The sequence below is a fragment of the Sulfuriroseicoccus oceanibius genome (assembly GCF_010681825.2).
Taxonomy (GTDB): Bacteria; Verrucomicrobiota; Verrucomicrobiia; order Verrucomicrobiales; family SLCJ01; genus Sulfuriroseicoccus; species Sulfuriroseicoccus oceanibius.
In genome coordinates, this window is the sequence record NZ_CP066776.1 from 2,304,781 (window position 1) to 2,362,451 (window position 57,671).

Here is a 57,671-nt window from a genome sequence, read left to right on the forward strand (position 1 = left end):
CGAATCTCTACTGAGGAAGCTAAAGTTGGGAAGGAATCCAACTGGAGAAGAGCTCGTTGCGGCGTATCGACGCTATGGCGTGATTCTGGAGGACTGGATGTCAATCAGCCACCAGGCAGATGAGGGTTTGATCGTCACTGCTCTGGAAAAGCAGCAAGATCAGATTGCCGGCATTAATCACTTGCTGGCTCAAGGCTTTACGATACACAAGGCAGATCCGGCTCAAGAGTGAAGCCCCCCTTTTAGCCCGTGATGTTCCGTCGTGACCAGTTCGAGAAAAAGGCCCGCCGCATGAGACGTCTGGTAAATGCATTCATGAGCTTGATGGTGATGCTTCCGCTGGCTGGTATAGCGGCCCTGCTCTTGGGCTTCGCTGAGCCAGGCGATGGCGAGGGCGAGGGCAGCATGACCAAAGCCGATGCATGTCTAATTCTTGGCGGAGCCGCTTTGGGGTTTCTTTTGTTCTGGAAGCTCTTGCTAATGGCACTGGACCAGCTCAGTCACCGACTGACCTCGCTCCGCCGCCGCTAGCCGGGCAACTGCGCCGCTCCCCGCTGCGCCGCTGCGCCGCTGGGACACCTCTCAAACAGTTGCTCGAAGCGAGCATAAAAAGAGCCGCCACCCGACGATGGGTGGCGGCTCAAATTTTGTCCTTTGAACGGCTCGCTAAACTTACATCAGCTTATCGAGGAAAGCTGGAATGCCAGGCAGAATGCCAACAGCAGCCATGATGAATGTGCAGACAGCAAACGCAGCACCTGGAATGACGACGCTGTCGGCAAACTTGAGCTCCTTGCCGCGATGCTTGTCTCCGATGAGGCCCATGTTGTCGAGCAGCATGGTCAGCGACCAGCCGAACACAGGGTTCACCAAGGCCGAAGCGAAGATACAGACACCAGCGGCCTGTGCGCTCTTCTCGTCGCGGATCATCTGCATACCGGCTTCGAGCAGTGGAAGGAAAACACCCACAAGGAGAGCGACCACGACCACAGGCTTCCAGCCTGCGAGGTCCATCGGGTAACCGATGATAGCTGCGCCGATGCAGAAGATACCGGTGAGCACCGCGCCCGCAGGGATCGGGCGCTTGGCGATGGCCGCAGGAATCATGTAAGTTCCCCACGAGCTGGCGAGGTTACCCCCACCGAGCAGTGTGCCCACTGCCTGACGAATCGAGGCAATGCTCATGGTATCGTCCACGTTCATCAGCGCCTTGGTGTTCTTAGGATAGTTCATTTCCTGGAACACGCGGTGGCCGAGGAAGTCTGGTGGCCACATGGCAACAGCCAAAAGCGCCCATGGGATCACAGCGAGCCACTCGGCTCCGGTTGGCAAGCCCATGCACCAGCCGGTGCTCTCACCCCACCAATATGCAGGGTTCATGTTTGGCAAGCCTGGTTCGGTCTTGAATGCGAACGGAGCCCCGAGGGCGTATGCCAGACCAAAGGCGATCGCAGAGCAGAGGGGAATCGAGAGCCAGCGCATCTTGAAGCGTGCGAGCACCGCATAGACAATGATGGTGACGCCGATGAGGACGGTCGCCAAGTGTGGCACTCCGACTTCAGCGCTTGCGCCCCACGCCTTGAGTTGACCGACATACTTGATGGCGCCGGTCAGACCCAGGAAGATCAACAAGCCTCCCCTCACCCCCTTGCCGGTGAGAGTGATCAACTTTGAGCCTCCCTTACTCAAGCTGAGTGCAAGTCCCATCACAGCGACCGACACGCCGAGTGCCAGTGGGTGACCACCAGAGGCGACCACGCTGCCGATGACGGCGACCATCATTCCGTGGGTTCCCGCCAGGTTGGCGTTCGGATTGAGGAAGCCGGAGAACAGGAAGGCAAAGATCAAGCCCACGATGATCATTTCATAGCGGGTATTTTCCAGAACGAAGCCTGGGCTCAGCTCCACGCCCTGCACTTGCAGCGCAGTCGCCCAAACGCCGACGATTGCAGCCACCATCACCACCTTACCGATGGTTCCGGCGAGAGCAGGCACGACGTCTTCCGGCTCAAAATTGTAGTCACGGAACGGAAGATTGATCCCCCAACGTTTGGGGTTCATGATCGACAATTCGTGTTCGAGGTACTCGGCGCGGGTTTTGAACTCCCGCGACTTTTTCCGTCTTTGCTTGTAACTTAGTTCTTCCGATTCGTGATGCGTGTCGTGCATACCATGTTTGGGTTGGAGCTAGTTTCGGCTCCGCCGGATGAGCCGCGGGCGGAGTCGGCCACCACGGGTGGCCGGCCCATCGGACAATCCTGTGGAGCCGATCGATAGTGGCGCGTGCCGGGCAACGCCGCCACCTCCTACCCCAGAATCGACTCAATTGCCAATTGACACCCCACCTAACGCACCATTTGTCTAATTTGCGCAAATTTGACCACGGTTAGGCTGGTCGAATCTCCCGACCAGAGCAGATCACAACTCCCTCTCCAGCGCGCTCATCCGGCCCAACCCTGCGTGAGCTCAGACTGATTTAATCCATTGACGCAGAATGGTTAGCAGACTCAGTGCAACCACGCCTAATTCAGGAGCGGCAATACCGTACCGTCCATCAAAACCATGGTCACGAGTTGGCCGTTGTGGATCGGCTTTCCGCTCGTCGTATCGACCACGTCATAGGCCACATCTGCCATTCACACGAACGCACCGCGGTAGGATGTGACTTCGATGCTATCAATGCACACAAAGCGGTAGCTTCGTCGGGCCACCAATGCGCCCTGTCCGCGTTTGCTCATCACGAGCTCCACCGTCAAGCCTGATCGCTCTTTGGTGCGTTAGGCTCATCATTGAGCTTGGCCTCGGCTGCGATTTCCTCGGGAGTCTTGCCCATTTTCGCAGGGGTCACGAGGCCGGCGGTAAAGACGAGTTTCAGAGCTGCCTCGAGTCCGATGTTGCATTCGGTGACTTTGTCCGTATCGACTACGAGCGTAAAGCCGGTCAATGGATTGGGCGATGTGGGAAGGAACACGACTGTCTTCGGCTCGTCGGTGACGGGATCCGCGAAATCGCCGGTGACAAATGCCAGCAAGCGGCAGCCAGGGGCCGGATAGTCGATGTAGACCACGCGTTTGAAATTGCGCTGGCTGCTCAGCCCGCGGAAGCTTTCCATCAATTGCTTCACGCTCTTGTAGATCAGGCCGAGCACCGGCAGTGTTTGCACCCAAACTTCCAATTTGGCGAACCAATGGCGTGCGACCCCGCGCATCGCGGCCGCGCCGATGAGCCCGATGATACTCAGCGGCAGCAGGATGCGCACCAGGCCGCCTCCCGGCCACGAGAAGAACAACTCACGCAGCTGGTCGGCGAGCTCGAGTTTCCCCGTGCCCTCCAGCGCGGCGTTGATGTCGGTATCCACCGCGCCGAACTTCTCCAGCCATTGGATCGTCCCGACGACCAGGCGAGCGCCTTGGATCAGGATCCAGTCCCCCGCCTTCCAAACCTGGACGAGCAGGAAACTGATCACCCAGATCGTGGCGAGCAGAGGCAGGACGACCGCCGCACCGCTGAGCAGTGCTTTGCGCACGATGCAGATCCACGTCTTGTGCTCGTGTGAGCCTGCGGGGTCAGTCGGATCGCTCATGATGTCGGGCTTTCGGTTGGGCGGCGCTAGCCTTGACGCTTGGTCAGGTTTTTACCCAACCATTCAATACCGAATACGAGTCCGGCACCAGCCGCAATCAATCCAACACCAAGCCAAGTGGCCCCAGCCGACCAATCCGGAAGGAACCACTCGTAGCCGGTGACCTTCTCCTTCACCTTGTCGCCCAGCTCGAAGGTGGTGACGATTTCGTTCTTCCATGGCCAGATGACAACCAGGGAGCCCGCGACAAAGCCGGTCAAAAGCGAGACGGCGAAATCATGGAAATCGCGGAAGATCCAGCGCAACACACGGGCAAACAAGAGCAAGCCGGCCACCGCGCCGATACCGATAGGCACCAGCATTTTGAGCCGGAAGTTCGGCACGGCATCGAGCATGACCAGCTGGTAGTTCCCCATCAGAAGCAACACATAAGAACCGGAAACACCCGGCAGGATCATGCTGCACATCGCCACCGCGCCACACAGCATCAGGTAGAGGAAGTTGTCGCTCTGCTCGGCCGGAGGCAACATGGCCACGCCGCCAGCGATCGCGATCCCAATCACCAAAGCCACCGCAGCGCCAACCGACCACTTCTTGACCATTTTGCCGACGAAGTAGATCGACGCCAGGATGAGGCCGAAGAAGAATGCCCAGGTGAGCTGTGGGTAGTGCTCGAAAAGCGGCTTCAAGATCTTGCCGAGCCCGACAATACCGACACCCGCGCCACCGAAGATCAATGCGAGGAATCCAAAGTCCAACTGCTTGGCGAGCCCTTTAATATCGCCCGCTTTGAGCAAGCGCACGGATTCGTTGTTGAACCCACTGAGGGCGCGGATGATACGCTCGTAGACGCCGGTGATAAACGCCATGGTTCCTCCGGAGACCCCCGGGATGACGTTGGCAGCACCGATGGCGATTCCTTTGAGAATAAGAAGCAGTGGGTTCATAACAGAATGGATGGGGACGATCGACGGGAACAGATGCCACGGATTGCGCGAACTCCAACCGGATTCTTGCCGCGAGACAAGGCAAATCCGCTCGTGAGTGGACGGTCCATTCAGCTTACCTCGGCGCTGAAGGTCTGATCAGAAGTTGTAGTCGGCTTCCTGCCCTAACCGACGCCTCAGCGCACGAGCCCCCTGCCGGATGCGCTCGCAGTTGTTTGGAAACCGCATATCCCCCGCACTCGCGGCTTGCCAGCGCGCGATCCCTGCCCAACATTTCACCCCATGAGCACCTCCAACTGGACCCGATTCAACCAACACATTACCCGCTACCGCGAACTGGGCATCTCGCTCGACATTTCGCGGATGCAATTTGAGACCAGCTTCTTCGGCGACATGGAGTCGAAGATCGCGCGTGCCTACGCCGACATGGACGCACTGGAAGGCGGAGCCATCGCCAACCCGGACGAGGGACGCATGGTCGGCCACTACTGGCTGCGCAACGCGGAGCTGGCACCAGCAGAGCAGAAGGCCGAGATCGAGCGCGACCTGGCCGACATCAAAGCATTCGCCGCAGACATCCACAATGGAACCATCACCGCGGCAAATGGTGAGAAGTTCACCCGCGTGCTTTTGATCGGCATCGGCGGATCGGCGCTGGGCCCACAGTTGGTCTCAGACGCCCTCACCGACCACGAGGCACCAATGGCACTCTCGTTCCTCGACAACACCGACCCATCCGGTATCGACAAAGTGCTCGCAGGTCTTGGCGACGAACTCGCCACCACCCTCGCCCTCGTGATCTCGAAGTCGGGAGGCACCGCCGAAACCCGCAACGGCATGGTGGAAGCCAAGCGCGCCTACGAGGCCGCTGGTCTGGACTTCGCCAAACACGCCACCGCCATCACCGGCATCGATTCGAAGCTCGACAATCTCGCCAAACAAGAAGGCTGGATCAAGCGCTTCCCAATGGGCGACTGGGTCGGCGGCCGCACGTCGGTCATGAGCGTGGTCGGTCTCGTGCCTGCCATCCTCCAGGGCGTGGACATCGATCAATTCCTCGCAGGTGCCCGCGACGTCGATGAAAAGACGCGCCAGAAGAACACCAGCGAAAACCTCGCCATGAAGCTCGCCCTGATGTGGTACCACGCCGGCAACGGCAAAGGCGAAAAGGACATGGTCGTGCTGCCATACAAGGACAGCCTCGTGCTTTTCTCGAAGTACCTTCAGCAGCTCGTCATGGAGAGCCTCGGCAAGGAGCACGATCTCGACGGCAAGGTCGTCAATCAAGGCGTCGCGGTCTACGGCAACAAAGGCTCGACCGACCAGCACGCCTACGTCCAGCAGTTGCGCGACGGCGTGAACAACTTCTTCGTTACCTTCATCGAAGTGCACGAGGCGCGTCAGAACCTGGGAGCAAACGACGAAGTCGAGCCAGGCGCGACCACGGGAGACTTCCTTCAGGGCTTCCTGCGCGGCACCCGCAGCGCACTCAGCGAGTCCGGCCGCGAGAACATGACCATCAGCATCCCGACAGTGAACGCCTACTACCTCGGCTCGCTGATCGCTTTGTTTGAGCGTGCGGTTTCGTTCTACGCAAGCCTCGTCAACATCAACGCCTACCACCAGCCGGGCGTTGAAGCCGGCAAGAAGGCAGCTGGCAGCTTCCTCGAGGTGCTCAAGGCCGCCCGCGGGTTCCTCGCCGACAACGCAGGCACCGACCTCACTGCAACCGATGTTGCCAAGGGGATCGATGCTGATGTGGAAAGCACCTACCACGCGCTGGTCCACGCCGCAGCGAATGCGTCGGGTATCAACCACACGCTGGCGAGCACGCCTGAAGAAGACACCTTCTCGGTTGAAGCCTAATCGGGACTAACAACCCGTAATTGATCTACCATGAGCCCCACTGGTCCCACGACCGGTGGGGCTCATGTCGTTCTCACACGGCGCCACCCGAACCAAGGTCGGGCAGATTCTTTGCAACATCAGCAGCAACAGCGCAGTACTTGAGCCCGCATCCGACCTACCGGCACGGAACCAAGCACTTGCGCCCAATACACTTCAGGTTGCACCTGCAAGCGCCCGGACCCTCGCAATGACAGCGCCCCCCCCACCGCCCATGAAACCTATATTGCAGCTAGTCATTCCCATTCTTGCGCTCACGGCCACAGGCCTGGCTGACGACACCAGCCTGCTGGAGATGGTCAAAAGGGTGCATCCGGATCATGCGGAGAGCATCGAGTTTCGATCCATCCCTGCTACTGATGGCAAGTCAGGCTTCACCATCAGCGCAGCAGACGGAAAGATTCAGCTGGCAGGATCGGACACATCGGCAAAGGCGGCCGCCTACGGCTGGTATCTGAAACACGTCAGTCGGTCTCACCTCTCGTGGAGCGGCGATCACCTGCGGGCCGGCGCACCGCTCCCAGACGAACCCATTAGCCAGAGCTCACCGTACCGCCACCGCTTTGCTTTCAACTACTGCACGCTCTCATACACCATGGCATTTTGGGACTGGGAGCGATGGGAACGCGAAATCGATTATCTTGCGATCAACGGCTACACCCATGCACTTGTCACAGCGGGCCTCGAAAAAGTATGGCAACAAACCCTGCACGAGCTTGGCTACCCGGAAGAAAAGACCCGTGACTGCATCGCCAACCCGGCGTTCGCCGCGTGGTGGCACATGGGCAATCTGGAGGGACATGGCGGACCGCTGAGCCAAGGGCTGATCGACCGCGAGGCCGAACTCGGGCGCAAGATCGTCAAGCGCATGAGGGAGCTCGGGATTACGCCGGTGCACCAGGGTTTTGTTGGTCTTCTTCCCAATGGAATCGACGAACACGTGGAAGGACTTACGTTAGTCCCGCAAGGCCATTGGGTTGGCGGGTTCCGCCGCCCGACCGTGCTTGACCCTACGACCGACGCATTCCAAAAGATCGCCGAGGTATGGTACCGGAACCTGGAGGATGTCTACGGCGCTCGCGGCGAGGCATTTGGCGGGGACCTCTTCCACGAGGGAGGCAGCCACGGCAACATCAACGTCAAGGCTGCGGCCAAATCCGTTCAGCATGCAATGCAAACCGCGTCCCCGGACAGCACGTGGGTCCTCCAATGTTGGCACCACAACCCAAGCGACCAACTCATCAGCGGCACCAACCCGCAACACACCGTCGTTCTCCAGTTGAGCCGCAACATGCGCGACGGTAACAACGGCGCTCCATTGCGCACATTCCAGGGGCGACCGTGGCTGTGGGCAGAGCTCGCTAATTTCGGCGGCAATCACAACCTCTATGGCGGCAACCCACTGGTCGCGTCGCTGCCCTCGTTGCTATTGAATGAGAATCGCCCGCTTGGAGACATGGCCGGGCTGGCGCTGCTCTCAGAGGGTGTTGAGACCAACCCGTTCTACTATTCGCTGTTCTTTGATGCCGGCTGGCGGGCACAAGACATCGATCTTCAGCGTTGGATCCCGGCCTACGCCGAGCGTCGTTACGGCTCGGCGCATCCCTCGGCGGTAGCTGCACTCGAACTTCTAAACCGATCAGTGTACTCGCCCGAGGGGATTCAGGAAGGATGCACGGAGTCGATTCTCTGCGCCAAACCGCGGCGCGACGCGAACAAAGCATCGACGTGGGCAACCGGCAGGATTTCCTACGATCCAATGGATGTCGTGCATGCGGCGCAGCAATTACTCGATGCCGCGCCCGAACTCAGCGACCAAGCCACCTATCGCTACGATCTGGTAGACACCACCCGTCAGGTATTGGCCGATCTGGCCCGCCCGATCCTCGCCCAAACAATGGAAGCATACGATCGCGAGGACATTGCCTCATTTGACCTCTATTCACAGCGGTTTCTTGATCTAATCCGCGACACGGATTCACTCCTCGCCAGCGACCACCATTGGCTGCTGGGAACCTGGCTTGAAAGAGCGAAGGCAAAGGGCCACACCCTCGAGGAAAAGCGCCTGATGGAGTCGGCAGCGAGAAAGTTGATCACCACCTGGAGCAACCAAAGCGACGCGCTTGACGACTATTCACACCGTCAGTGGTCTGGCTTGATGAAAGATTACTATCTGGTGCGATGGCAGACGTTTTTCGATGTCCATGGCGAAGTGCTCGCCGGCCACAGAAGCCCAGACTCGCTGGTAGGATGGTATCCGGAATTACAGCAGGCCACCGACCTCAAGTTCGCGCATTTGACGAAAACCTACCCAACACACGCCACCGGCGATCCGGTCCAAGTTGCCACGCGTTTGATGGAGAAGTACGGCCCGCTTGCCGAATTCCTCTGGACCGCACACCAGCATCGCGACGGGCTCCCATGGAAACTAGACCACACCGGGATTCTGAGTTGGGATGTCTCGGACGCGATCACCGAGGCCGGAACCCACACCGTCACGCTTGAGTGGACGTCCGGTGCGCATGCGCTCGAGATCGAGTCGGTCGAACTCTACGAAGGCGATCGACTCGTCGCCCAGGATAGGCACACGGGACAAACCGGCTGGCAACACAAAGACAACCGCTACACCCTCGACCTCAAGAAGCTTCGAACCAACCTCGACGCCTACACTTTGAAAGCCAAAGTTCGCGGTGTCGGGGGGGGCGACTCGGCCGGAACACTCAAGATCTGTAGAGACTAACAGCCCGAAGCAACATCAAGAGTAGCCCGCTATTCGGCGGCTTCTTTATCCACGCCCTGGGTTTCCGGCGCCTCTCCTGCCGGCTCCGTGCGCTGGTAAACCCGCACGTAGTCCACCCGCATCAAGGCCGGGAATGGCGTTGTCGCATTCGGGACACCCGGCCAATTCCCACCCACCGCAAGGTTGATGATCAGGTGGAACGGCTGGTCGAACGGAGCGGGGTACGGGGCCGCGGTACTGTCCCATTTGTTAATGGTCTGATACAGCTCGCCGTCGACATACCAGCGCATCTCGGTGGGCTCCCACTCCAGGGAGAACACATGGAATTGCTTGGAGAAATCCCCATTGGGAACGCTGAAATGGCTACCTGAGTGGCGGTTGTTGGGCCATTTGTCGCCGAAATGCAGCGTGCCGTGCACTTTGTCCGGCTGGTGCCCGACGGTTTCGACGATATCGATTTCACCGGAGGCCGCCCAGCCACCGTAGCGCTCGTCTTCCGGCAGCATCCAGATAGCCGGCCAGATCCCCTGCCCCTTGGGTAGTCGCGCCCGAACTTCAAAGCGCCCGTACTGCCAGGCGGCGCGGCGTTTGGTGCGGATGCGCCCGCTGGTGAAGTCGCGCTGCACCCCGGCGACATTCACCTTTTCCCGGTTCGCCTGAATGACGAGGTATCCGTTCTCAGTCCGGACGTTTTTCTTGCGGTCGAGGTAGTACTGTAACTCCTGATTGCCGCCACCGTGGCCGTTCTCCTCAACGGCCCACTTGCTGAAGTCCAACTCGGGGCCGTCGAACTCATCGCTCCAAACGAGGCGCCACTGGGACGCCTCGTTTGCTAAAACGAAATTTGCTACCGAAAGAAATAAGACAAGAGCTCTCATGAATCCGGCAGCAGTCTACGCAGGAATGGCTTACTTGCCAAACACGCGGTCGATCTGCGCGACCAACTCACGGCTCCAACCGCCCTTGGCAGCATAGAGATCCGCTTGGGTCTTCAAGAAATTGAAGCGGCCGTTGATCTGCTGACGGACCTGCGATTCGTAGATAAGGAAGGCATTGACCATCTGGATGTAGTCCTTCTCGCCACCTTCGCGGTAAGCGGTCTCGGTAGCCTTGTGAATGGTAGCCTGATGGGCGACCAACTCGTCGAGGCTGCGCAGGTTGACGCGAGCCAACTGAAGGCTCTGCTCACTGAAGCTGGACTGACGGCTGTTACGCTCCACCAAGGCGGCGAGCACAGCTTCCTTCGCCTTCTTCATGTAGCTCAAGCGCTTCGCTTCGGAGCGGTTGATTCCGCGGTCGAAGCAGTCCCACTTGAGCATCACTCCAGCCTCGTAACCATTGAGTGTACGACCAGTACCGAAAAGGGAGCCATCCGAGTCATCGTGCAATGCGAGACCGTACAAGCTCAAGCGCGGCACATCCTTGCGGCTGACGCTCTTGATCTGGCTCTCCAATGCGTCGATCTCCGCCTGCAGTGCCTGCAGTTGTGGATCCGCGTTCACCTCACCCTTTGCCGTGGCAGGCATGGTCAACTCACGGCTACCACCGAGGGTCAGTCCCGCCGTGGCCTTCTGATCCAAGCCAAGGCTCATCAACAAACGCTGACGCTGCTGGCCGAGGAGGCGCTGCTCCTGCTTCATGGCAACAAGCGCGGACTTGATATTCTCCACGTCTTCAACGGTCGCAACACGCTCCTTGAGTCCTTCGGAGACGCGGCCGAGCTCGGCTTCCAAATAACGAACCACACGCTGATGCGACGCTTCCAAGTTGGCAAGGCGCACCGCTTCGAGGAACGACTCAACGAATTGCTCGGTCAGCTCTTCCTCTTTGCTCTCGAGCAATGCCGACTGATAGCGCTGCTTGGCTTTTGCCTGATCCACCTTGTGCTTGAGGGTGAAGTCCAACAACGGCTGGTCGATCTCCAACTTGGCGCGTGTATTGTTATAGTTGGTGCTCCCCTCTTGGAAAACCCCTTCACCGTCCTGATCAATGTCTTGACCGATGGCAAGCTGTCGCAGCTCAAGCTCCATCTTAGGAAGGTAGCCGCGCTTCTCGCTAACCACCTCCTGGCCGGCTGCCTTCACCAGATAGTTCTGGCTAACCAAATCCGGGTTCCCAGCCAAAAAGCTTTCGTAGGCGTTGTTCAGTTTTCCGGCTTCCGCCTGAGTCAGGGCCGCGCTGGCGACCATCAAACCTGCAACCACAGGTCGCAGTAAATGCTTGGTATTCGTCATCATCTTACTAGAGCCCCCGGGGGCGAGCGTCTGTTTTTATCTCGTAGGGATTATTCCGCTTTTGTGCAGAACCGCCGAGAGATCACTAGCTTATCAATCAAGCGTGTCTAGCTCTTTTTGACAAAACAACGTTTTGCAAGCTACAGCGACGCCCTCACTGCTGGTTGCGCAGCATCAAGGTCAGGCGCACAAGACTGCGGTTCACCACTCCGGGACTACTACTGGTGACAACCACCTTACCCAACTTACCCACTTCATCGACGGACAACTCATCCCCGTTGATTTCAACCACCACCCTCAGCATCGAACTGCTAGGAGCCACCGAGTTCACCACATACAGGTCGTTGGATCCGTGCTCCTGCGGCTTCACCTCGACCACCTTGCCCGAAATCAACCGCCCGTCTCCGCGCAACTGAACGAAGGCATGATCTCCAGGGAAAACGGTATCCTGATAGTAGCGGTGGAAGAACGACTCAACGAAGACTCCATCGCGATCCGCCAGCTGGACAAGCGACTGGCCGGTGGAGACATTCTGACCATCGACCGCCTGGCGCATCCACACCATCCCGTCAGACGGACTGGTGATCTCCACACTCTCAAGGCTACTGAGGTACTCCGAGTTGGTCTTGATGAGTGACTGGGCCTCGGTGAGCTGCAACTGCAAGTCGCCTCGCTGTGTCTTGAGCTCGCGGATCTCATGTTGGAGCGAAGCGATCTCACTGGTCAGCGCGTCGTTGCTCTCGGTTTGGGCAACGTGCAGCCCGGCCTTGGCGAGATCCAAGCTATCAGCCACCCTCAGGCTCTCGCTCTCAAATGCCTGCAGCCGCTTCTCCGCCTCCAGCGCCAGCTTGCTTCTTTCAAGCCGCTTCGAGCGCGTGACAATCCCCTTCTCAACCAAGCTCTCCATGCGGTCTTCTTCCTCGCGCATCAGCTCAAGCTCGCGACGTGCCAGATCTTTCTTTTGGGTTAATGCGGACAATTCCGCGCTCAGTGTCGCGACTGTCTTGGCTGTGCGCTGAGCGTATTCGAGGTTGTCTTTCTCGAGCTCCGCGTTGCGCTGCGAAAGTGCCAGCTCGGTATTCGCAAGCTGGGTTTGCAGACGCTTTTCCAAGAAGCGCAACTGCTCGACCTCGCGCTTCAACGCCGACTGATCCTGCTCCACGTTTGCAACCACCTGCCCTTTGGTAACGGCAGCACGCGCCCCCACAGCAATGGACTGCACGATGCCGTCGGTCTGGCTGTTAATCTGCACCTTGCGCGTGTTCACCACCGCGTGGCTACTCGACGGGAAATACGGCGGCAGCAAGATCGACCACAGCGACAACGCCACCAACACAAGCGCGATGGCAATTTTGAGGATTCGAAAAACTCGTGACATAAGCGATGAGGGATTGGTTACTGGGCGACTTTGCGCGCCAGGGAAAAGAATGATTTACGGAAACTGCCGGTGGTCGCCGGCAAGGACGAGCGGCTGCCATCCGCAGCGAATGGAGGCTCCACGCAGGCCAGCAAGGCCAGGAATGTCATCCACAAGTAGAAGGTGGTAAGAGCAAGAATCAGACCGAGGTTCTCGTTGGCAAAATTCGTGGCAGGCAGACCAAACAAGAAGGTCTTCGCCATTCCGCCAAGCGTTACCGCGAGCAGCACCAGATGCGGTGTGGCGACCTGCCAGTTGATCGTGGCCCGGTCACGACTCAGGTTCTTATCCGTCACTTTGAACACACCTCCACGCGGGTTGATTAATGTGACAAAGATCGCGCGCAGAATGTGGAAGACGCTGACGAATCGCCCCAGCTCTGAGATCACCGGCATCACCTTTCGCTCGGTAAGCCAATAGAGAACCAGAGTCGAAACCAGCACCCGCGGCGCGAACATCATCAGCAGGTGACCGTTGTCGGAGTCAAATGGCGCGCGCCCGGTCCACCAGAAAACGGCCGGAGCAATCAGCACGAAAAAGAACCAGATCGAACTCAGGTAATACCCCATCGTGTCGAAAAAGAACACGCGGTCCAAAAGCGACAACCCGCGTGAGCGGATCGGCCCGGATTTCAAAAACAAACATTGCAAGGTCCCCGTACACCAACGCACCCGCTGGGTGATGAAGGTACTGAGTGTGTCCGCCGCCTTGCCGAGCGCCAACGGAGCCAGATGGAAACGCGTGATCCATCCGTGCTCCTTGAGCTTGTAGGTGAGCAGGAGATCCTCACAAATCGACTCGACCGGGAACCCACCAATGCGGTCGATGCACTCGCGACGAACCACAAAGTTCGTGCCGTAGCAGAATGCATTGTCCCAGTTGTCGCGGCACGGCTGCATCACGTCGGTGAAGATGCGTTGTTCCTCAGGCCACGACTGTCCGCCGTTCAAGTTGAGCTGAATGGCGTCTGGATTGTCGAAGTGTTGAGGCGTTTGCACGATACCGACGGCGTCATCATCGAAGTAGCCCAACGTCTCCAATAGAATGTCCGGATCAACCACAAAATCCGCGTCGAGACACATGATGAAGTCACCCTTGGCCTGCTTGAGTGCGTTGTTCAAATTGCCCGACTTGAACCCACTCCGGTCCTGACGCGTCACGTAGTGGACACCGGCATCGGCGCACAATTCTTCCAGCCAACCGCGCTCGCCATCATCGAGCACGTACACGTTAACGTTTGGATAATTGATCGCACTCGCGCCCAGAATCGTGGGACGCAAAATCTCCAACTCCTCGTTGTAGGTGGCGATGAATACATCCACGGACGGGCAATCTCCATCCGGGTCCAGACGGCGGTATCCTTTTTCCTCCGGCTTGCGCGGGCGCTGAATGAAAACAATCAAGTGCCACGAGAGCGAGCACAACGCGACCAACTCCGCCACAAAGAAGCCCCACTGCCACACAGATTCCGCGCTGGAAAGGAACGGATCCATTGTCGTGCCAAGCCGCCAGTTGAAGTAGCGAACGTTTAAGAAGATCGCCAGACCAGCCAGAGCGAACCGCAACCAGCCCTTCTGCGGGTCGAGATTACGGACCAGTAAAAACAGCCCCACGAAAAGCAAAAGGTTCGAAAGCAATCCTGGAAAGTCACTAAACATACTGGTGATCACGTCGGGGGCTCGTTTCTCCATTGTGTGCACGCATCTTCAGTGGCGATGGTTGCGCGGCACATCCGGCTCCTCATGGAAGGCGCAGAAACTACGCGCATTAGGCCAATTCGACAAGCCCAACCCACGATAATAACCAAAATCCAACGGGCGCGGCGCAGAATGGAGAAACGCGAAGCTACACCCAAACAAACAGCGCCCACCTCACCGCCCGAGGCGCCGTCGACCTGGCTTAGGATCAGAGAGTTGCTGCCACGCCACCAGAGCCGACGAAATCATAGATGGCGGGAATCGACACTCGCCCGCTGCGCGTATAACCACTAAGCTCCACTCCAATGCCATCAGATCCACCATCCGACCGAGATCGCCGGGTGCCGACCGATCCCCCCGCGGAACCGTCGCCGCCCCAGCCCAAGAAGAGGCGGCGTTGGCTCAAACGACTGGCCGTATTGGCAATACTCATCCTCGTCGCGGTCTGGGCTATCAACGGACCGATCTTCCGCTGGGCACTAGGCTCCATCGTTCCCGACCAATTGGAAAAACGCGGCATCACACTCCAGTGGGAGGCAGGTGGGAGCTTGTGGTCCGGCATCAATTGCCGCGAAATCTCAGTCGAGACCAACGAGAGCACCGGCGTGGTTTCCTCAACCACCGCTGGCTCACTTGAGGTGGACCTCGACTGGTGGCGGTGGCTACGAGGCAATCTGGCGCAGCCGGTCACTAGACTGGACTTACTCGGCGTTTCTACCGATGCCAGACTACTCGAACAAGAGAAGGTAGCTGAGCCACCAAAACCGAAAAAAAACGAACGCCCTGCGGGAGAACAAGCCGGCGACCTCTTTCAAACCATTCAACGCTTCACCGCCGGCACCCGCGCCCGGATAGAGATCGAGACCCTCCGCCTGACGACGCCATCAACTCAAACCTTCGAGGTCGAGAACGCTGAGCTGACCGTCGACCGAGCCGAAGCCATCTCACTCAGTCTGGCTGAGACTTCAGTGGCTGGTTTCGATCCGATGCTTGGGTTCCAACTCGAGCTTAAGCCCAAGGATCGGAGGGTTCGCCTGCAAAACTTCGCGCTCGGTGATGCTGTCCAAGTGAAGCTGGCCGCCCTGACACTAGCCGACGACGAGCAGCTCAGGATCACCCTCGACAGCCACCTCTTTGGCGGGGACCTGAGTGGTGAGATCTCCGAGGACCGCACATTCGCCTTCGAGATCACCAACGGGGAAATCGACTTCGATGCGCTCGATCAATTTCTTGAGTCGCTGTTCGACAAGCGCCTGTTCCTACCCTCCGGCCGCATCACCAAACTGAGCCTCGCAGGTAAACTGGGAGCCGGCAAGGTGCTCGAAACCTTGGAGGCGGACACCCGCTTGAATGTGGTGGACTTCGCACTTGGGAAACGGCGCTTAGGTGACATTTCGCTTCATGCCGGCGCCGAAAACGCGACCCTGAGATCCTACGTTTTAAGCGTAAAAGCACCTCATAAGCACCTCGAGTTAAAGAACGCGACCCTCCCTGTATCGAAACTTACTCACAAACGCCCGTGGACGCAGATCACCACCGAGTCCTTGCGCCTCGAAGTTGCAGATCTTCACGAAGCGCTGTCTGAGTACCACGTCCGCCCGGGCGATGCGATGCCCGCGTTGGCTGTCGTCCTCGAAGGCACCACAGCCCCCTCTCCTCATTCAGATGCGTGGTACCCACATGCCACGCTCAACGCGCTCGGCCGCCCGCTGGCTGATGCTTTGGATCTCGACATAGAGGTCGATGTCGACAGCGATGGCGCGTTCCATTCCCCCATCGACTGGCAGGTTAGAGTCCGCGATAACGTCAGCGCCCCAGCCATCGGCAATCCCGAAATTGCCGGCAGCGGAACATTCACAATCAAATCACTTGGACTCACCGGTGACCTGGCGCTGCAGATCACACCTGAGTTCCCGCTGGCAAAAACGGTCGCCTGGAGCGGAGCACAGTTACCCATCGACGGTGACGTCACTCTCGATGCCACCAGTAACTTCGATATGCGCTTCGGGAAAAACGCGCACTACACCGGCACGTGCCGGGTCAACACGGTGAAGCTCATCGGCGCCTCGTCATTCCCCGACCTCACCGCATCGCTCGAAGCCGGGTTAGCCAAAAATCACGCCTACGCCCGTAACCTTGAGGCCGAAGTCAACGAACTCAACATAGCCGGCGGAGTGGACTGGAAGAACAAGCGTCTCGGGATCCCGCGCCTCACCGTGACCCATGACAACAGTGGGGCAAAACTCGACCTTACTGCGGACCTTCCCTTCCCTCTGAAATCGATCGCTTCTCCTGAAGTGCTGCTCGAATCAGCCGATCCAATCGAACTAAAGCTGTCGCTAAAAGCTGCGAGTCTGGCCGACTTCGACCCGCTGCTCGAATTGGGCGGACTATCCAGCGATTCGTTAGGCATCTCCTCCGGGGAAATCGATGTGGAAGTCGACGTCACCCGGACCAAGCGTGCCGACCACGCGCCGGCAGTGGATCTCGCCGCACAGATCGATCAATTACGTATCGCCAGCGACCCAATCGGCGAGCCGATCTCGATTCAAATCGACCTCAGCGCAGACCAATCGACCCAACTCGATGCCGCCGTAAAATACGGGGATCTGACGAGCTTGAAGATGACCGGCCGCATGCCTTGGGAGCCTCTGGCATGGGTAAAGAAAGAGCGTGAAATCAGCAGTGAAAACCTTGAGGTTGATGCGCTTGTTGAGTCCATCCCGCTGGAGCCCTTCGCACCGCTGGCGCCGGTTATCGAAGAATTGAAAGGCTCGCTCACCGTGCGAGCGAGAATGACCGGATCCGTGGGCAACCCGATGTTATCAGGCTCCACCAACCTGCAGGTGGCAGTCGCCCGCTTTGACCTACCGGTATTCCCAGGACTGCGAGACCTTAGCCTGAAGACCTCCACTGAGAACAACCAACTCACGATCACCGACGGCTCCTTCGAGTCGGCCGGAGGAAAGTACGAACTCGGCGGCACAGTCGACTTGAGCACGATGACCCAGCCCGCGTTCGACCTTCGGCTCGCAACCGACGAAGCCCTGGTCTACCGAGACGACGCCATGACCATCCGCGCCGATGCCAACCTCACGTACACCGGCACACTAGCAGAGTCGACACTCGCCGGAGACGTCGGACTGGTGCGCCCGCTTTATTACAAAGAGTTCAACATTCTCTCCACCGATTCCACCGGTGGCGCAGGAACACCCCATCAACTCCCCACCTTCAGCACCACGCCGACCGGACCTGCCACAGACTCCGATGAGGGTAACACCGAGCCTCCCGCCCCCTCGTTTCTGGATACCTGCAAACTGGACGTCCATGTCACCACGGCGGACAAGGCCCGGGTTCGCACCGACATCGCGACAGCAGATGCGGTGGCTGCGGTGCACGTGGGCGGATCGCTGAAGAAGCCTGAGTTGTTTGGTGAAGCAAAGGTATTGCGGGGTTCTGCCCAACTACCATTCACCCGCATCGACGTGACACAGGCCACAGCCGTCTTCCGGCCAGCCTACGGGCTGACCCCTAGGATCAATGTTCAAGCCCAGAGCCAGGCGGCGCGTCACACAATCCAGATTTTCGTGAGCGGGAGCGCAACCGCTCCCCAAGTCATCTTCACCTCCACCCCCTACCTCCCGCGGCAGGATGTGCTTACCCTTCTTGCCACAGGCTCCACTCGCAGCAACCTGGAAGGCGGTGGCTCCGCAGCACTCAAAGCGGTGATGTTGTTATCCCAAAAAGTAGCAGCTGACCAGGACCGCTCGCGCATCATGCGCTGGATTGCGGGCAGTTTGAGGTTCATCAGCAACATCGAAGTGGGAATCGGCGAAACCAACCGGCTCACCGGCAAGCGATCGAACTCAGCAGAGGCAGAACTCACCGACCGCCTGCGCTTCCGTGTTGAGTACGATGAGAGCGACTCACGTGCGGCCTTGATCTATAACTATCCGCTTGATTAACCTTCCGTGTCGCGAGCCCTCCATCCCGCATGACCACTCCCCTCCGATTGTCACTTCCTCTTGTTGCCGTACTGGCGCCTTGGCTTGCCATTGCTACCGCCACGGCTCAGGACGACGATCTTCCCGCGCGCAACTTTGAAGGTGAGATCAAGCAATGGATCAACCGCGCATCCCTCAGCTCAGAGGCGCAAACCAGCCAGGTTCAACTCAACATCGAAGGGATAGATGCCAAGTTAGAGGAGGATATGAGAGCGCTCGCGGGCCGGCGCATTGACTACTTGTTGGAGCCACCTGCAACGCGGGCGGTTGCCGACGACCTCGCTTTCATTTTCGAGCGCTTGTTCCACGAGCATGGGTACCCCGAAGCCCGGATCGATTGGGAGCTGGTCAACTCGATGAGCGTCCGGCTCAATGTGGATACCGGACCGGCTGCGGCAGTGGGCGAGGTCACTATTACCACTACTGGAGGGGCCTCCCTCGATGAAGAGTTGATGCGGGAGATCCTGCTGGCGCCAAGTATCACCAGCGATGACATCCAGCGCGATTTCATCCCGTTTGTAGAGAGGCTGATCCAGCGGGGAACGAAAAACGTCGAAGCGTGGCTGGATTCCCAAGGGTACTGGCTGGCCACGGTTGAGCTTAAGATCCCCGAGGCCGCCGACGCACAAAACCGTTATCCACTCGAGCTATCAGTCGATACAGGCCCTCTGATTCAATTCGGCAAGGTCACTCTGGTCGATCTGGAGACGGGAGAGAGCCGGTTGATTCAGCCCGCGATTGAGAAGATCAAAGGAGAGACAGCAACTGCCGAGCGGTTGATTCAGTTTGAGCAGGAGATTGCCGCAGCTTTTGACAAAGAAGGCTACTACAACACACAAACCCGCTTCACCCAAGAGATCGAGGGCAACCGCATGAACCTCACTGTGGCGGTGCTCCCCGGCCGACTTTTGAATGTCGGGGAAATCAACTTCCTCGGATACGAGCGCACCAAGCGAAGCGCACTCGACAGACGTTTCCGCAGCCTCAAGGGCACGCTGTACAGTGCCGATCGCTTCCAGGCCAAGCTCGAGACGCTGTATCGAACCGGGATATTCAGCCGCATCGACGTGGAAGAAATCGTCGAGCCGGACAACACAATCGACTACACATTGACCATCCACGAGGGCACCTCCAAGCGCATCGGCGTCTCCGGTGGAGTTAGCAGCGAAAGTGGTGGCTACTCCGGGATCCAGTACCGCGACCACAACGTACTGGGCAAGATGCATCGGTTTGATGTGGAGTTCGAGTACTCGGCGCTGGGGCTCAGAGGCGACCTGGCTTATGGCGTTCCTTGGATCTTCGGTGACCGCACGATGTATCAGGCGCGGTTGTTTGCGATTGCGCGGGATTACGCGGCCTACGACAAGTTCGAATACGGCTGGCAGAGTGTGCTCGAGTTCCGCCCGAACGAGCACTACAAGCTCTCACTCGGGCTCGACGGTGCATTCACCGACATCAGCGGACTGGAAATCGCCGAGACACTCACAGGGCCAACCGATTACTATTTCTCAAAAGTCAGCATCAACCAAAGCTATGACAAGCGGGACGACGCTGTGAACCCACGCAAGGGATGGATAGCGGCGCTCAATGTGGATGCGGCCGGAGGGTTCCTCGGCAGCGATGTGAACCTGATCCGCACCGACGCCCGGCTCGCGTGGTATCTTCCGCTGGGAGATAGCAGCCACATCCGACTGGTAGGTGCCGGCGGTGCCCTCTACGAACCAGACGGCGAACGCACCGTTCCCATCGACCAACGGTTCTTCCAAGGCGGAGCGTCGGGCATTCGCAGCTTCCGCGAACGTCGGGGCCCGCCCTACTCCCCAAGCGGAAAACCCATCGGCGGCAATTCTTACAAACTCGCCAGTGCGGAATTGGTAGGCCCGATCAAAGGCCCGGTGAAGTTCGTCTTGTTTGCCGATGCCGGAAATGTCACCGAATCTACTGATCCACTGAATTTCTCTAACAGCGAGGTCGCGGTAGGCGCCGGCCTCCGGGTGAACCTCCCGACAGGACCGATTCGACTTGAATACGGCCACAATATGACGCACGACGATGGGGAAACCGAAGGCACCCTCCACTTTGTGATCGGCATCTCATTCTAACCGTGAAGCAATTCAAATCCCCCTCAACACACGCCCACGCCCAGCTGCAGAAGCGCCTGCTCGAATGGGCGAATGCCTCCGGCTTCACCGCTGCGGCTCTGAACGTAGCCACCATGCTGCGTGACGTCACTGTCGATTGCGCGGCTTATGCCGTCTCATCGGATCCTGGCGGCGACCCGATCGGCAGTACCTTCATCTTCACCTGTGTGGCCACGCGCGACGAGTTCCTTGAGTTCGCCGGACGCCCCCGCACCGCGGACGTGAACAGACTCTCCGCCATGCAGGATGAGTTGAATCAACTTCAGGGCGGGTTGGCCGCCAGCCCGTCCACTTCCAGCTCCTCCGGTGATGATCTGTTTGCCATGGCCAGCGACGCCAACTCGCGTGCCGCCAGCGAACAAGCCATTGAGCGCCTGCAGGAAAAGATCCACGCCATGCGGGAGAAATGGTACGGCAAATCCATCGTGAGCCGCATGTTCACAGCGAACTGCGCCAACCAAATGATCCTCGTGGCCCCACCGGGTGTCTGTGCCAATTATGAGCTTCCCGATGGCTGGGGCTTGTTGGTTCCCCGGCAGGCGGTGGAGGCCACCGAGTCCAGTGAATCCACCCCGGCGAGCTGGTTTGCCCAAACCATCAACGGCCGCCGTTTCGAGGTCCCCCCCAACCGCAGGCTCGACCTCCTCCAGCGCATCGCCCGCGCCCAATCGGTTGCCAAATAGCTCCGACTCACGATCCCTAATCCGCAGCAATCTTGCCACGGGAGTGCGGACACGTCGCGGCCGACCATTGATGTAGCGAGCCTGATCGCCAAACTCCGCACTGGAGAACCGTGCAATCGTGTGCTTGGTTCTCGCGCAACCGCACGCGCGCGAAAAACCATCTTTACGACCAATGCTTACGATCAAGAATCTCACCAAAACCATGGGCGGACGGACTCTGTTCCAGAACGCCGAAATGACCATCAACTGGGGCGAGCGCATGGCCTTGGTCGGACCAAACGGCGCAGGTAAGTCGACTCTCTTTAACATTATCCTCGGCAAGGAAGACGCCGATGAAGGCACCGTCGACCGCGACGAATACGCCATCGTGGGCTTCCTCGCCCAGGAAGCAGGAGACCCTACCGACGAGACCGTGTTGGAAATCGCCATCGGCATCAATCCGGAGATGGTGGAAGCTCTGCGCGTGTTGCGTGAAGGTGAAGCCAAGGGCGAGCACGGCACCGAAGCCTTTGCCAAAGCCCAGGACGTCTTCGACGCGAACAACGGCTACCAGTTGGAACCCAAGGCCAAGAAGATTCTCGGCGGCCTCGGATATGCCGAAGAGGAAATGAACCGCCCTGCCCGCGAGTTCTCCGGCGGATGGGTGATGCGCGCCCACTTGGCACGCCTTCTGGTGATGGAGCCTGACTTGCTCATGCTCGACGAACCTACCAACCACCTCGACCTGCTTTCGTTGCTGTGGCTTGAGCGCTACCTGCACAGCTATCCCGGCGCAATTTTCATGATCTCGCACGACCGCGACTTCATGGACTCGTTGGCGGAAACCGTCGTTGAGATCGATGCCGAAAAGTTCATCACTTACACCGGCAACTATTCGAACTACCTCGAAGAGCGCGGCAAGCGCTATGAGCAGGCGCTTCAGACCTACCGCAACAAACAAAAGGAAATCGAGCGTGTGGAAGAGTTCATCGACCGCTTCCGCTCGGTCGCCTCGAAGGCATCGCAGGTTCAAAGCCGCATCAAGCAGGTGGAGAAAATGCGTGCCGAGGTGGTGAAGCCGAACCCACCGCGCAAGCTCTTCAAGTTCAACTTCCCTGAGCCACCTCGCTCGAACCAGAAGGTCGTGGAGCTGACCAACATCCACCAGGCCTACGGCGACAAGAAGATCTACAAAGGTCTGGACCTCACCATCGAGCGCGATGACCGCATTGTACTGGTCGGACCAAACGGTGCCGGTAAGTCGACCTTGCTCAAGATTATCGCTGGAATCGTCCCGATCGATCAAGGCGACATCAAAATGGGCTACCTCACCAAAATGGGCTACTACTCGCAGCACCGCGCCGACTCACTCAACGAGAACAACACGGTGCTCGAAGAAGTGCTCGAAGCGAACCCTGAGTTCAACGAAGACGACGCCCGCTCGGTGCTCGGCTCGTTCCTCTTCCGCCGCACCGACGTCCACAAACGCGTCAAGGTGCTCTCCGGTGGTGAAAAGTCGCGCTTGAACCTGGTGAAGTTCCTCGTCGATCCACCGAACCTCCTGTTGATGGACGAACCGACCACCCACCTCGACCTCCTCTCGATTGAGTCGCTGGTGAAGTCGCTCAAGAACTACAAGGGCACGCTCGTCTTCATCTCGCACGATGTCCACTTCATCCGCAACCTCGCCACCACCACACTCCACGTGAACAACGGCGAAGTGACCCGCTACACTGGCGGCTACGATTACTACTTGGAGAAGTCCGGCCTCGGCGATGACGCACGCGGCGGTGTCACCGCGAAGTAATCCCATTTGACGATTCATTTCACTCCCCGCACCGGCAATGCGCCCGGTGCGGGGAGTTTTTGTTTTCCACCAACACGTGAACTGCTAGGCTCCCACGCAAATCGCGACGCCGCATGATTTTGTACCAAGGTTTGGTCGATCCCCGGCGTAGAAACGCGCCGCTACTCCCAGATTATGAAGATCACGACTACGCTTGTTACATCAACTGTTTGCTGTGCCACGGCAATGGCCTCTCCACTCTCCGATTGGTTTGCCAGCCCTGCCGCAGAGCGCGGCCAACTGCCGGAATCCTTCGCCAGCCAGGAGCTCAACTCCCGTGACAAGGTCGAGCTAGCCAAACAACAAGTGTGGCAAGAGTACAAAGCGGCGGCTACAAAGCTCGGGTGGGATAAAAACATCCCCACGGACGCCCGCAAAATGGACGACTGGATCAACGGCAACCAAATCAAACCACTGGTCGCCAAGCTCGGTGAGAAGACCATGCCATATGTCGTCATTACCAATGGCGAAAAACCTGCAGACGGCTGGCCGGTCTATTTCTGCTTCCACGGAGGCGGACGCAACCCACACGCAACCGAAGCCCAAACGTGGCCGGTGAACACAAAGGAATGGTTGGCGCAAATGCACCTCGCTACCACCAAGTGGGATGCGCCGGGGCTCTATATCATCCCGCGCATGGCGGACGACCGCGATGGCCGCTGGTACTACGGGTACAATCAGGAGTTTATCGACCGCATGATCCACTCCGCGATCCTTTTCAACGATGCGGATCCGAACAAATTCTTCATCATGGGGATTTCGGAGGGGGGCTACGCCGCCTTCCGCCTCGGCTCGATGATGGCAGACCGCTGGGCCGGCGCCTGCGGTATGGCCGCCTCCGAACCTCTCAACACATCGCCTCCGGAAAACCTGCGCCATGTCGCCTTCCGCTGCGGCATTGGCGAGAACGACACCATGTTCAACCGCCACATTCTGGCGCGCGATTACTTCAAAGAGTTGGCAAAAATGGCGGAGGCAAACCCTGGGCAGTACATCAATTTCCACGACGAACAAAAAGGCATGGGCCACGGCATCGACTACGAACACGGCCCGCGCTGGATCTCAAAATACGAGCGCACCCCAACCCCGAAGACCATCACGTGGACGGTGATCAAACAGCACGACCGTCACCGCAACCGCCTTTACTGGCTCGTACTCGATGACTACCAGGGCGACCTCCCGCTGAAACTCACTGCCGAAGCCACGAAGGGCAACGTGATCAACCTCACCGCCCACACAGAGAAGGACGGAAAGCTAAGCGAGCCACAAAACCTCAAGCTGCGCGTCTATCTCGACGAGTCACTCGCAGATCTCGCCAAGCCAGTGACCATCCGCATCAACGGCGACGAGGTATTCAAGGGACAGGTTGAGGCCAGCATGGAGGCCATCGTACGCAGCACGGCCGAGCGCGGCGACCCTGAGCAGGTCTATCCAGTACAGGTTCCGGTTGCGCTGTAGTCCGGCGGGCGCCTAGTGCGCCACCCGCACCCTCAAAAAGCGGGCGAATCGGGGAATGCCGTTCGCGGTGCGCCCCGAATATTGGAATGTTACTATCTCCCCGATGGCGGGCGGATTACGCCGCTCGTCATCGGAGAAGCCGGTACCGATCTTGAAGCGCTCTCCATTGGGCAACTGGACCTCGAGCGCACCCAGCATTCCCTCGAACTTCCCCTTCCCCGGGACGTACCCGACGACCACCGCTTCGGCATCTTCAAGCGGCTTCAGCTTGATCAAATCATCAGTGCGCTTGTGTTGATAGCGCGCACCACCCCGGTGAAGCATCAGCCCTTCGCCTCCCGCTTGCACCACCGCATCCATCTTGGCGTGCAGCATATCCACGCTCTGCACCCGAAATTGCTCGACCGCCACCAGCCACGGAGTGCCCTCGTTTTCCACCAGGCGGCGCATGGCGACGACGCGTTCATCAAAGATCCCACCGTGCTCGGGCAAATCGAAGATGCAGTAACGAACCGCTCGCCACGCCTCATCCTCCGGCACCTCCCGCCGGACCGTCCCGCTCACAAGCTCGAACTTTCCCCGCCCGGCCCACAATTCACCGTCCATTACAACATTCTCAGGCAAACCTTCGATGAACCACTGCGGCGCATGGATCACATTGCCCTGCCGGCTGCGCAACTTCGTCCCGTCCCAGAAGGCCCGCACCCCATCGAGCTTCTCACTCACCCAATACTCCGCCAACTCGAGGCGCCCACCTTTCACCACCTCGGCATAGGTTTTGGCATGCTGTAGCGCCGGAGCCTCTCCAGCCGCGCCCACCATCACTGCTAAAACCGACACCGCAATCACTCTAACAAACATGTAAACCTTTTACTGATCAGCGCTGCAATCTGTCAATCCATCCCCCTGAAAATGTCCGCCCCTCTTGGTTAATGTCACTCTGATCTGATAAAAGCCATCATCACCGCTGCATTTGAGTCGCGCATCCGGCCATTCTTGCCATCATAGCCAGCCCAAGCCACCGCACCTATGAGTCTCACATTTCTGCACACCGCCGATTGGCAAATCGGCAAACCTTTCCAATCCATCGCCAGCACCGAAAAGCGCGAACACCTGCGCCGTCAACGCATTGATACGGTCGCGTCTTTGAAGGATTTGGTGGACCAACACGGAGCAAGCTTTGTCGTCGTGGCCGGTGATTTGTTTGACTCGTTCACACCGGACAAATCGACGGTCTCCGCGTTCTGCAAAGCGGTGGGCAAACTAGGCGTGCCGGTGATCGCCATTCCCGGCAACCACGACCACGGCGGCCCCGGCACGATCTGGACCCAGCCGTTCTTCCTCAAAGAACGAGACGCACTTGCGCCTAACTTCAAGGTTCTCCTCAAGCCGGAGCCCTACATTCTCGAAGATGCGGTAATCCTTCCCTGCCCGCTGCTTCATCGCCACAACGCGGGCGACTCGACGGCGTGGCTCCACGTGGAGCAGGACGACCTGCCGTCGGACCGCCCCCGCATTGTGCTCGCGCACGGCAGCACCCAGGGGTTTTCGTCCAACGCGGACGACGACACGACGGATGTGACCAATCAGATGGAGCTCAGCCGGATCGCCGGCGCGAACTACGATTACATTGCTCTGGGAGATTGGCACGGAACCAAACAAATCACCCCACAGGCCTGGTATTCCGGCACTCCCGAACAGGACCGTCACGCAAAAGGAGGAGACAACCAACCGGGCAATGCACTCGTCGTCACACTGGATGAGAGCCCCCCCCCTGCAGTCCAGGTCGAGTCGACGGGCCGCATGGGATGGCACGAACTTTCGATGGAGCTTCCGAATGATGCCGCATTGGACCATCTAAAGCGGGAGCTCGAAGCCATCTTGGAGAACGATAGCGCCAACCACCTGCTCAAACTCAACCTCAGCGGCACGCTGTCCCTCACAGGCGCGAACGATCTCGAGGCTCTGGTAGAGTCGTTGGAGTCCCGCTTGATCGACTTGCGGCTCACCCGTGAGTTCACCGTGGAGCCGTCGGCTGATGAGCTCGCCGCCCTGGTTGAACGCGAAGATCCACTGATTGCCGGCGTTGCCCAGTCACTCCACGGTCTTGCCAGCAACCCCGACCACCCCGAGCACGAGGTCGCCAAACGCGCGCTGCGTGAACTTCACATCCAACTTCAAGCCGTTAGCCACTAACCCGCTACCAAGTCATGCGTATCCTCAACGTCCGGTTGGAAAACTACCGCACCCACGAGCAACTCGATGTCTCATTGGATCAAGGGATCTCGTTGGTCCACGGCCCGAACGAATCGGGTAAGAGTACCGTGGCGGAAGCGGTTCACCATTGCCTCTTCCTCAAGCCCAGGGGCACCAGTGCAGTGCACACTTCAATGCAACGCACGGGCAGCAGCGACCTGCCTGTGGTGGAACTACAACTCGAGATCGGCGGCGAACACTACACTCTGACCAAGAAGTTCGGCTCAAGTGGTGCCACCACCCTGACCAAACAAGGCGAAGCTCCACTCACGAGCGATGCTGCGGACACCACGCTCGCCGAGTTGCTGCACGTCGACGGCGCGCTCGGCGGAAGAGGCGCTGAGAAGCAACTCCAGAACCGATGGGCCCACTTGTGGGTCTGGCAAGGATCGAGCAATGGATCGCCAGCAGGAGCTGTAAGCGAGCAACAGAAGACCCTGCAAAAGAAGCTGCGATCCCTCAGCGGTGACGACTTGATGATCAGCGACACCGACAACGCAGTGATCAACAGGCTGCAACAGGTTTACGATGAGTCCTACACCCCGACCGGACGACTCAGAACCGGCTCAAAGTTGGACAAACTCCAGCAAAGCGAGCAACAACTGACCGCTCTGGTTGCCGAGCGTCAGGACGCATTGGACCAGCTCAGCCGTGCCGCGAACTCACTGACCAACGCGACGCACGATCTCACACGCCACACAGCCAGGGCTGAGGAGGTGCGCAAGGAACTTGGCCAAATCACCACCAAACTACAGCAAGCCCAGGCAGTGAGCGCTGCGCTGAAGGAAAAGCAGGAGCAGCGCGAGACCATAGAGAGCCAGCTCAAGGACTTGCAGAAGAGCGACCAGACAATTCGCGCGTTGGAGAAACAGCAAAGCGCTGCCGACTCACAAGTGGCCCCATTGAAAGAGACGCTGGCCGGGCATCAATCAGACCTCGAATCAGCCAGAGCTGCCCTGCAACATGCGGAGGATGCGGTGCGCTCGCGAAGCGCGGCTGGCGAAAATACCAAACTGTTGGCCGAGGCTCTGGATGCACACGTCAACCTGCTGCGCTGCAGCGCGGAGGTCGCATCACTGGAAAAGAAACAGCAACGCATCCAAGAGCTTGAGAAGGATCGCAAGGCTGCATCTGATACCGCAGCGAAGCTCGCCATCTTTAGCGCGACTGCGATCAAGGCACTTCGCGACGCCGAGCGCGAGGCGGACGCTGCCCAATCCCGGCTGGAAGCAACGTCTCTCAAGATCGATGTACTCACCGCCAGCGACGCGGTGGCAATCGACGGCGACGCGTTGGCTGCAGGTGCAAGCGCGACACTGGACCAACCAGCGACGCTCACAGTCGGTGACGGCACCAGCATTCGGTTGACTCCAGGCGGCGCGGACGACCTGAATCAGGCCAAAACACATGCCCGCCACACTCAGGAGCAGTTGGCAACGATGCTCAAGAAGCTGGGCGTGGAATCGGTTGGCGACGCCGAGGAGCAACAGGAGCAGCGCGCACGGGCGGAGAGTTCCCGCAATGCCCTCGCCGCAGAGCTGCACGCCCTCGACGCCGAGACCGTCGGCAGACGCATGGCCGAACTTGAAGAAGAGATCACCCGCTTGAAATCCATCCGTGACCGTCTCACGGAATCCCTCGGCGAAATCAAATTCGAAGACTCTCTCGACGCCGCACGATCCGCCCTGGACACCGCGAAGGACACGCTTCAAAAACAACTCGCCGAGACCAAAGAAGCCACAATCGCGCGGGAACAACAGCAACAGCAGATCAACCGCTTGAGCGAGAGGATCGACGCGGCGCGCAAGGACTTCCAACAGGCTGAATACGCCGCGCGCGACCTAAAGACCAAACTCAGTGTGCTGGTCGAGCAATTCGGAGCCGGTGACTCACGAACCCAGCGCATTCTGGAGCTCGAGGGGAAGCTCGACATTGCCCGCAAAGCAGAGCGAACCCAGCAAGAAGCTCTCGCCGAGCTCGCTCCCGCTCAGTTGGAAACCGACCATCGTCGCCTCACCCAGGCTCAGGAGAATACCGGCCATGCCATTGACGACGCCAACCGCCGCGCGATTGAGGCACGCACGCGGTTGGAGACCTCCGGATCGTCAGACCCACAACGCGAACTGGCGGAAGCCAAAGCCGAACTCGAACGCGTCACCGCACAGGTCGAAGCGGAAACTGAGAACCACGCAGCCAAAAGCTTCCTGCTCGAGCACTTGAAGGAAGCTCAGCGAAAAACATCCGAGGCGCTCGCCAAGCCGCTTGAAGATGCCACGTCCGAGTTTCTGGAACACCTCTACGGAGTCGGATCAAAAGTCCGTATTCAATGGAACGATGACGCCACCGCGATCGACTCCATCCGCATCGACCGATCCTCTCAAGGACTCGGCATCTATCCATTCGAAGAGCTGAGCCACGGTACCCGCGAACAAGTCGCGCTCGCGCTCCGACTGGCTATGGCGAAAGTGCTGGCGGCAGATCATGACGGCTCATTACCAATCGTGCTCGACGATGCCTTCACTCACGCCGACCGCGAGCGGATCAAAAAGCTTCAAGGAGTGCTCTACCGAGGCGCTGAGAGCGGCTTGCAGATCATCCTTCTGAGCTGCCACCCGGAAAACTACACCGGACTGGCTCAACGCGAAGTCGGCCTCGGAACATGACGAACCCACAAATCCGAAAGACTCCCTAACACAACAAAAACACCACCCGTTCGGACTATATGAAAACAACATACATTGCCCGGACGGGCGCGGTCATGACCGCGCTTATTTTTGGAATCTCCTCCCTCGTCGTGCTACCTCATAACGCCACGGCAGCCAACCCGACGCCAGAAGGAGTCGCCAAGAGCATCAGCGAATCAAAGAAAGATGGTGAGAAGGCTCTGGAAGAACTCGCCGCCGCATTAGAGGAACAAAACGTTCCAGAAGATCAGCGTAAAAACATCCTGCAAGCCACTGAGGCTCTAATGGCAGCCCGCAACGCGGAGGTAAAGGCAACCTGTCGTCTGGTGGCGTTATGGAGAGGCCACGAAAATGATCCCACGAAGGTGCCGGAAGACCTGGATTTCTTCGTGCAGTGGCTTACCACCTATGGTGGGAGATACCGGGCGTCCCTTGATCACGCACCAGCCGCAACGCGCAACCTCGCGCGGTTTGTTGGAGACAGAGAAGAGATCGAGAAAGCTCTGAAAGAACGGAGCGAAGATGAGTTCCGAATGGTGACCAAGGATGATTTCGATGCCTATCAGGAGACCACGAAACGCCGCCAACGGGTGCTCGAGGAAATGCCCCAAGCTCTGGCAGACATGGAAAATGAGGAGTTCAAAAAACTCCTCGTCGAAGCCACCGTAGACTGGGACATCAAAACCAAGGAGCTCGAGAAAGCGGTGCGGCCACTTTTCAACGCCTGCTTCTCTCACGTCGAGGTCGCTCCGGATCGACTCAAGCTTGTGTTAGAACGCTGCATAGCGAAAGCGGTGGTCCGTCCGGAGGACCCGGCGGAATCCATCCTTTCCTACTTCGCGACCCTCCGCCTGCGCGCACTCGATCAGGAAGCCCTGCGCAAGGAACAAGAGGAAGCCACAACGCCTAAATAACGGCATCCATCACCGCTGTATGTCACCTGCCGCCGCTCGCAGCATCGGGCGGCGGCACCTCCACCGGCTCTCCGAGAAACCGCGGTTCGGTGCGCAACACGTACAAATCAAGCAGCAGCTTCACCCGCGCCAGGCGCTCGCGCAGCCACACCTTCACTCCCCCCACTCCGTGAACTGCTGAGGCATTCACGCCAACCGCATCAATTCCATGATGCCGCGCAATTGTGATCGCGCGCTGGTTGTGAAAACGCTGGCTCACAATGACCAGTTCGCATTGCCCAAAAACCTCGGACGAGCGGACCACTGAGTCCAGTGTCCGGAACCCGGCGAAATCACGGACCAGCGATTCTTTCGGCACGCCCCGCTCCAGCAAGGCTGCTCGCATCGCAGCGGGCTCGTTGTAATAACGTTCGCTGTTGTCGCCTGAGAGAATCAGCGCCCGCACTTTCCCCGAGTGCCAAAGCTCGGCCGCGCGGTCCATGCGTGTTTCAAAAAACAAATTCGGCCGCCCATCGACGGTGAGAGGAGAACACCCTAACACCAGTGCCACCCTGCCCTCATCCGGCAAAGCACTGGCCGAATCGTACAGACGTCCGCGTGCCGCAAGTCGAACCCGGACGTCGGCCACCACGATCACCAGCACAAGAGCCAACAACAGACGGAGCCCCCACCGAAACCACCAACGGCGACGCCAGGGAGTGGTCAGTGAGGGCTCCGATTGAAGCTCATTTGGGTCGGGCTCCACTGTCAGGAATTAGAAGCGCACCTTGATCCCGACATTGGCGTAGGCCGTGGTGTCCAGATCGTGATCAAAGGAAGGCTTTGCCCCCTCGAGTTCCACATTCTGGGCAAACCGTACACCGCCCTCGACATAACCCCAGAAGCGGCCGCTCAAGCGACGGTCCACCCCGATACCGGCTTTCACCGAGGCGTAGTTGAAGTCACGGTCCTTGTCACCTGGTGTCGACACGTTCCAACCACCACCGGATGGATAAGCACGCACGGCAATAAGCCAGTCACGTGTTGGAGCGTAGGCGATCTCCCCACGAGGGACGGTCAACGCCAGCATCCAGTTCTTGTTCGGACGGTAGATTGCACCAATAGCGGGCAACAAACGTGCTTCACCCAGATCGTGCGAGTAGTAACCACCAAACGCCACCTTCAACGTATCGCTCACTTTGTACGATGCGAGGGCGAGCGCAGTCACTGTCATGTCGTCGAAGTCGATCGATTCAAAGTCAGAGGCAAGCCCAGGCTGGACGCTGAACCACCACTTCCAGCGCTCGCTTTGATCGACCCACACATTAAATGGCAGCTCGATGCGGTGCAGATCCAAGGTCTCATTTCCAAATGGGACCGGAGCCTGACCAAAGTCCACTTGGTTGTAGCGGTAGCGGACGCCACCGGTGAACTTGACCTGGTCGTTCATCAGAATCGGGAAGTTTCCGCTCACCGAGGCCTCTTGGTACTTCATCGAGGCGCCTTCCACATCGGAAAAGGAGGCGGTGTCGTTCCAATCGTACCCGATCCGGCCAACGGCAAAGTTCGGAATGAACGATTCTTCTGTGGCTTGCTCGGATTCCTGCGCTACCGCGGAAGCAGCCAGTCCGACCATCAATGAAATCACGGGAGTCATTCGCATGCGCCCACGTTAGACATCTCTTAGACAGTTGGTCAAATAACGACTTCAAGAATCGACACAAGTCTTACGGGACCGTTGACAAGGCGCGCAACAACCGTCCACCGCCCCGTTTATTCTTTATTCGAAAAATAAAATAAACCACTTGCACACGCCGCGATCTATTCTACATGTCGAATATGGCATTCGCTAAGATTGATGACTTTGACCGCGAGACGATCGAGATGGCCGAGTTCGCTGGTGCGCTCTCGCATCCCGCCCGCATCGCGCTACTGACCTACTTGATCGACCACCCCGGTGCGCCATGCCGTGACTTGGTCGACCACCTGCCTCTCTCGCAGCCGTCCTGTTCACGCCACCTGTCGGAACTACGCAAGGCCGATCTGGTCAGCGCAACACCTCACGGCAACGAAGTGCGCTACGAACTCAACATCGAACGCATCAAATTGTTCTGCGACGCGTTCCGCAACTCACTCAACCGCCCAAGCTGCGGTAACTAAGCACACTCCCCCCACCGAAAGCACAGGATCACTGTGCCCATTTATTCTAAATTTCAAATATCGACTGACACGATCCCTATGAACAACAACCCAACCATCCTGATCATTGGCGGTGTCGCCGGTGGCGCATCCGCAGCCGCCCGCGCCCGCCGACTGAATGAATCCGCCCGCATTATCATGCTTGAGCGTGGACCGGACGTCTCGTTCGCCAACTGCGGCCTTCCTTACCACATCGGCGGTGAGATCGCCGATCGTGAGCGCCTCGCCGTGCAGACCCCGGAGTCGCTGCGCGAGCTTCTCGCTATCGAAGTGGAAACCCTCACCGAGGCCACCGCGATCGACCGCGCGAAGAAGGAAGTCTCTGTCCGCCGCCTTGCCGATGGATCGACCGACACCATCGCTTATGACAAGTTGATCCTCGCACCTGGTGCCAGCCCGATCGTGCCACCGCTCGAGGGCATCCAGGACGACAAGATCGTCACCCTGCGCAACCTGCAGGACATGGACCGCATCAAAGCGGCAGCTGCCGAAGTCGACAGCGTGCTCGTGATCGGTGCCGGCTTCATTGGTCTGGAAATGGCCGAGCAGCTCAAGCACATCGGCAAACAAGTCAGTGTGGTGGAACTGCAGGAGCAGGTGTTGCCACAAGTCGACCCTGAAATCGCCGCGCCAATCGCAGCCGAATTGCGCTCGAATGGCATCGAACTCGTACTGCAGGACGGCGTGGCCGGCTTCAAGCGCGAGGGCAATCAGATCACCGCGACCCTGAACTCGGGCCAGTCGCTGACTGCCGGGTTGGTCATCCTTTCAATCGGCGTGAAGCCTGAGAGCGGTTTGGCCAAGGACGCAGGACTCGAGCTCGGTGCCCGCGGCCACATCAGCGTCAACCCATTCCAGCAAACCAGCGATCCGGACATCTACGCCGTGGGCGACGTCTGCGAAACCGCCGACCCAATCCTCGGCGAGCGTGCCGCGATTCCACTCGGTGGCCCGGCCAACCGCCAGGGCCGCACGGCAGCCGACCACATCTTCCAAGGCGACAAAGCATTGGAATACCCGGGCAGCCTCGGCACCGCGATTGTCCGTGTGTTCGACTTGGCGCTGGGCAGCACTGGTCACAACGAGCGCCGTCTCCAAGCCGCAGGCGTTGACTACGGTCATGTCACCATCAACGCCCACCAGCACGCAGGATACTTCCCTGGCGCCCAGAACCTGACGCTCAAGTTGCTCTGGGACAAGAAGGACGGCCGCGTGCTCGGCGCATCCGCTGTGGGTGCCGACGGTGTGGACAAGCGACTCGATGTCATTGCGACCGCGATCGTGGGTAAATTGACCATCGACGACCTGTGCCACGTCGAGCTCTCGTACGCTCCGCCATTTGGCAGCGCCAAGGACCCGGTGAACCTGGCCGCCTTCGCCGCCTGCAACATTCGCGACGGATTGACCGACGTGGTTTACGAATTCCCGACCGACGAAGACACTCAGTTGATCGACGTTCGCCCGGCAGATCTGGCGCAAATCCGCCCGATCCCAGGTGCGGTGAGCATTCCACTTGAGCAGATCCGCAGCCGTCTCGGCGAAATCGACAAATCGCGTCCGGTAGTGACCGTCTGTGCTCTCGGCAAGATGAGCTATTTCGCCACCCGCATCCTCAAACAAAACGGCTTCAACGCAGCCAGCGTGGTTGGAGGTCTGGCATTGGTGCCAGCTCCAGGCAAAGACGCCACCCCAACCCCACAACCAACTACTTCCACACCTGCCCCACAAACCATGACCACCCCGACATCCGCCCCAACCAAACTCGACTGCACCGGCCTCGCCTGCCCTGGCCCGATCATGCGAGTCAAGGAAGCCGCATCAAAGCTCGCCCCAGGTGATTCGCTCGAAATCAGCGCAAGCGACGGCGGCTTCGCCAACGACCTGCCTGCTTTCTGCGAAGCCAACCAGTACGAGTTCCTCGGTGCCCGCAAGGAAGGCGGAGTCATCATCGGCGGTCTGCGCAAGCCGGAAGCCGGAAGCGCCTTGGCTACCGCAACCCCAACTGGCGGCGCCATCAACAACGACGCGACCTTGGTTGTCTTCTCGCAGGAGATGGACAAAGCACTCGCTGCCTTGGTGATCGCGAACGGCGCGCTCGCCATGGGCGGCAAGGCCACCTTGTTCTTCACCTTCTGGGGCTTGAACGCACTGCGTAAGCACGAAGCTCCACCGATCAAGGACAAGACCTTCATGGACAAGATGTTCGGCACCATGCTGCCACAGGGCATCCACCGCTTGCCGCTGAGCAACATGAACTACATGGGCATGGGCGCGAAAATGATGAAGGACCGCATGGCCTCGAAAGACCTGCCTAACCTCGAAGGTCTCCTCGCTGACGCCAAGAAGGGCGGCGCCCGCCTCGTCGCTTGCGCCATGTCGATGGAAGCCATGGGTATCCGTCAGGAAGAGCTCATCGACGGTGTCGAGATCGGTGGCGTGGCCGAGTTCCTCGGAGCCTCCGGCAAAGCCGGCACCAACCTCTTCATCTAATCGGATGAACCAGGCGGGCTTGGTTTTGAACGAGCCCGCCTCCATCTGATCGAAAACGCAATCCACCCGCTGGAGGATCTCCCTCCGGCGGGTGGATTTTTTGCGGCACAGAGATCGCCAAACTCAAACTGAACCAACAGGTCGTGTGACCGGGAACGCGGCAGCAATCGAGCACGACCCTTAATTGCCGATTGGAGCCGCGCGGTCGTGCCCAGCCGCCATGGTGCGGAACGCACCTCTCATACCACTTGAAAGGTCACCTCATTGCAGTCGATGAGGGAAGCTCCCGTAACAGCAACCATAGTCGCTGGACGATATTTGCGAGCAATCAAGGCCGTCGCGAAGCGACAGATTACCGGTTAGCCGGAGGTTTCAACCTCCGGAGGTAGGCTCAAGGATGAGGCGTCCCGTAGGGACGGTTTACAGGGGCGACGGGGTCAACGATGTGCGCCGCACCAGCAGATGAGTCCGCTGGCTCACCGGAAAATCGTCGCGTTATGAACCAAGGCACAAGATCCCCTCGCTGAAAGCGAGACGCAAACCAGCCTAGGGTGACGGAAGCCTCAGGCGACCACACCCTGGGATATCCCGAGCAGACACGGTTCAGGCCAAGGCTGCGACACCGTCGAAGCGCATCATCCACCCGCCGGCCGCTCCCGACAAGACGACGCACCCCAAGTTAATATCATTCGGGCGTGCCTCGCCTTCGACTGCCGATCCCGACAAACGGAGCAACGCCCTAGCGGAACATCAACACAGGCACGCAGCATGTGCGCACCATCGCGGTCGTGGTGCTCCCCACAAACAACTGGCGGATCTTCGAATGACCGTATGCGCCCATCACCAAGAGGTCGATGTTGCGTTGCTTCACCTCGCGGCTGATCACCTCATCGGCATCACCGTCGACGATCTCGGCGGTCACCTTGAACCCGGCGGCACTCAATCGCTCGCGGGCTGCGGCCAACTTCGCGTCAGCTGATGGTTTGTCGCGCCCGACCGTCAGCAAGTGGCATTCGAGCCCTTGGAGCAATGGGTTGTTCACCACGAACTCAATGGCCTTCTCAGCACTTGGACCGCCATCAAAGGCGATCAAAAATTTCTCAACCGGCTCGAACTTCCGCGCTGCCACCAACACAGGGATCTTGCTCGCACGGATCACGCGCTCCAAGTTCGCCCCGAGGTGCATGGTATCAAAGTCCGCAGCCTCGCCTCGCTTGCCGATCACCACCAGGTCCGCACCCTTTTCATACTCTTCAACGGTCGCAACCAGCGAACCATGACGCTGGATCACGTTCACGTTTTCGATTCCGTCCTCGGTGAAGCGCTTCTTGGCGTCCGCCAAGATCACTTTCGCTTTTTCAATGGCGAGCTTCCCCTTGGCTTCTTCGACATCAGCAATCTGCTGCATCAACTCGGCACTGGCGTCAAAGCCCAGATTGCCACTCAAATCGCTCACCGCCGGTGCCTCGCGATGCTGGTCCAGCACGTGCAGCACATCCACCGAGGCCTCCATCTTCTGAGCCGCCCAAGCAGCGTGGTCATAGGTGCTCAGGGCGTAAACCGATCCATCAGTGCAGGCAAGAATCTTCGACATAGGGAATTATTGGTAAAAAGAACAAAGGGGCGCGCCAAGCGCGGAATCCACATCAGGTAAAATCAGCGAGGTTTCCGAGCGAAAAGTCCGCAACCTCGCCAGATACGATGGCTTAGTGCCCACCCATCAGGTCGTCCGCGCCCTCTTTATCGTGCACGGCGTGTTGGTCGACGAGGTTGGAGTTCGCCTCGTTGAGCCCGATCAAGTCAACTTCGGTACCCTCGCGACGGAACTTGAGCACGACCTTGTCCAGCGCGCCCACACCCGAGATATCCCAGAAGTGCGCACGGCTCATGTCGATGGTCACTTTGCTCAGTACTTCACGGAAATCGAACGACTCCACAAATGCATTGGCCGAGGCGAAGAAGATCTGGCCCGACACCAAATAGGTTCGATGTTCTCCCCCCTTTTCCAGACGCGACGACACTTTGAACAACTTTGCCACCTTACCAGCAAAGAACACCGCGCTCAGCAACACACCTGCACCCACACCCCAAGCCAGGTTGTGTGTGAAAACCGTGGTACCAACCGTCACCAACATCACTGCGCTCGAACTGCGTGGAAAGTGCTTCATGTTGCGGATCGACGCCCAGCTGAAGGTGCCGATCGACACCATGATCATCACGGCCACCAATGCGGCCATCGGGATACGCTCAACCCACTGACCAAAGAACACCAACAAGATCAGCAGGAAGACACCCGCCCACAATGTGGACAAACGCGAACGACCACCTGCCTTCACGTTGATCACTGACTGACCGATCATCGCGCAACCAGCCATGCCGCCGAAGCAACCCGCGACGATGTTCGCAATCCCCTGACCACGGCATTCGCGGTTCTTGTCACTATCGGTGTCGGTGAAGTCATCGACAATCGACGCGGTCATCAAGGACTCGAGCAGACCGACGATCGCCAGCGGCAGCGAGTACGGGAGGATGATTTTCAGAGTTTCCAGGTTCCACGGCACATCCGGGAAGAAGAACTGAGGCAGCCCGCTAGGCAGGCCTCCGGATTCTCCGCAAAGATTCTTCACCGTACGCAGGTCGAACTTGAAAAAGTAAGCGACCAAACTCAGCACGACAATCGCCACCAGTGGTGATGGCACCTTCTTGGTCAGGTACGGAAAAAGGTAAATGATCCCCAATCCCGCGGCGACCATGGCGTACATCGTGATCCCCTGACCCTCAAATTCCGGCAACTGGGCCATGAAGATCAGAATCGCCAGCGCATTGACGAAGCCCGTCATCACCGATCGCGACACGAATCGCATGTAGTTCCCCAGTTTCAACACCCCTGCAATGATCTGGAATACCCCCGTCAGCAAAGTCGCCGCAAACAGGTACTGCAGCCCGTGCTCTTTCACCAACGTTACCATCAACAGCGCCATCGCACCGGTCGCTGCCGAAATCATTCCGCGGCGCCCACCGGTGAACGCAATCACCACCGCGATGCAGAACGAGGCGTACAATCCGACCGCTGGGTCAACGCCAGCGATCGCCGAGAAAGCGATCGCTTCTGGGATCAATGCCAGTGCCACCACAGTCCCCGCAAGCAGGTCGCGGTAGATATTCGAGAACCATTCGTCGCGGGAAAATGTTGAGGCAAAAGACATGGGAATGTGAGCAAATCGTAGAATCCGAGCGCGCGGCGCGCCATGCGAACGGCGTAAAAAGCGAACGCAAATCACTGGAAATCAGCGCGAGATGCAAGGAACGCACCGCGCGGAACGTGAGCCAGCACCTGTGCCCCGATCCCCCTACCGGATCAACCGAAAAGAATGGGAACTTCGGGCACTCAGGATCTCCAATGCCAATGCTAATGCCTAATACCAATGGAACGTTCAAATTGGCGGAATGGCGGAGATCTTTTTCGAGTGAGGCAAGGGCGAACGGCGATGCCAGCGGGCTCGCCTGAGCTGTAAGCAACACAGCATCACTCAAAAGGATCCCGCCAAGATCACTTTCTTCACACTATCTCCCACCATTCGAACTTCGATCGGTTCCGACAAGGTGACCGTTCATTTGGTATCACCTCAGATTCGGTCAACCTGTGCCCTGTAGTCCGCCCACCAATTGACAGCCGACCAATCACATACCACCCTTTCACCGATTAGCCGGTGGTATCGATCCCCGCATCGCCATCGCCCATCTCATTCCGCTTATGATCCCCTCATCCCCTTCTACAAAGCGTGCGGCTCGCGCCGGAAATGCGGCTCTGCCCGTGGTCTTGTTCCTGACCCTCTGTGTCGCGTTGTTCGTGGCCTACAAGTTAGTACTCGAGAAAGAGGATCCCAAGCCGGAACCGGTTGAGGAAGTCGCGCCGGAGCCTGAGGTGAAACCCGAACCAAAGCCGGAACCGGAGCCCGTTGTCGAGCCTGAACCGGAACCAGAGCCCGAGCCAGAGCCAGAGCCAATCATCGAACCTGAGCCGGAACCAGAGCCTGAGCCGGAACCAGAGCCGGTCGTCAAAGAAAAGACCGAGGTGGACCTCTATCTTGAGGAAAAATTCCCACTCCGTGAGTTCACCCCACTGGAGAAAATCGTCGACAACTGGAAGAACGTGCCCGAGCGCGCATTCCCTGCCGAGGTCGAAGTCAACGTATCCCTCAGCTACCGCGACAAAGAAGGCACCCAGAACGTCACAGCCGAAGCCGGACACAAGGCGAAGCCTGTTTCCTACCGTGGCTCTCGCCTGATCGTCGAATCCCTCGATACCCCGGGTCTGCGCGCTGCCGTGGAAACCGACCAAACCGACTTCAAGGACGGCGTTCGCGCCCTCTATGCTGACAAGATCGCCGAAGCAGAAAAGCAGGTCATCGCGCAACGCGAAGCCTACCGCCCACAGGCCGAACGCGAACTCGCCCAACTGAGTGAAGACGCCAAGCGCCAAGCCCAGGCTCGCCGCGTCGATTTCGGCGACTTCGACCCTCGCAAGTACGGTCGTAAGTTCCGCGACGATTATTGGCCGGAGACCAAGAACAACAAAAACGAGAAGGTTGAACACGAGATCCCTCTCGGACCAATCGCTGCCGTCGGCGCAGCACTTTTCAACCAGCGCGACCTCAAGATCATCTCGGTTTGGGACGATGGCCCGGGCGGGAAAGCCGGACTGCAGCCGGGCGACTTGGTTACCCACGCATCGGGCAAGCGGTTCAAAGAATACAGCCAGCACAGTGAAGGCGGCGGCGAAGGCGCACCGATGGCGATTGGAGAAGCCATTATCCACGCACAATCCGAAGCCCGCCCGTTGGTGCTCACCGTTCAGCGTGGTGGCGAAGAACTCGAGTTGTCGATCGACCTTCCAGCGCTGCCTGACTTTGGCAAGGACTTCCCAGCCGGCTGCGTGCGCTCACAGGCGCTCAGCGATGCTGCTGCAGAGTATCTGATCGAGATGCAGCGCGACGCCGGAGATTGGCCGGTCAATGATTACACCAAAGCATGGGCTGGACTGGCCTTGCTCTCCACCGGTGAGCAGAAGTACCGCCGCGAGATCAAAGACGCCGCCCGTTACCTCGCCGAGCGCTATGACCTGGGCAAAAATCCATCCAACGAGGACCTGACCTCTCCGGAGGGCATGGGCTCGGGAAGCAACTGGCACGTCCCAACCGTCGGTATGTTCCTCGCCGAGTACCACCTCGCCACCGGCGACAAAAAGGTACTCCGCGCGCTCGACCACTGCTGCCGCAGTATGGAAGCACGTCTTCAACCCGGCACCGGGCGCCTCGGCCACAATGGGACTGACCTCCCATACGATGGCAAAGGATTGGTCGTCACCAACACCCACGCGCACATCATGTGGGCGCTTGCCGCACACATACACGGCGAGGACGATTGGGATTGGACCGCGTGGGATCTCTCGTACAAGTCGATCGAAGCATCGTTCGGTGGCTCGGGCGAAGTGGGCTACAACTTCAGCGCCCGCGGTGGAAACCAAAGCGCCAGCCGCTCCGGCGCCACCCTCACCGCACTCACACTGGCCGGCAAAAATAAGTCACACGCACGCGACATGGGCAACTGGCTCAAGGACAACCCCAACCTCTACCTCAATGTCCACGCCATGACGTTCATCGGGCCAATCTACAGCTTCATGGGCCTCAAAAACCGCTCGGAAAGCGCTTACCGCAAGAACATGGAGCAGTACAAGTGGTTCTTCGCCCTGCTCCAACCCGCCAACTACAAGCACGGCAGCTACTACTACGGCGGCCGCGGCAACACGGGCGGCGACGGCTACTGTAACAAACGCTACTGCGGTAACATCATGAGCATCCTCGTGCTCAACTCCCACCGCAACGACACCCTCTGGATGTACGGCAACCGAAAGAAGGAGTGGTTCAAGCGCTAACGCGCCCCCACTCCAAACTCACTCATCACCGAGCCACGCCAGGCCAAGCGGGATCCACCATCCCGCAACCCGGCGTGGCTCTTTTGCTATTACCAGCTCATGAATCCTATCGGGATTACGCCCATCCCGGACCTGACCGGGGTCGATCGGCAGCTCCTTGTAAACCGTCCCTGCGGGACGTGGTATGTTTCTACCCATGCACCGGAGGTTGAAACCTCCGGCTAACCGGTAATCCGTCGCTCCGCGACACGCCATCTCGAAGAGCTACATCCATCGACGCACATCCCGCACACCCAGCACTCACGTCAACGCGCCGTTTGGCTATCAGCTATTACTTCCTTTCCGTCCTCCAGAAGACAAATACAGCAAGCCGCCACCTACCAACATCATCAAACCTGGAGCAATCACCAGTCTGTGGCGGTCTTTCAGCTCCAGAGCGAGCTCCCGCATCGCCCCAACAGCGGCCTTCCGCTCCACAACCTCTCCAGCGGGCAGGTTCTGCGACCGCCACGTCCAAATTGTATGCCGATCTTTAGCAAAACCAGTTAACGTGTCGATCGCCAGCCATCCAAACCCGAAAAGCACCAAACTCTCATAGATCACGGGAGACTACCCTCCGTTTGGAACAATCATCAATCGTAATCGAGCCCAGCAAACTCCGGAAAAACCGAAATCCGTCGCTCCACGACACCCCGTTCCTTGCAACCCCCTAGCCGCCTACCAGCCAGCTGTGAATCCCCCTGAGCACAAGGATTGCGATGATCAGCGGCCCGAAGCTCAGATTCACAAAGAACACCCAGCGAGGTGCAGTCGCGCGCCCGTCGAAGGCAAGCTTGATCGAATAGTGGACCGAAGCAATTAGCGCGAGCACGAGTCCGACCTCAAAAAAGACATGCGTTGCCATGAACGCTCGCATGCCCCCAAAATGGATTACCGCCCAGACACCCAAATAACACGCCCATCCAAGCGGCGCTGGCCACGCATACTTCACCCAACTCTTCTTTGGGTTCTCGGGTGTAGGATCGAAGGGAACCGTTGATCTTAACTTCATTGTCTCAATCTGAACGTTGCCTCTGGGACGGACTTCTACCAGCACCCCAGAACAACGCCGCCACATCGTCGATCTCCTGGGTCAGCTCCTCATCGATGTAAAACCGATCACCGGCATCGGTACGTGCCTTGAGGAAAACTGCCACGGAATTCAGCGCGGTGGTCATCGCCAGCATCGAGTTGATATTCACTGCGTGGTGTCCCTCCCGCGGCAGTAGTGCCCCCATAGACCACTCGCATTCCCACAGCTCACCATTTTGCCGAGGCATACCGACCGAGGCCACAAATGGAATCACCTGATCCCCTCGCCGACACCACAACGCAAACTCTGATATAGCACTCATTTAGCTGGAAATTCCTGAATGAATCGCCGCGCTCACGGAGCGCCGATCGACGTACGAGCCTAACAGAGAATCCGCACAAGTCGCACACAAAGCCCAGCTAACAATGAATGACAACCAAAACCCACCATCCCACCTGATTCGCCGTCGCCCCCTCCCGATCTGCGGCCTATCCGAGCTCATCTGCGGCCAAAAAAGAACCCCGCGCCTGGCATTGCAGACGCGGGGTCAAATTCTTCACGAACACCCGGTTAGAAAACCAGATCGTATCCGCGGCCGTCCTTCTTCTCCATGTAGTTGACGAAGGCATTGTTGACCACAGCGTTGCCGCCGGATGTCGGGTAGTCGCCGGTGAAGTACCAATCACCGCACTCGACGTTGAGGCAGTTGTGGAGGTCATCCACCGAGAGGAAGACGACTTCCACTTCACCGTCCCAGTCGGTCCCTTCAGGGTACACCATGCGGCTGATCTCAGCGGCGATTTCCTCATCGCTGTACGCCTCGTAGACACGCTTCACTTGGTTGACCATCTGGTCGACCGGCTTGTCCAGTTCCCGCTTACAAGCTTCGTAGACTTCGTCGAGCAGGGACTCACGGCCGTCACGCTTGAGCAAGCTGACCGTGGCGCGGAAGGCAATGAACTTGCCGATCTCCGACATGTCGATGCCGTAGCAGTCCGGATAGCGGATCTGCGGAGCGGTCGATGCGATCACGATCTTCTTCGGCTGGGTGCGAGACAAGATCTTCAAGATCGACTTCTGCAACGTGGTTCCTCGAACAATCGAGTCATCAATGACGACCAGGTTGTCGTTCTTTTGCACCACACCGTAACTGATGTCGTAAACGTGGGACACGAGTTGGTTACGCCCGGACTCTTGCGAGATGAACGTACGCATCTTGATGTCCTTGTGGGCGATCTTCTCACCACGCGGCCAGTTACGCAGAATCAGATCATCGATCAACTCATCGCTAACACCGCCTTCTGCCACGGCCTTGTGCAGAGTTTCCGCGACTTCTTTACGGCGGTGCAGGCGCAGACCATCCATCAGTCCCTGGTAGGCGATCTCCGCGGTGTTTGGAATGAACGACACCACGGTCTTGTCGATCTCGTTACCGATTGATTTCACCACCTGAGGCACCAACGCAGCGCCCATGGCCTTGCGTTCGCTGTAGATCTCAGGGTCGTTACCACGCGAGAAGTAGATGCGCTCGAACGAGCAGTGGCTCATTGGCTGCGGCTCGGCATAGCGGTCGAAGGTGAACTCACCATCCTTCTTGATGGTAGCCACGTGACCTGGCGCAAGCTCGCTCACCTGCTCGGCATCGGCATCAAAGACAGTCATCAATGGCGCGCGCTCGGAAGCAAAGGCAATCAGCTCCTCGTCTTCGTAGTAGAAGCAAGGACGGATACCGCGTGGGTCACGCATGACGAAGGCATCGCCATTACCGATGGCACCGACGATCGAGAATCCACCGTCCCAGCCATCGGCCGACGTGCGGATCAAATCAGGCACATTGATGGCGTCGTTGATGCGCTCCTGAATTTCCTGACCGGTCAGCCCGGCATCGCGCAGCTGGTGGTAAAGGTTCTGGTGCTGCTCGTCGAGATGGAAGCCGATCTCCTCCAGCACGGTCTGGGTATCCGTTCCAAAAACCGGATGCTGACCACGCTCGATCAGGCGCTGGTTGAGCGCACCTGCGTTTGTCATGTTGAAGTTACCCAACACCATCAGCGTGCGGGTAAGCCAGTTCGTACGGCGCAAGTACGGGTGGCACGAGCCCTGACTGAAAACGCCGGACGTTCCGTAGCGAAGGTGCCCCATGAGCAACTCGCCACCGAAGTCGAACTTCTGCTTCACGCTGTCCGGATCGGATGGATCGATGATCCCCTTGCGCGTCATCTTGGCAAAGCGCTTCGACTGCTCGGCGAACACACGCGACAATCCGTTCTGCTTGGCGGAACGCTCGCGGAAAATGTAAGGCTGGCCGAGTGGCATATCGAGCTTCACCGAGCCGATACCGATACCGTCCTGGCCGCGGTTGTGCTGCTTCTCCATCAAAAGGAAAAGCTTCTGGAAGCCGTAAAGCGATGTGCCGTACTTCTCCTGGAAATACGAGTGAGGCTTGCGCAATCGGATGAAAGCAAGACCGCATTCGTGTTTGAGTGAATCGCTCATGATCGGATGCTGGATTTCAGAAAATAAAAAACGGTGACTACCATGGCACATGCGCCACGATAGTCACCGGACATTGGATTACCCTTTCACGCGGACCTTCACTCCTTTGGTGTCGGTGATCCGGCCGATCACGGTGCCACCAGGTCCAGCCGCGCAGACGGCTTCGGCGTCGGCTTCCGGCACGATGACGGTCCAACCGATACCCATGTTGAAGGTATTGAAGCGGTCTTCGTCGTCGGTATGGGCGAGTACCTTTTGCACCGCGTCGTTGTCCCAGTATGGGATTTCGAGCTCGGCACCCATGTCGCCGAGGAAGCGCTCATGGTTCTCGATCAATCCGCCACCGGTGATGTGAGCCATCGCGTGTGGCTTCACACCTGCGGCGCGCACGCCGGCCACCACGTCGTGGTACAAGCGGGTCGGAGCGAGCAAGGAGACGATTTCTTCGTCGGTGAACTCGGAGCGGTTGGCTTCGATCACGCGGCGCACGAGGCTCCAGCCGTTGGCATGGAAGCCATCCGAAGCGAATCCGACCACGACGTCACCCGGAGTGACTGCCTTTGGATCCAAAAGATCCGGCTTTTCCACCGCACCGATGCAGAAGCCCGAAAGCTCGATCATACCGTCTGGCACGATGCCTGGCATCTCCGCGGTCTCACCACCGGCGAGCACGCAGTTGCACGACTCGAGGTACTCGACCATGCCACCGATCAGGCGCTGGATCTTGCTCTTGTCGATCTTGCCCACGCCAATGTAGTCGAGGAACATCAACGCATCGCCACCGGTGGTGATGATGTCGTTCACGCTCATTGCCACGAGGTCTTTACCTGCGGACTCAAGCGCATCGTACTTGAGCTGCACCTCGAGCTTGGTGCCCACACCGTCACAGCCGGTCACAATCACCGGCTCCTTGTAGTCACTCAGATCATACGAGGCGGCAAACATACCGAAGGCTTGCAGCAACTTGCGGCTCGACTCGGTGCGTGCGCGGAGATCGTTGATATCTCCGACGAGTTCGGCGGCTTCGTGGATGTCCACGCCAGCCTGCTTGTAGGTCATTTTGTCAGCCATGATGGGATGGTGGTATCGGGTGCGTTGGCTAGTGAAAGCCAAAAATCAAATCTGTCTGATGGTAAGAAAAAAAATTGGCAGCGGGTCCGCGTGAACCCGCTGCCCTCCGGATGTTATCCGGCAACAATTGCGTCGTGAAGACCTTTGAAGAAATAGTATCCCCAGCCCCACTCGGCGTCGTTCCAATCCTGGTCGTAGTGATGACGCTGGTAAAGGAAACGCTCAGGGTGCGGCATGAGACCGAACACGCGACCGGATTCGTCGCGCACACCGGCGATCAGCTCGGACGAGCCGTTGATGTCGTCGGTGTAGGTCAATGCGGCGTACCCCTTCTCAAGATACTCGGCAGCTTTGCCTTCCGGTGCTACGAAGCGACCTTCGGCGTGAGCCACTGGCAGTTCGAATACGTCCGGCAACTGGCTGAGAACCGGAGCGGTCTTGTCCTGCACGGCAAGACCAGCCCAACGGCAGATGAAGCGCCCGTTGTCGTTGTGGATCAAACTTCCCTCTGGCAGCAAGCTAAGCTTGGTCAGAATCTGGAAGCCGTTGCACACACCGAGCACGTAGCCGCCGTTCTCGACGAACGACTTCAGTGCATCGCCAAGCGCGGCTTCGGTGCGCAACTGGGCAATACGGCCCGCCATGACGTAGTCGCCATAGCTGAAGCCACCGGAAAGCATCACCAGTTTGGCGCCTGCCAACGAGTCCGGGGTCACCCGGCTGATCGGCAGCGTCTCGGTGGAGAAGCCAACGGTTTCCAGTGCGCGTGCGGTTTCCTCGTCGCAGTTGGTGCCCGGGAACTTTAATAGAATGGCGTGAGGCCGGTTTTCCATAGTGATTTGAGTGAGTCGATGTCTTCGTCAATCAACACGCGCTGCTCGGAGCCGTTGCCACGTGTCACGATAAGGTTCTTGTGCTGACCAGTCGTCTGACCGATCACCGCAAATGGCAGTCCGTCGAATGCCTGCGCCACTTCGTCCACTTTCGCTGGATCCAGCTCAAGCACGATGCGCGATGGTCCTTCGTTGAACAATGCCACAGCATCCACGTCGTCGGCCGAGCCTGGCAGCTCGTTGAGGCTGACCTCAAGACCAGCCTTCTCAGAGAAGGTCATCTCAGCCAGTGTCACGGCGAGACCACCTTCGGATACGTCGTGAGCGCTGAGAATGCCACCACCCTTGCGGGCCTTGGCAAGCGCCTTGTAAAGCTTCACAGCCAAGTCCAGATCGGTGTCCGGCACTTCGGCGTCGGTCACGCACTGGCGGCGGGCGTAAACGCTGCCCCCCATGGAGCTGCTGCCGTTACCTATGATGGCGACCACGCTGTCGTCACGGCGGATCGACGAGCCGAGCACGTTCTCCTTCTCTTCCACCACACCCATGCCACTGACAAGGATGGTGGTTGGGATCGAGACAGGACCATCTTCGGTTTCGAAGTAGTTGTAGAACGAGTCTTTACCGGAAACGAATGGCGCGCCGAATGCGTCAGCTGCCTTGGCAATCCCCTTCACGGTTTCCACCAATGCGCCGAGTTCCTCTTCGTCGTCCGGGTTACCAACGCAGAAGTTGTCGAGGATCGCGATGCGGTCCGGCTCTGATCCGGTGAGCACGAGCGAGCGCACGCACTCATCCACACATGCGAGACCCATGCGGTACGGATCGTACTTACCCCACTCAGGGAGCAACGACAGACCAAGCGACATTGCCTGCTCGGATCCATCGATTTCGATCACGCTGCCGTCCTGTGGAGCGTCGCCCTTGGCGCCTGCGAGCGGCTTGAGCAATGTGTTGCCCTGCACCTCGTGGTCGTATTCGCGGATGATCGGCGAACGCGAGCAGATGGTGAAGCCATTGAGCAAGGTCTTGAGGCCCATACCGAAGTCGCCTTCCGGCCACTGGTGGTCGTTGCGGGTCTCAGCCGGCACCCAACGGGCTTTCATCTGGCGCTGTGGAGCGTTGTGCAATTTGCTGTTATCCAGCTCACAAACCATCTCACCGTGGTGAAGCACCTTGAGGATGCCCGAGTCATCGGAGTGCCCCAAGACGGTCAGCTCGGTCTCGTAGGTTGCGGCAAGCTCACGCAAGCGTGGCAGAGCTTCCTCTTCCACCGCGAGCACCATGCGCTCCTGGCTCTCGGAAAGGAACACTTCCCAGCTGAAGAGACCTGGCTCTTTCAATGGTGCGTTCTCGAGGAACAACTCACCACCGGTCTCGCTGAGCATTTCACCTGCAGCGGACGAGAAACCACCAGCACCGCAGTCGGTCACGAAGACGATCAGTTCCTCTTCGCGAGCCTTGAGAATGAAGTCACCGACTTTCTTCTCTTCGATAGGGTTACCGATCTGCACCGCGCTCTGGTCCTCGGCGTGCGAGTCACCAGTCAGCGAGGCCGACGAGAAGGTCGCGCCCTTGAGGCCGTCACGGCCCGTACGGCCACCAACAGCGATGATCTTCAATCCAGGGCGCATCTCTTTGTCGATGTCCTTGATTGGAATCACGCCAGCGGTTCCGCAGAAAACCAATGGGTTGTAGGTGTAGCTAGGGTCGAACTGAATCGCACCAGCCACAGTCGGGATGCCCATGCGGTTGCCGTAGTCACGCACACCGCGCACCACACCGCGCATCACACCCAGTGGGTGGATCACATCCTTGCCCTTGATCGATCCCTGTGGGGTGTCCGGAGCACCGAAGCAGAACACATCGAGCGATGCGATCGGCTTGGCGCCTTTACCCGCACCGAGAATGTCGCGCACCACGCCACCGATACCGGTGTTGGCACCAGCGTATGGCTCAAGTGCCGACGGGTGGTTGTGGGTCTCGACCTTGAGGCAGATCGCCTTGTCGTCGTCGAGACGGATGAAGCCCGCGTTGTCGTGGAACGCGGAAAGCACGAAGCCCGGCTTGCGCTCCATGAGCTCAAGGCTCGGCTTCATGATGTAAGTCTTGAACAAACTGTCCACCGTCTCGGTTCCTTCGGCGGTGGTGTGTTCGATATTGGCACTGAAGATACGGTGCTTGCAGTGCTCACTCCATGTCTGGGCGATCACTTCCAACTCGACGTCGGTTGGTTCGCGTCCGGCTTCGTTGTAGTAGGCCTGGACCGCAAGCATGTCCTCGCGCGAGAGCGACAGCTTCATCTCGCCGCTGAGTGCCACCAGGGCATCGGCGTCGAGATCGCGCACTGGAACGGAGCGGTAGTTCGCTTCGGTGGTGTGGATACTCATGAGAGGGAAATCAGTTCGTGGCTGTGGACTGCTGGGTTGACGACGTCACGCACGTACGGCGCGGTATCAACGTCACCATCCTTGGCATAAAGGTAGATGCGGGAGCGAACGCGCACGTCGGTGATTTGGAATCCAAGCTCTTCGGCGTGCTCTTTGGCAAACTCGTCGAGCAGGATCTCACGTTCGTGGTCAAGCGCCCCTGGCTTCATTCCGTACTCAAGCACCACATCGGCGTCGCTCAACGCAACGCCATCGGCCTCAAGTACGTGGAGTTTCTGGCTGACCTGGTCGAGCACCACGCGCTCCATCCAAGTGGTCGCCGCGGCGGTGTCGCCTCCGACTTCCAAAACATACAGGCGGGTCCGGCGGAAAGTCACCCCGTCATTAGACGGAGCGTACAACAACGCCGCACCGGATTCGCGCCGGTCGAACTGGTCTTCAATCTCGATTTTCAATTGCATGAGTCGCACGCTTCAATACTTCAGCATAACTTTCCATCACACCACCCAGGTCGCGACGGAAACGATCTTTGTCCATTTTCTCACCGGTCTTCAGGTCCCACAGACGGCATCCGTCCGGGCTGATTTCATCGGCAAGAACGATCACGGATGGATCTTCAGCCAGTCGCCCGAACTCCAATTTGAAGTCGACCAGGCGAAGTCCGGCCTTCTGGAAAAACTCAATCAAGATGTCATTCACCTCGAGAGCTGCCTTTTTGAGGTGGGCCACCTCATCAGCAGTCGCAAGCTTGAGCTCGCGGATATAAGCCTCGTTGATCAGCGGGTCGCCCAGCTCGTCATCTTTGATGCTGAACTCCACGATCGGCTCAGAAAACTCCCATCCCTCATCGGTTCCGGTGCGGCGGCAGAAGCTGCCCGCTGCCACGTTGCGGATGATCACTTCAATCATCAGGATATCCACCTTCTTCACGATCACCTCGGTGTCGCTCAGCGCCTTGACGAAGTGGGTCGGAACCCCTCGCTCCTCAAGCATTCCGTAGATCAGGTTACTGATCGCCGCGTTGAGGCGCCCTTTGTCGTCGAAGCTCGCCTTCTTCTTGCCGTCGAACGCGGTGGCATCGTTTTTGAACTCCATGCGAAGTTCATTCGGGTTGTCGGTCTCGAAGAGCCGCTTTGCTTTACCTTCGTAGATAGGTTCCATGGTCTTGGATGGGAAGTCGGACAGTAGCCAAGGAATGGCGGATCCGAAAATGGAAATCCTTGAGAAATGCAGAATTTCCGATCATCCAACCCGCCCTACCTGAGATCGGCCACACCGCGGCTCGGGTCAAGTGGGGAATCACGATCACGCAAACCCAAAGAACGACAGCAACTTACAACCCACACTCAGGCACACTCCCCTCATCACACCATTGCCGCCATAATCTCAAGTAGCAGGCCGACTCCCACCACCATCAACAACAACGCCGCAGGATAGGCCGCCGCATAACTCACCACCGGCGCCTGCGAGTCTGTCTTGCCCGACACAGCCCCAAGCCCCGGAGTCGACGTCATCGCGCCACACACCGTGCCCAATGCCGTGAGCAGGTCGAACTTGAAGATCTTGGTAGCCACCAAATGACCGATCACAATGGGCATCACCGTGGCCACCAGACCGACGATAAAGATCCCCGCCCCCTGCGATTGCAACGTTTCGACCACGCTGGCGCCACCTTTGATCCCAGCTCCAGCCAAAAACAAACACAAGCCCAGCTCGCGCAGCAACACACGGGTCGGACGCGGCACATAGCCGGCAATCGCGCCAACACGCCCGAAGTGTCCGAGCACCAGTGCAACCAACAATGGACCACCCGCAAGCCCCAGCTTGAAGCTCCCCAATGGGATCATTCCCACCACCACACCAATCGCCACGCCCACGGCCAGCGACACCAAGTCGGTCGCATCCACCACCGATGCCCGGTGGCCGACCACTTTGGCAAACTTTTGCAGGTTCTCGGGACTACCCACCACCACCAGCTGATCGCCCACGTTGAGCTCGGTGGAATCCGTTGGCACAAGTTCGTACTCGTAGCGCAAGATGCGCGCAATAGACACTCCATGGTCACGCAGCAGCCGCAGGTCGCCGATGCGACGGTTGGCCAGAGAGCGCTCTGTCAGCACGAAGGTCTGCTGTTCGGTGAATGTGTTGATCACAACAGGCACCGAGGCACGCTCACCCAGCACATCGAGCAGCGAGTCAATCTCATCGTCGCGCCCGATCACCCACAGCAATTGATCCAGCTCCAAGACATGCCCGTGCTCAATCGGCACCAGCACACCATTCTTCATCGTGCGGATCACGCGGCAGCGCAGCCGATCGAGAATGCTCAGCTCATCGATCCGACGCCCGACAAACTTCGGGTTCGTCATCTTGACCAAGACCGGCAGGATCTTATGAGCCTGCTCTTGTTCTTCATCCAGCTTTCTCCCGATCTCCGCCAGGTCCGCCTTCCTCAATCGCGGCCACAGCTGGACAAACAGAACCACCCCAATCACCCCAAACGGATAGGCAATCGCATACCCTGCCGAAACCAACCCCTGATCAACCCCAGACGAGAAATGCTCCTGAGCCGCCGCCAAGCCCGGCGTACTGGTCAACGCACCCGCAAACACACCCGCCGCCACACTTGGCGACACCCCGAACGCTCCGGCCACCAAGGCCGTCGCCACACCACCAACGGCCACCACCGCCAGCGCGATCACCGCAAACTGAACACCTCTTTCTTTCAAGGCCCCAAAGAAACGCGAGCCCGCACCAATCCCCACGCAATAAACGAACAACACCAACCCAAAGCTGGTCAGACTCTGGTTCAACGTCACCCCGTAGTGCCCGTACACCAACGCCACGAACATCACCGCCGCACTCCCCAAGCTCACTCCATACACGGAAAAGCGCCCGACAATCAGCCCGATCGCAATCACGCTGAACACCACAAACACCGGGTGGTGCATCAACGGCAAATCAAACAGCCGGGTCATGAACGAGGCAAATATATCCATAGCCGGCAACATCCTACATGCTACGAGCGAAAAAACTGAAAAGTCACGTCCTGCCGAATCCGTAGAGGCCACCGCCTCATCCTGCACGGCAGGCGAAAATCTTTGGCGCATCCCCCCGGCCGCACCTACAGCTCCCAGCTTCACCGCGAAGCCAGCCCGGACGCACCACTGCCTATCGCCCCTGTCATAAAGGATGTATAGCACCCACGGTCAGAAATTAGAGAGAAGGACACCATGGACGAATTCCTCTTATCCCGCATTCAGTTCGCGGCAAACATTACGTTCCACATCCTCTTTCCGACGATCACCATCTCGTTGGGCTGGATCCTGCTTTTCTTCAAGCTCCGCTACCGCAAAACGCGCGACTACAAGTGGATGGAGCTCTACTTCTTCTTCACCAAGGTCTTCGCCCTCACCTTCAGCCTGGGCGTGGTCACCGGCGTCACCATGTCGTTCCAGTTCGGCACCAACTGGCCCGGCTACATGAACACAGTCGGTAATATCGCCGGACCACTGCTCGCCTATGAAGTGCTCACTGCCTTCTTCCTCGAGGCCACATTCCTCGGCGTCATGCTCTACGGCTTCCGCCGCGTCCCCAGCTGGCTTCACACGCTCGCCACATTCCTTGTCGCCGCGGGCACCACACTCTCCGCATTCTGGATCATCACACTCGACAGCTGGATGCAAACGCCCACCGGTCACGTCATGATCGACGGCGTGGCCCACGCGGAGAACTGGTTGCGCATCATCTTCAACCCATCGATGCCCTACCGCGTCACCCACACGCTCATCGGCTCAGGACTCACTGCCGCATTCCTCGTCGCCGGTCTGCTCGCCTATCGCGCGCTCAAGGGCGACACCCGGCCGGCCGTGAAAGCCGGCATCGCCGCCAGCATCCTCATCGCCGCTGCCCTCGGACCACTCCAAGGTCTCGTGGGCGACCTCCACGGAGTCAACACACGCGACCACCAACCCGCGAAGCTCGCCGCCATGGAAGCCCTGTGGGAAAGCGGCGACGGCGTGCACCTTTTGCTCTTTGCCGTGCCCGATGAGGAAAACCGCACCAACAAGTTCGAGGTCGGCATCCCGAAACTCGGCAGCCTGATCATCACCCGCGATCCCGATGGCCACGTCCAAGGCCTCAATGAGTTCGAAGGCCTTCACCCGCGCGTCGGCCCGGTCTTCTGGAGTTTCCGCATCATGCTGGGAGTTGGCATGACGATGATCGCCGTTGCGCTTTTCGGCACATTCCTCCTCTGGCGCCGCAAGCAGTTCCCGCGCTGGTTCCTGAAAGTCCTGATCGCCATGACGTTCTCGGGCTGGGTGGGATCGGTTGCCGGATGGTATGTCACGGAAATTGGCCGTCAACCGTGGCTGGTCCAAGGCATCCTGCTCACCAAAGACGCCGTGGCGGACATTCCACCGTCCCACGTCGCGCTCACGCTCACCGCATATCTCGTCACCTATACCGTGCTTGGTGCCGCCTACATCGGAGCGCTCTTCTACCTGGCCCGCAAGGAAATGACCACCCAACGCAAGGAGACCCAACCATGAACCTGGAAATCTTTCAAAACGGCGACTGGCTCCCATACGCCTTCGCTTTCCTCATTGGTGTCTCCATGCTCCTTTACGCGGTGCTCGACGGCTATGACCTCGGCGTCGGCATGCTCTCGCGCTCGGTGAAACCGGAAGAACGCGACCGCATGATCGCATCCATCGGGCCATTCTGGGACGCCAACGAGACCTGGCTCGTGCTCGGAGTTGGTCTGCTCCTCGTTGCCTTCCCCACCGCCCACGGCGTCGTACTCGGCCACCTCTACCTCCCGGTCGGACTCATGATGATCGCTCTGATCTTCCGCGGCGTCTCGTTCGACTTCCGCAAGAAAGTCCCGATCGAACAACAAGGACGCTGGAACCTCGGATTCTTCCTTGGCTCGCTGACCGTCGCACTCACTCAGGGCTACATGGTCGGACGCTTCGTCATTGGCTTCCAGGAAGGCATCAGCGCCCAACTCTTCGCCTGCTTTTTCGGCCTGCTTGTCGTGGTCGGCTACGTTTTGATGGGCGCCTGCTGGCTGATCTTGAAAACCGAAGGTGACCTGCAAAAGAAAGCCATCCGCTGGGCCCGACGCGCGATCTGGGCGATGGTGCTTTGCGCGCTACTCAGCAGCCTCACGGCACCGTTCGTTGCCACGCGCGTCTATGACCGCATGTTCTCGTTCCCCGAGGTCACATTGCTCATCGCGATGCCCCTGCTCTCGATCGTGATCACCCTGGTCATGCACGCCATCCTTGGGGTACTCCCACTGGAGAAAGACCGCCTCGCATGGCTCCCGCTGGTGCTCTCGATCAACATCTTCGTCCTCGGAGGAATCGGACTCGTCTACAGCTTCTACCCATACATCATTCCGGGCCACCTCCTCATCGTCGATGCCGCAGCCGCCCCCGAGTCGCTCATGATCATGCTCGTCGGCACGCTCATCGTGGTTCCGTTCCTCGTTGGCTACACCGCGCTCGCCTATTGGATCTTCCGCGGCAAAGCCTCCGACCTGCGCTACGACTGAGGCAGTTCGGCGGTGCTGCAGTGCGGCCCGGCTTCAAGACTTCAAGACTTCAAGACTTCCCCTAGGCCAGCGCATCCAGCAACTTCTGGTGAATTCCACCAAACCCGCCGTTGCTCAACACCAACACCACATCGTTCGGTTGCGAATCCTCGGCAATATACGCCACGATCGAATCCACGTCTGGCAACAACGCAGCATCGGTCCCCGCTGCCGCGATATCATCCACCAACTGGGCCGCATCCAAGCGATCGTTCACCGGGATCTTCGTCGCATCCTCAATCTCCGACACCACCACCTGATCCGCCCCTTGCAACGCGGCACATAACGGTTGCTGGAAAACCTTACGGCGAGTGGAATTGGAACGCGGCTCGAACACTGCCCAAATCCGGCCGTCCGGATACCGCTGGCGCATGCTCTTGATCGCCAACGCCACCGCGGTCGGGTGGTGCGCAAAATCATCAATCACCGTCACCCCGTTGACCACGCCACGCACCTCCTGGCGACGCGCAATCCCACGGAACGACGCCAAGCCCGCATGCACCTCGTCAGGCGACAACCCACCAAACCGCGCCAATACCACCGCCACCGCCGCATTGCGCACATTGAACTCACCATCCATCGGCACCTCGTAGCGCTCGCCGTCCAGCGTGAACGCACTGCTACCCGAGCGATAATCGACATCGACAATCCGATGGTCACAAGATTCGGCAAAGCCCACGGTTTCCACCGGAGCCGGCGCGCCACTGGCCACGTCGAGACAGTTCGCATCGTCGCCATTGATCACAGCGATTCCATTGCGCGGCACCAAGTTGAGCAAACGCCGAAAGCTCAGCTTGATCTCGTCGAGCGAGTTGTAAATATCCGCGTGATCGAACTCGATGTTATTAATCGCCACCGCCTCAGGCAGGTAGTGATGGAACTTGGAGCGCTTGTCGAAGAACGCAGTGTCGTATTCATCGCCCTCAAGCACCACGAAATCGCCGCCGTTGAAACGAGCACCTGTCGACAAATTGCGCGGAATCCCGCCAATCATGTACGACGGATCACGTCCCGCGTTCTCAAACAACCACGTCACCATCGATGTTGTGGTCGTCTTGCCATGGGTGCCGGTCACCACAAAGTTGCGCTTTCCTCGCAGGAAGAACTCTTTGAGTGTCTCAGGCAGCGAAAGGTAGCGCAGCTTGCGCTCGAGCACGCTTTCCACCTCCGGATTCCCACGGCTCATCGCATTACCGACTACCACGTAATCCGTGTCGGCCGGAATGTTCTCCGGACTGAAACCTGCAATCAATTCGACCCCCTCGGACTCCAGGAAAGTCGACATCGGCGGGTACACTTTCTGATCGGATCCAGTCACCCGGTACCCCCGCCTCTTCATCGCAGCGGCCACCGCGCCCATTGCGGTGCCACAGATCCCGATGAAATGGAAACTTGGCGGAGTAGTGACAGGTTCGTGACCGGCGGATTCGAGCATGGGCACTTTTCTACCCGCGAATCGCCCGCTTGCAAGACAAACACCGAGGGATTTGCCCCCGGTGCGCCAGAATCACTACTTCTCACTCACCACCGCCCTGCAAATCACAGGCTACCGATCTCCCATTTCTGATCTCCATTTCAAATTTCAGTGCTACCTCCAACGCAGTCGCTGTTGCCCCATCACCGGACGCTGCCCTGCCTTCACGTCGACGTCGCCAATCTCACCTGCACGCCAGATGGAAAACTTCATCACATCGCCCGGTCGCACTTTGGCAATCTCCAAGCGCAATCGGTTCACTTCATCCACCGGCTCTTCGTTGATGGACAAAATCACGTCCCCCGCGCGGATCCCTGCCACAAATGCCGGCGAATCCATCACCACCTGACGCACCACCACCCCAGCGTCGTCCAAACCGACCCGCCTCGCGGCCTCCAAATCGAGCTCGTTCATCACCACGCCCAGGTACCCGCGGCGGATCTCGCCAAACTTCACAATCTGCTCAACCACATCGAGCACCATGTCAGTTGGGATCGCCAAGCCAATCCCGACATTCCCGCCACTGCGCGACAGAATAGCGGTGTTGATCCCAATCACCCGACCGCGGTTGTCGATCAACGCGCCGCCAGAATTCCCGGGATTGATCGACGCGTCGGTCTGAATGAAGTCCTCGTACCCCTGACCACGCGCCACAATCCCCAAGTCGGATCGCCCCGTCGCACTCACAATCCCCGAAGTCACACTCTGCTCGAGCCCGAACGGCGAACCGATCGCCAAAACCAAATCCCCGGGCTTTACAGTGTCGCTGTCGGCAAACACCGCAGCAGGCAAATCATCGCCCTCCACCTTCAGCACCGCCAGGTCCGTCGATGGATCCACACCCAACACGCGCGCATGCACCGGCTCCTTCCGCCCCTGGATCTGCACATTCACTACCGTCGCCCCCTCGATCACATGGTTGTTGGTCACCACAATCCCGGATCGGTTCACCAGCACACCTGAGCCAAGCCCCTGCGGCACAGGCGTTTCGATCATATTAATACGCCCGGTGCGTAAGTCGCGCTGGTACTGCCGCGCCATCCGGGAGGTAGCGATACTCACCACCGAGGGCGACACCTTCTCCACAATCGCTGAATACCCCCCCAGCGGCCCAGTCCGGATCGGCGCCTCGGCCGACACCTGAATCTCATCCATCGCTTGAGGCTCGCGGGCACGGGCGCTGGTCAGACAAACCACCGCCAGTCCCATTGCCACCACTCCCGCGCCCAACGCGCGCACGCTCGTCCAATGCGTCTTGCTCATGATTTCGGATCTCTACTGATTCTTTAGCTCAATTCACAGCCAACCTCCGTCGGCAGCCATTACTCCGTCATCCACCAGCCAATTTGTTTATCTCACTGCATGCGACAGAGATCAAACGCCCCCCTTTCCCCAGCCACAGATGATCACGGATGTTCATAGATCCCCTTTTTCAGCCCCTCAACAACCAACTCAGGCAGGAACGCCAACCATCGCGTTGGCAACGCCCCCGCCAATCAGCCGCCAGCCTCACTCCGAGACGCCCGCAGTGATGAAGTTTAGCTAGACCTTCAAATTCCGCCTCATCGGCTCCGCCGCGCATCCCCTCATTGACCTCCAGCCACCACCCATACTAACCATTAACCTCAACACACACCCCATG

The 57,671-nt window shown here is 58.7% G+C and carries 41 protein-coding genes (2 of these 41 only partly in view); 18 read left to right on the forward strand and 23 right to left on the reverse strand.

Annotated elements, in window-relative coordinates:
- Window positions 1-232, forward strand: the 3' portion of a protein-coding gene (locus G3M56_RS09310; protein ID WP_164362593.1) for a hypothetical protein. Its footprint begins 404 nt before the window's first position; 232 of the gene's 636 nt are visible here — the last part of the coding sequence; the start codon falls outside the window, past its left edge; it ends in the stop codon at window positions 230-232.
- Window positions 233-249: 17 nt separating this feature from the next.
- Window positions 250-531 carry a hypothetical protein gene (locus G3M56_RS09315; RefSeq protein WP_164362592.1) on the forward strand — a complete coding sequence of 94 codons (282 nt, stop codon included), beginning with the start codon at window positions 250-252 and terminating at the stop codon, window positions 529-531.
- A 141-nt stretch (window positions 532-672) separates the two neighbouring features.
- Here the strand turns inward: G3M56_RS09315 and G3M56_RS09320 are convergent, their stop codons facing one another.
- From G3M56_RS09320 to G3M56_RS09330, 3 genes are all read right to left on the reverse strand, one after another.
- Window positions 673-2,169 carry a DUF3360 family protein gene (locus tag G3M56_RS09320; protein ID WP_164362590.1) on the reverse strand — a complete coding sequence of 499 codons (1,497 nt, stop codon included), beginning with the start codon at window positions 2,167-2,169 and terminating at the stop codon, window positions 673-675.
- A 583-nt stretch (window positions 2,170-2,752) separates the two neighbouring features.
- Window positions 2,753-3,583, reverse strand: a complete 831-nt coding sequence (locus tag G3M56_RS09325) for a DUF502 domain-containing protein (protein ID WP_164362588.1) — start codon at window positions 3,581-3,583, stop codon at window positions 2,753-2,755.
- 26 nt (window positions 3,584-3,609) lie between these two features.
- Entirely contained in the window at window positions 3,610-4,530 is a 921-nt protein-coding gene (locus G3M56_RS09330) for a DUF368 domain-containing protein (protein ID WP_164362587.1), read from the reverse strand.
- A gap of 282 nt (window positions 4,531-4,812) precedes the next feature.
- On the opposite strand from G3M56_RS09330, the gene G3M56_RS09335 reads away from it, so the two are divergent.
- Window positions 4,813-6,396: a glucose-6-phosphate isomerase gene (locus G3M56_RS09335; protein WP_164362586.1), complete on the forward strand. Its 1,584-nt coding sequence runs from the start codon at window positions 4,813-4,815 to the stop codon at window positions 6,394-6,396.
- 253 nt (window positions 6,397-6,649) lie between these two features.
- Window positions 6,650-9,175 carry an alpha-N-acetylglucosaminidase gene (locus G3M56_RS09340; RefSeq protein ID WP_164362585.1) on the forward strand — a complete coding sequence of 842 codons (2,526 nt, stop codon included), beginning with the start codon at window positions 6,650-6,652 and terminating at the stop codon, window positions 9,173-9,175.
- A gap of 29 nt (window positions 9,176-9,204) precedes the next feature.
- Here G3M56_RS09340 and G3M56_RS09345 read toward each other — a convergent pair whose 3' ends face one another.
- The 4 genes from G3M56_RS09345 to G3M56_RS09360 all read right to left on the reverse strand — a co-directional run bounded on the left by G3M56_RS09345 (window position 9,205) and on the right by G3M56_RS09360 (window position 14,517).
- Window positions 9,205-10,053, reverse strand: a complete 849-nt coding sequence (locus G3M56_RS09345; protein WP_164362584.1) for a glycoside hydrolase family 16 protein — start codon at window positions 10,051-10,053, stop codon at window positions 9,205-9,207.
- Window positions 10,054-10,083: 30 nt separating this feature from the next.
- Complete coding sequence (locus G3M56_RS09350) at window positions 10,084-11,412, reverse strand: TolC family protein (RefSeq protein ID WP_164362583.1); 1,329 nt, start codon at window positions 11,410-11,412, stop codon at window positions 10,084-10,086.
- 151 nt (window positions 11,413-11,563) lie between these two features.
- Window positions 11,564-12,787, reverse strand: coding sequence for an HlyD family secretion protein (locus G3M56_RS09355; protein WP_164362582.1), 1,224 nt, complete (start codon window positions 12,785-12,787; stop codon window positions 11,564-11,566).
- A 17-nt stretch (window positions 12,788-12,804) separates the two neighbouring features.
- Window positions 12,805-14,517 carry a glycosyltransferase family 2 protein gene (locus tag G3M56_RS09360; protein WP_235203355.1) on the reverse strand — a complete coding sequence of 571 codons (1,713 nt, stop codon included), beginning with the start codon at window positions 14,515-14,517 and terminating at the stop codon, window positions 12,805-12,807.
- Window positions 14,518-14,828: 311 nt separating this feature from the next.
- Here G3M56_RS09360 and G3M56_RS09365 point away from each other — a divergent pair, with 311 nt between their 5' ends.
- From G3M56_RS09365 to G3M56_RS09385, 5 genes are all read left to right on the forward strand, one after another.
- Window positions 14,829-18,488 (forward strand): translocation/assembly module TamB domain-containing protein, encoded by a 3,660-nt coding sequence (locus G3M56_RS09365; protein WP_164362579.1) that lies wholly within the window; start codon window positions 14,829-14,831, stop codon window positions 18,486-18,488.
- 29 nt (window positions 18,489-18,517) lie between these two features.
- Entirely contained in the window at window positions 18,518-20,629 is a 2,112-nt protein-coding gene (locus tag G3M56_RS09370; RefSeq protein ID WP_164362577.1) for a BamA/OMP85 family outer membrane protein, read from the forward strand.
- A 2-nt stretch (window positions 20,630-20,631) separates the two neighbouring features.
- Window positions 20,632-21,351 carry a hypothetical protein gene (locus G3M56_RS09375; protein ID WP_164362575.1) on the forward strand — a complete coding sequence of 240 codons (720 nt, stop codon included), beginning with the start codon at window positions 20,632-20,634 and terminating at the stop codon, window positions 21,349-21,351.
- Between the two features lie 172 nt (window positions 21,352-21,523).
- On the forward strand, window positions 21,524-23,137 hold the full coding sequence (locus G3M56_RS09380) for an ABC-F family ATP-binding cassette domain-containing protein (protein WP_164362574.1): 1,614 nt from the start codon (window positions 21,524-21,526) through the stop codon (window positions 23,135-23,137).
- A gap of 174 nt (window positions 23,138-23,311) precedes the next feature.
- Complete coding sequence (locus G3M56_RS09385; protein WP_164362572.1) at window positions 23,312-24,634, forward strand: alpha/beta hydrolase; 1,323 nt, start codon at window positions 23,312-23,314, stop codon at window positions 24,632-24,634.
- A 12-nt stretch (window positions 24,635-24,646) separates the two neighbouring features.
- Here G3M56_RS09385 and G3M56_RS09390 read toward each other — a convergent pair whose 3' ends face one another.
- The gene (locus G3M56_RS09390) at window positions 24,647-25,495 is read right to left on the reverse strand and encodes a DNA ligase (protein ID WP_164362571.1); all 849 of its coding nucleotides are present in this window, start codon (window positions 25,493-25,495) and stop codon (window positions 24,647-24,649) included.
- Between the two features lie 168 nt (window positions 25,496-25,663).
- Between G3M56_RS09390 and G3M56_RS09395 the strand changes: the two genes are divergently transcribed.
- The 3 genes from G3M56_RS09395 to G3M56_RS09405 are packed head-to-tail and all read left to right on the forward strand — an operon-like array spanning window position 25,664 to window position 30,488.
- Entirely contained in the window at window positions 25,664-26,830 is a 1,167-nt protein-coding gene (locus tag G3M56_RS09395; protein WP_164362569.1) for a metallophosphoesterase family protein, read from the forward strand.
- 14 nt (window positions 26,831-26,844) lie between these two features.
- Window positions 26,845-29,553: an AAA family ATPase gene (locus G3M56_RS09400; RefSeq protein ID WP_164362568.1), complete on the forward strand. Its 2,709-nt coding sequence runs from the start codon at window positions 26,845-26,847 to the stop codon at window positions 29,551-29,553.
- Between the two features lie 59 nt (window positions 29,554-29,612).
- Window positions 29,613-30,488, forward strand: a complete 876-nt coding sequence (locus G3M56_RS09405; protein ID WP_164362567.1) for a hypothetical protein — start codon at window positions 29,613-29,615, stop codon at window positions 30,486-30,488.
- Window positions 30,489-30,510: 22 nt separating this feature from the next.
- Here G3M56_RS09405 and G3M56_RS09410 read toward each other — a convergent pair whose 3' ends face one another.
- Window positions 30,511-31,233 (reverse strand): SanA/YdcF family protein, encoded by a 723-nt coding sequence (locus tag G3M56_RS09410; RefSeq protein WP_164362564.1) that lies wholly within the window; start codon window positions 31,231-31,233, stop codon window positions 30,511-30,513.
- 9 nt (window positions 31,234-31,242) lie between these two features.
- Window positions 31,243-32,130, reverse strand: a complete 888-nt coding sequence (locus G3M56_RS09415) for a DUF6268 family outer membrane beta-barrel protein (protein WP_164362562.1) — start codon at window positions 32,128-32,130, stop codon at window positions 31,243-31,245.
- Between the two features lie 176 nt (window positions 32,131-32,306).
- Here G3M56_RS09415 and G3M56_RS09420 point away from each other — a divergent pair, with 176 nt between their 5' ends.
- A complete protein-coding gene (locus G3M56_RS09420) occupies window positions 32,307-32,627 on the forward strand; it encodes an ArsR/SmtB family transcription factor (protein ID WP_164362561.1) in 321 nt (106 codons plus the stop codon).
- 78 nt (window positions 32,628-32,705) lie between these two features.
- Window positions 32,706-35,156: an FAD-dependent oxidoreductase gene (locus G3M56_RS09425; RefSeq protein WP_164362559.1), complete on the forward strand. Its 2,451-nt coding sequence runs from the start codon at window positions 32,706-32,708 to the stop codon at window positions 35,154-35,156.
- Between the two features lie 739 nt (window positions 35,157-35,895).
- Here G3M56_RS09425 and G3M56_RS09430 read toward each other — a convergent pair.
- A complete protein-coding gene (locus tag G3M56_RS09430) occupies window positions 35,896-36,750 on the reverse strand; it encodes a universal stress protein (protein WP_164362557.1) in 855 nt (284 codons plus the stop codon).
- A 112-nt stretch (window positions 36,751-36,862) separates the two neighbouring features.
- Window positions 36,863-38,362: a SulP family inorganic anion transporter gene (locus tag G3M56_RS09435; RefSeq protein ID WP_164362554.1), complete on the reverse strand. Its 1,500-nt coding sequence runs from the start codon at window positions 38,360-38,362 to the stop codon at window positions 36,863-36,865.
- Window positions 38,363-38,910: 548 nt separating this feature from the next.
- Between G3M56_RS09435 and G3M56_RS09440 the strand changes: the two genes are divergently transcribed.
- Window positions 38,911-41,091 carry a DUF6288 domain-containing protein gene (locus tag G3M56_RS09440; protein ID WP_235203357.1) on the forward strand — a complete coding sequence of 727 codons (2,181 nt, stop codon included), beginning with the start codon at window positions 38,911-38,913 and terminating at the stop codon, window positions 41,089-41,091.
- Window positions 41,092-41,800: 709 nt separating this feature from the next.
- On the opposite strand, the gene G3M56_RS09445 is transcribed toward G3M56_RS09440, so the two are convergent.
- From G3M56_RS09445 to G3M56_RS09485, 9 genes are all read right to left on the reverse strand, one after another.
- Window positions 41,801-42,142 (reverse strand): hypothetical protein, encoded by a 342-nt coding sequence (locus tag G3M56_RS09445; RefSeq protein WP_164362552.1) that lies wholly within the window; start codon window positions 42,140-42,142, stop codon window positions 41,801-41,803.
- Between the two features lie 4 nt (window positions 42,143-42,146).
- Complete coding sequence (locus tag G3M56_RS09450; RefSeq protein ID WP_164362550.1) at window positions 42,147-42,485, reverse strand: hypothetical protein; 339 nt, start codon at window positions 42,483-42,485, stop codon at window positions 42,147-42,149.
- Window positions 42,486-42,733: 248 nt separating this feature from the next.
- Window positions 42,734-44,659, reverse strand: coding sequence for an amidophosphoribosyltransferase (locus G3M56_RS09455; protein WP_164362548.1), 1,926 nt, complete (start codon window positions 44,657-44,659; stop codon window positions 42,734-42,736).
- A 78-nt stretch (window positions 44,660-44,737) separates the two neighbouring features.
- Entirely contained in the window at window positions 44,738-45,730 is a 993-nt protein-coding gene (gene purM / locus G3M56_RS09460; RefSeq protein WP_164362546.1) for a phosphoribosylformylglycinamidine cyclo-ligase, read from the reverse strand.
- 113 nt (window positions 45,731-45,843) lie between these two features.
- On the reverse strand, window positions 45,844-46,563 hold the full coding sequence (purQ, locus tag G3M56_RS09465; protein ID WP_164362544.1) for a phosphoribosylformylglycinamidine synthase I: 720 nt from the start codon (window positions 46,561-46,563) through the stop codon (window positions 45,844-45,846).
- A complete protein-coding gene (purL, locus tag G3M56_RS09470; RefSeq protein ID WP_164362542.1) occupies window positions 46,533-48,953 on the reverse strand; it encodes a phosphoribosylformylglycinamidine synthase subunit PurL in 2,421 nt (806 codons plus the stop codon). Before purL ends, purQ begins: the two co-directional genes overlap by 31 nt.
- The gene (locus tag G3M56_RS09475) at window positions 48,950-49,414 is read right to left on the reverse strand and encodes a hypothetical protein (RefSeq protein ID WP_164362540.1); all 465 of its coding nucleotides are present in this window, start codon (window positions 49,412-49,414) and stop codon (window positions 48,950-48,952) included. Before G3M56_RS09475 ends, purL begins: the two co-directional genes overlap by 4 nt.
- Complete coding sequence (gene purC, locus G3M56_RS09480; RefSeq protein ID WP_164362538.1) at window positions 49,392-50,114, reverse strand: phosphoribosylaminoimidazolesuccinocarboxamide synthase; 723 nt, start codon at window positions 50,112-50,114, stop codon at window positions 49,392-49,394. Before purC ends, G3M56_RS09475 begins: the two co-directional genes overlap by 23 nt.
- Before the next feature lie 203 nt (window positions 50,115-50,317).
- On the reverse strand, window positions 50,318-51,952 hold the full coding sequence (locus G3M56_RS09485) for an aspartate:alanine exchanger family transporter (RefSeq protein ID WP_164362536.1): 1,635 nt from the start codon (window positions 51,950-51,952) through the stop codon (window positions 50,318-50,320).
- Window positions 51,953-52,186: 234 nt separating this feature from the next.
- Between G3M56_RS09485 and G3M56_RS09490 the strand changes: the two genes are divergently transcribed.
- Both G3M56_RS09490 and G3M56_RS09495 read left to right on the forward strand, forming a co-directional pair.
- Complete coding sequence (locus G3M56_RS09490) at window positions 52,187-53,506, forward strand: cytochrome ubiquinol oxidase subunit I (protein ID WP_164362534.1); 1,320 nt, start codon at window positions 52,187-52,189, stop codon at window positions 53,504-53,506.
- A complete protein-coding gene (locus G3M56_RS09495; RefSeq protein WP_235203358.1) occupies window positions 53,503-54,516 on the forward strand; it encodes a cytochrome d ubiquinol oxidase subunit II in 1,014 nt (337 codons plus the stop codon). Before G3M56_RS09490 ends, G3M56_RS09495 begins: the two co-directional genes overlap by 4 nt.
- Window positions 54,517-54,577: 61 nt before the next feature.
- On the opposite strand, the gene mpl is transcribed toward G3M56_RS09495, so the two are convergent.
- Together mpl and G3M56_RS09505 are read right to left on the reverse strand one after the other, a co-directional pair.
- Window positions 54,578-55,990 carry a UDP-N-acetylmuramate:L-alanyl-gamma-D-glutamyl-meso-diaminopimelate ligase gene (gene mpl / locus G3M56_RS09500; protein WP_164362532.1) on the reverse strand — a complete coding sequence of 471 codons (1,413 nt, stop codon included), beginning with the start codon at window positions 55,988-55,990 and terminating at the stop codon, window positions 54,578-54,580.
- A gap of 153 nt (window positions 55,991-56,143) precedes the next feature.
- Window positions 56,144-57,292: a S1C family serine protease gene (locus G3M56_RS09505; protein ID WP_164362530.1), complete on the reverse strand. Its 1,149-nt coding sequence runs from the start codon at window positions 57,290-57,292 to the stop codon at window positions 56,144-56,146.
- Between the two features lie 376 nt (window positions 57,293-57,668).
- On the opposite strand from G3M56_RS09505, the gene G3M56_RS09510 reads away from it, so the two are divergent.
- Window positions 57,669-57,671 carry the start of a dienelactone hydrolase family protein gene (locus G3M56_RS09510; protein ID WP_164362528.1) on the forward strand. Its footprint extends 897 nt past the window's final position, so only the first 3 of its 900 coding nucleotides appear in the window; the start codon lies at window positions 57,669-57,671; its stop codon lies off the right edge, out of view.

Excerpts from the sequence above, each read along its gene's own strand:
- G3M56_RS09415 (WP_164362562.1), bottom strand. The coding sequence starts at position 32,130 with ATGCGAATGACTCCCGTGATTTCATTGATGGTCGGACTGGCTGCTTCC.
- G3M56_RS09340 (WP_164362585.1), top strand. The coding sequence starts at position 6,650 with ATGAAACCTATATTGCAGCTAGTCATTCCCATTCTTGCGCTCACGGCC.
- G3M56_RS09355 (WP_164362582.1), bottom strand. The coding sequence starts at position 12,787 with ATGTCACGAGTTTTTCGAATCCTCAAAATTGCCATCGCGCTTGTGTTG.
- G3M56_RS09395 (WP_164362569.1), top strand. The coding sequence starts at position 25,664 with ATGAGTCTCACATTTCTGCACACCGCCGATTGGCAAATCGGCAAACCT.
- G3M56_RS09405 (WP_164362567.1), top strand. The coding sequence starts at position 29,613 with ATGAAAACAACATACATTGCCCGGACGGGCGCGGTCATGACCGCGCTT.
- G3M56_RS09435 (WP_164362554.1), bottom strand. The coding sequence starts at position 38,362 with ATGTCTTTTGCCTCAACATTTTCCCGCGACGAATGGTTCTCGAATATC.
- purC (WP_164362538.1), bottom strand. The coding sequence starts at position 50,114 with ATGGAACCTATCTACGAAGGTAAAGCAAAGCGGCTCTTCGAGACCGAC.
- G3M56_RS09370 (WP_164362577.1), top strand. The coding sequence starts at position 18,518 with ATGACCACTCCCCTCCGATTGTCACTTCCTCTTGTTGCCGTACTGGCG.
- G3M56_RS09445 (WP_164362552.1), bottom strand. The coding sequence starts at position 42,142 with ATGAAGTTAAGATCAACGGTTCCCTTCGATCCTACACCCGAGAACCCA.
- G3M56_RS09485 (WP_164362536.1), bottom strand. The coding sequence starts at position 51,952 with ATGGATATATTTGCCTCGTTCATGACCCGGCTGTTTGATTTGCCGTTG.
- G3M56_RS09440 (WP_235203357.1), top strand. The coding sequence starts at position 38,911 with ATGATCCCCTCATCCCCTTCTACAAAGCGTGCGGCTCGCGCCGGAAAT.
- G3M56_RS09505 (WP_164362530.1), bottom strand. The coding sequence starts at position 57,292 with ATGAGCAAGACGCATTGGACGAGCGTGCGCGCGTTGGGCGCGGGAGTG.
- G3M56_RS09350 (WP_164362583.1), bottom strand. The coding sequence starts at position 11,412 with ATGATGACGAATACCAAGCATTTACTGCGACCTGTGGTTGCAGGTTTG.
- G3M56_RS09330 (WP_164362587.1), bottom strand. The coding sequence starts at position 4,530 with ATGAACCCACTGCTTCTTATTCTCAAAGGAATCGCCATCGGTGCTGCC.
- G3M56_RS09425 (WP_164362559.1), top strand. The coding sequence starts at position 32,706 with ATGAACAACAACCCAACCATCCTGATCATTGGCGGTGTCGCCGGTGGC.
- purL (WP_164362542.1), bottom strand. The coding sequence starts at position 48,953 with ATGAGTATCCACACCACCGAAGCGAACTACCGCTCCGTTCCAGTGCGC.
- G3M56_RS09320 (WP_164362590.1), bottom strand. The coding sequence starts at position 2,169 with ATGCACGACACGCATCACGAATCGGAAGAACTAAGTTACAAGCAAAGA.
- G3M56_RS09385 (WP_164362572.1), top strand. The coding sequence starts at position 23,312 with ATGAAGATCACGACTACGCTTGTTACATCAACTGTTTGCTGTGCCACG.
- G3M56_RS09360 (WP_235203355.1), bottom strand. The coding sequence starts at position 14,517 with ATGGAGAAACGAGCCCCCGACGTGATCACCAGTATGTTTAGTGACTTT.
- G3M56_RS09380 (WP_164362574.1), top strand. The coding sequence starts at position 21,524 with ATGCTTACGATCAAGAATCTCACCAAAACCATGGGCGGACGGACTCTG.
- G3M56_RS09420 (WP_164362561.1), top strand. The coding sequence starts at position 32,307 with ATGGCATTCGCTAAGATTGATGACTTTGACCGCGAGACGATCGAGATG.
- G3M56_RS09345 (WP_164362584.1), bottom strand. The coding sequence starts at position 10,053 with ATGAGAGCTCTTGTCTTATTTCTTTCGGTAGCAAATTTCGTTTTAGCA.
- G3M56_RS09390 (WP_164362571.1), bottom strand. The coding sequence starts at position 25,495 with ATGTTTGTTAGAGTGATTGCGGTGTCGGTTTTAGCAGTGATGGTGGGC.
- G3M56_RS09475 (WP_164362540.1), bottom strand. The coding sequence starts at position 49,414 with ATGCAATTGAAAATCGAGATTGAAGACCAGTTCGACCGGCGCGAATCC.
- G3M56_RS09490 (WP_164362534.1), top strand. The coding sequence starts at position 52,187 with ATGGACGAATTCCTCTTATCCCGCATTCAGTTCGCGGCAAACATTACG.
- G3M56_RS09495 (WP_235203358.1), top strand. The coding sequence starts at position 53,503 with ATGAACCTGGAAATCTTTCAAAACGGCGACTGGCTCCCATACGCCTTC.
- G3M56_RS09450 (WP_164362550.1), bottom strand. The coding sequence starts at position 42,485 with ATGAGTGCTATATCAGAGTTTGCGTTGTGGTGTCGGCGAGGGGATCAG.
- purQ (WP_164362544.1), bottom strand. The coding sequence starts at position 46,563 with ATGGAAAACCGGCCTCACGCCATTCTATTAAAGTTCCCGGGCACCAAC.
- G3M56_RS09335 (WP_164362586.1), top strand. The coding sequence starts at position 4,813 with ATGAGCACCTCCAACTGGACCCGATTCAACCAACACATTACCCGCTAC.
- G3M56_RS09455 (WP_164362548.1), bottom strand. The coding sequence starts at position 44,659 with ATGAGCGATTCACTCAAACACGAATGCGGTCTTGCTTTCATCCGATTG.
- G3M56_RS09325 (WP_164362588.1), bottom strand. The coding sequence starts at position 3,583 with ATGAGCGATCCGACTGACCCCGCAGGCTCACACGAGCACAAGACGTGG.
- mpl (WP_164362532.1), bottom strand. The coding sequence starts at position 55,990 with ATGCTCGAATCCGCCGGTCACGAACCTGTCACTACTCCGCCAAGTTTC.
- G3M56_RS09400 (WP_164362568.1), top strand. The coding sequence starts at position 26,845 with ATGCGTATCCTCAACGTCCGGTTGGAAAACTACCGCACCCACGAGCAA.
- purM (WP_164362546.1), bottom strand. The coding sequence starts at position 45,730 with ATGGCTGACAAAATGACCTACAAGCAGGCTGGCGTGGACATCCACGAA.
- G3M56_RS09365 (WP_164362579.1), top strand. The coding sequence starts at position 14,829 with ATGCCATCAGATCCACCATCCGACCGAGATCGCCGGGTGCCGACCGAT.
- G3M56_RS09430 (WP_164362557.1), bottom strand. The coding sequence starts at position 36,750 with ATGTCGAAGATTCTTGCCTGCACTGATGGATCGGTTTACGCCCTGAGC.